This is a genomic window from Nocardia jinanensis (assembly GCF_014645735.1).
Taxonomy (GTDB): Bacteria; Actinomycetota; Actinomycetes; order Mycobacteriales; family Mycobacteriaceae; genus Nocardia; species Nocardia jinanensis.
On record NZ_BMMH01000005.1, the window covers coordinates 384,285 to 441,955 of the forward strand.

36 protein-coding genes (2 of these 36 cut by a window edge) are annotated in these 57,671 nt (G+C 66.5%); 5 read left to right on the forward strand and 31 right to left on the reverse strand.

Annotated features, from left to right (window positions below):
* A protein-coding gene (locus IEY68_RS15105) for an alpha/beta hydrolase (protein ID WP_062997430.1) crosses the window boundary here: on the reverse strand, positions 1-497 show its 5' portion. The gene continues 481 nt to the left of window position 1, outside the view; the window shows 497 of its 978 coding nt (coding positions 1-497); its start codon is at positions 495-497; the stop codon falls past the left edge of the window.
* Here IEY68_RS15105 and IEY68_RS15110 point away from each other — a divergent pair.
* Positions 484-1,584: a LysR family transcriptional regulator gene (locus IEY68_RS15110; RefSeq protein WP_189094296.1), complete on the forward strand. Its 1,101-nt coding sequence runs from the start codon at positions 484-486 to the stop codon at positions 1,582-1,584. The two genes, IEY68_RS15105 and IEY68_RS15110, sit on opposite strands and share 14 nt — an antisense overlap.
* Before the next feature lie 187 nt (positions 1,585-1,771).
* On the opposite strand, the gene IEY68_RS15115 is transcribed toward IEY68_RS15110, so the two are convergent.
* The 5 genes from IEY68_RS15115 to IEY68_RS15135 are packed head-to-tail and all read right to left on the reverse strand — an operon-like array spanning position 1,772 to position 4,456.
* Positions 1,772-2,023 (reverse strand): Ada metal-binding domain-containing protein, encoded by a 252-nt coding sequence (locus IEY68_RS15115; protein WP_229718794.1) that lies wholly within the window; start codon positions 2,021-2,023, stop codon positions 1,772-1,774.
* Between the two features lie 26 nt (positions 2,024-2,049).
* A complete protein-coding gene (locus IEY68_RS15120) occupies positions 2,050-2,781 on the reverse strand; it encodes a 2OG-Fe(II) oxygenase (RefSeq protein WP_062997424.1) in 732 nt (243 codons plus the stop codon).
* Positions 2,778-3,362, reverse strand: coding sequence for a methylated-DNA--[protein]-cysteine S-methyltransferase (locus tag IEY68_RS15125; RefSeq protein WP_062997422.1), 585 nt, complete (start codon positions 3,360-3,362; stop codon positions 2,778-2,780). Before IEY68_RS15125 ends, IEY68_RS15120 begins: the two co-directional genes overlap by 4 nt.
* Before the next feature lie 16 nt (positions 3,363-3,378).
* The gene (locus IEY68_RS15130) at positions 3,379-3,891 is read right to left on the reverse strand and encodes an RNA polymerase sigma factor (protein ID WP_229718807.1); all 513 of its coding nucleotides are present in this window, start codon (positions 3,889-3,891) and stop codon (positions 3,379-3,381) included.
* A 49-nt stretch (positions 3,892-3,940) separates the two neighbouring features.
* On the reverse strand, positions 3,941-4,456 hold the full coding sequence (locus tag IEY68_RS15135) for a methylated-DNA--[protein]-cysteine S-methyltransferase (protein ID WP_229718795.1): 516 nt from the start codon (positions 4,454-4,456) through the stop codon (positions 3,941-3,943).
* 193 nt (positions 4,457-4,649) lie between these two features.
* Between IEY68_RS15135 and IEY68_RS15140 the strand changes: the two genes are divergently transcribed.
* Complete coding sequence (locus tag IEY68_RS15140; protein WP_189094297.1) at positions 4,650-4,859, forward strand: hypothetical protein; 210 nt, start codon at positions 4,650-4,652, stop codon at positions 4,857-4,859.
* Between the two features lie 92 nt (positions 4,860-4,951).
* Here IEY68_RS15140 and IEY68_RS15145 read toward each other — a convergent pair whose 3' ends face one another.
* The 21 genes from IEY68_RS15145 to IEY68_RS15245 all read right to left on the reverse strand — a co-directional run bounded on the left by IEY68_RS15145 (position 4,952) and on the right by IEY68_RS15245 (position 50,002).
* On the reverse strand, positions 4,952-5,893 hold the full coding sequence (locus IEY68_RS15145) for a protein kinase family protein (protein ID WP_062997420.1): 942 nt from the start codon (positions 5,891-5,893) through the stop codon (positions 4,952-4,954).
* Between the two features lie 106 nt (positions 5,894-5,999).
* On the reverse strand, positions 6,000-6,452 hold the full coding sequence (locus tag IEY68_RS15150) for a DUF4158 domain-containing protein (RefSeq protein ID WP_062997418.1): 453 nt from the start codon (positions 6,450-6,452) through the stop codon (positions 6,000-6,002).
* A 128-nt stretch (positions 6,453-6,580) separates the two neighbouring features.
* Positions 6,581-6,847 (reverse strand): DUF5131 family protein, encoded by a 267-nt coding sequence (locus IEY68_RS37095; protein WP_229718796.1) that lies wholly within the window; start codon positions 6,845-6,847, stop codon positions 6,581-6,583.
* Positions 6,848-7,105: 258 nt separating this feature from the next.
* Positions 7,106-7,600 (reverse strand): hypothetical protein, encoded by a 495-nt coding sequence (locus IEY68_RS15160; RefSeq protein WP_063916243.1) that lies wholly within the window; start codon positions 7,598-7,600, stop codon positions 7,106-7,108.
* 5 nt (positions 7,601-7,605) lie between these two features.
* Positions 7,606-8,226 (reverse strand): TetR/AcrR family transcriptional regulator, encoded by a 621-nt coding sequence (locus IEY68_RS15165; protein ID WP_189094298.1) that lies wholly within the window; start codon positions 8,224-8,226, stop codon positions 7,606-7,608.
* A 218-nt stretch (positions 8,227-8,444) separates the two neighbouring features.
* Positions 8,445-8,879, reverse strand: a complete 435-nt coding sequence (locus IEY68_RS15170; RefSeq protein WP_189094299.1) for a hypothetical protein — start codon at positions 8,877-8,879, stop codon at positions 8,445-8,447.
* Between the two features lie 13 nt (positions 8,880-8,892).
* Positions 8,893-9,129, reverse strand: a complete 237-nt coding sequence (locus IEY68_RS15175) for a hypothetical protein (protein WP_189094300.1) — start codon at positions 9,127-9,129, stop codon at positions 8,893-8,895.
* A gap of 22 nt (positions 9,130-9,151) precedes the next feature.
* Entirely contained in the window at positions 9,152-35,503 is a 26,352-nt protein-coding gene (locus IEY68_RS15180) for a helix-turn-helix domain-containing protein (RefSeq protein ID WP_062997408.1), read from the reverse strand.
* Between the two features lie 9 nt (positions 35,504-35,512).
* Entirely contained in the window at positions 35,513-37,174 is a 1,662-nt protein-coding gene (locus IEY68_RS15185; RefSeq protein WP_062997406.1) for a hypothetical protein, read from the reverse strand.
* Positions 37,171-38,577 carry a hypothetical protein gene (locus IEY68_RS15190; protein ID WP_062997404.1) on the reverse strand — a complete coding sequence of 469 codons (1,407 nt, stop codon included), beginning with the start codon at positions 38,575-38,577 and terminating at the stop codon, positions 37,171-37,173. Before IEY68_RS15190 ends, IEY68_RS15185 begins: the two co-directional genes overlap by 4 nt.
* Before the next feature lie 420 nt (positions 38,578-38,997).
* Positions 38,998-40,020 carry an ABC transporter ATP-binding protein gene (locus IEY68_RS15195; protein WP_189094301.1) on the reverse strand — a complete coding sequence of 341 codons (1,023 nt, stop codon included), beginning with the start codon at positions 40,018-40,020 and terminating at the stop codon, positions 38,998-39,000.
* 31 nt (positions 40,021-40,051) lie between these two features.
* Positions 40,052-40,678 (reverse strand): hypothetical protein, encoded by a 627-nt coding sequence (locus IEY68_RS15200; protein WP_189094302.1) that lies wholly within the window; start codon positions 40,676-40,678, stop codon positions 40,052-40,054.
* Between the two features lie 25 nt (positions 40,679-40,703).
* Positions 40,704-41,663 carry an MlaD family protein gene (locus IEY68_RS15205; protein WP_062997401.1) on the reverse strand — a complete coding sequence of 320 codons (960 nt, stop codon included), beginning with the start codon at positions 41,661-41,663 and terminating at the stop codon, positions 40,704-40,706.
* On the reverse strand, positions 41,660-42,676 hold the full coding sequence (locus tag IEY68_RS15210; RefSeq protein ID WP_229718797.1) for an MlaD family protein: 1,017 nt from the start codon (positions 42,674-42,676) through the stop codon (positions 41,660-41,662). Before IEY68_RS15210 ends, IEY68_RS15205 begins: the two co-directional genes overlap by 4 nt.
* Complete coding sequence (locus tag IEY68_RS15215; protein ID WP_062997399.1) at positions 42,673-43,758, reverse strand: MlaD family protein; 1,086 nt, start codon at positions 43,756-43,758, stop codon at positions 42,673-42,675. The genes IEY68_RS15210 and IEY68_RS15215 overlap by 4 nt, the downstream gene beginning before the upstream one ends.
* A 1-nt stretch (position 43,759) precedes the next feature.
* The gene (locus tag IEY68_RS15220; RefSeq protein WP_308434970.1) at positions 43,760-44,770 is read right to left on the reverse strand and encodes an MlaD family protein; all 1,011 of its coding nucleotides are present in this window, start codon (positions 44,768-44,770) and stop codon (positions 43,760-43,762) included.
* Positions 44,755-45,762, reverse strand: coding sequence for an MlaD family protein (locus tag IEY68_RS15225; RefSeq protein ID WP_062997395.1), 1,008 nt, complete (start codon positions 45,760-45,762; stop codon positions 44,755-44,757). Before IEY68_RS15225 ends, IEY68_RS15220 begins: the two co-directional genes overlap by 16 nt.
* The gene (locus IEY68_RS15230; protein ID WP_062997393.1) at positions 45,762-46,844 is read right to left on the reverse strand and encodes an MlaD family protein; all 1,083 of its coding nucleotides are present in this window, start codon (positions 46,842-46,844) and stop codon (positions 45,762-45,764) included. Before IEY68_RS15230 ends, IEY68_RS15225 begins: the two co-directional genes overlap by 1 nt.
* A 2-nt stretch (positions 46,845-46,846) precedes the next feature.
* Positions 46,847-47,722, reverse strand: a complete 876-nt coding sequence (locus IEY68_RS15235) for an MlaE family ABC transporter permease (protein ID WP_062997391.1) — start codon at positions 47,720-47,722, stop codon at positions 46,847-46,849.
* A complete protein-coding gene (locus IEY68_RS15240) occupies positions 47,719-48,528 on the reverse strand; it encodes an MlaE family ABC transporter permease (protein ID WP_373292979.1) in 810 nt (269 codons plus the stop codon). The genes IEY68_RS15235 and IEY68_RS15240 overlap by 4 nt, the downstream gene beginning before the upstream one ends.
* A gap of 76 nt (positions 48,529-48,604) precedes the next feature.
* Positions 48,605-50,002: an aldehyde dehydrogenase family protein gene (locus IEY68_RS15245; protein WP_062997389.1), complete on the reverse strand. Its 1,398-nt coding sequence runs from the start codon at positions 50,000-50,002 to the stop codon at positions 48,605-48,607.
* A gap of 209 nt (positions 50,003-50,211) precedes the next feature.
* On the opposite strand from IEY68_RS15245, the gene IEY68_RS15250 reads away from it, so the two are divergent.
* On the forward strand, positions 50,212-51,027 hold the full coding sequence (locus tag IEY68_RS15250; protein WP_062997387.1) for an enoyl-CoA hydratase/isomerase family protein: 816 nt from the start codon (positions 50,212-50,214) through the stop codon (positions 51,025-51,027).
* Positions 51,028-51,045: 18 nt separating this feature from the next.
* On the opposite strand, the gene IEY68_RS15255 is transcribed toward IEY68_RS15250, so the two are convergent.
* The 4 genes from IEY68_RS15255 to IEY68_RS15270 all read right to left on the reverse strand — a co-directional run bounded on the left by IEY68_RS15255 (position 51,046) and on the right by IEY68_RS15270 (position 56,206).
* The gene (locus tag IEY68_RS15255; protein ID WP_062997385.1) at positions 51,046-51,858 is read right to left on the reverse strand and encodes an alpha/beta fold hydrolase; all 813 of its coding nucleotides are present in this window, start codon (positions 51,856-51,858) and stop codon (positions 51,046-51,048) included.
* A gap of 79 nt (positions 51,859-51,937) precedes the next feature.
* Positions 51,938-54,136: a 3-hydroxyacyl-CoA dehydrogenase NAD-binding domain-containing protein gene (locus IEY68_RS15260; RefSeq protein ID WP_062997383.1), complete on the reverse strand. Its 2,199-nt coding sequence runs from the start codon at positions 54,134-54,136 to the stop codon at positions 51,938-51,940.
* Positions 54,137-54,170: 34 nt separating this feature from the next.
* On the reverse strand, positions 54,171-55,388 hold the full coding sequence (locus IEY68_RS15265) for an acetyl-CoA C-acetyltransferase (RefSeq protein WP_062997381.1): 1,218 nt from the start codon (positions 55,386-55,388) through the stop codon (positions 54,171-54,173).
* 101 nt (positions 55,389-55,489) lie between these two features.
* Positions 55,490-56,206, reverse strand: a complete 717-nt coding sequence (locus IEY68_RS15270; RefSeq protein ID WP_062997379.1) for a nitroreductase — start codon at positions 56,204-56,206, stop codon at positions 55,490-55,492.
* A 142-nt stretch (positions 56,207-56,348) separates the two neighbouring features.
* Between IEY68_RS15270 and IEY68_RS15275 the strand changes: the two genes are divergently transcribed.
* Positions 56,349-57,668 carry an oxygenase MpaB family protein gene (locus IEY68_RS15275; protein ID WP_062997378.1) on the forward strand — a complete coding sequence of 440 codons (1,320 nt, stop codon included), beginning with the start codon at positions 56,349-56,351 and terminating at the stop codon, positions 57,666-57,668.
* A protein-coding gene (locus IEY68_RS15280) for a CaiB/BaiF CoA transferase family protein (RefSeq protein ID WP_062997376.1) crosses the window boundary here: on the forward strand, positions 57,665-57,671 show its start. The gene runs 1,145 nt beyond the window's last position; the window shows 7 of its 1,152 coding nt (coding positions 1-7); it begins with the start codon at positions 57,665-57,667; its stop codon lies off the right edge, out of view. The genes IEY68_RS15275 and IEY68_RS15280 overlap by 4 nt, the downstream gene beginning before the upstream one ends.

Here is a 57,671-nt window from a genome sequence, read left to right on the forward strand (position 1 = left end):
AGCAGGGCCACCGCCGCGTAGGGACGCGCCTGCGCTTGCACGACCGTCGTCAGGCAAGCACCCATGGAGTGCCCGACGCCGACCAGCGGAATATCGAGCGGCGGCAGGTGCTCGCTGAGCGTGCCGGCAGCGATTCGGCTCTTCACCTGGTTCGCGACGGCGGCGTCGCCGCGGGCGAGAAGCGCCAGACCAACGGGCCCGGAGCTCGTCGGGTCGCTACTTTCCCCGACACCGAGGTGATCCAGCGCGAGGACCACGAAACCGTGCCCGGCGAGGTGTTCAGCGAAACTGTAGCCGGGCCGGTCCGGGATCTCGAGGTGCCAGTAGTGCCAATCGTAGGTGCCGCCGGCGAGACAGACCAGCACCGCCGGTGCACTCTCGGGGTGCTCCGGCAGGAACAGCCGCCCGACCTGGGTGAGCGGTTCACCCGAGCCGACCGCATCCGTCACGTCGAATGCCAGCGCGATGGGGGTGGTGAGGTGGATGTTTTCGGGCATATCGGTGTGCCTCCTCCCCAGTGCCGTCGACCTCGATGGCACTGTGGAAGCCGACTATGGCAGGCCGCACATCGAGCGTCCATTGCCGATTTTGCGCGTTCAGGCCGCGTGCAACGCAACGCTCCAGGTGAAAGTTATTGCACTTGGTTACCGAACTCCCGAGAATGGGATCATGGAACTCCACCAGCTCCGCTGCTTCATAGCGGTAGCACACTATGGGCACTTCACGCTGGCCGCCCAGAGTCTTCACCTGACGGCCTCACCGGTCAGCCGCACAGTAAGGGCGCTGGAGTCGGAGTTGGGCGTCGAACTGTTCGTCCGACGCCATCACTCGGTGGGCCTCACCGACGCCGGCGAACGGCTGGTGGCGAAAGCCAAAAGCATCCTCGCCCAGGTCGACGAGCTGAGTGCGGCGGCAGCCGAGGCCACTCCTCGCGCGGACGAGATCGCCCTGGGCGGGACCCACATGGCCCCACCCGGCGCCTTGGACGAAGTTGTCGGACGGATCGAGGCACACCTGCCCGGCAGATCCGTGCGCATCACCCTGGCCGACCCCTCCGCGCTGTGCGATCTCCTCGAAGACAGTCGGGTCGACATAGCCGTGGCACACCTGCCGATGCGGCCAGGTATGGGGTTCCGGCCGCTGGCAACCTATGATCTACGGCTGGCAATGCGCGCCGATGATCCGCTGGCTTCCCGATCACTGGTCGGATGGGACGACCTGCAGGGCCGGACCATGACGATCGCGACCTCGACCCCCTACCCTTCGGCGCTCAACGACATCCGGCGTCACCTCGAAAACGTCGGACTGCGCCGCTTCGAGGAAATCGACAGCACCGACGTCAGCCTCCTCGCCCATCGCATCCGGTGCCGAGGCGGCGTCATACCGACCCTCGCACCGAGCGTCGGAGGGCCCTGGAAGGTCTTCGAGGATCCGGCCTACGCCGTCGTCCCGATCAAAGGTTCCGCACCGCGATTCGCTCTCGCGCTCGCTTGGAACCCCGCTCGCTATAGAGCGGATCCGGCCTTCGCCACGCTCGTCGACAGCATCACACTGCCCGCGGACAGGACGACACAACCGCTGTAGCGAATCTCCCAACCGGCGGGATCGATCGCGAATTTCACAACTCGATCGAGTCGGGCCTCGGAGCAGGCGCGTAGTCAGTTCAGTGTGCTGGATGGCGGGTGGGTGATCGCGGGCGGCTGATCAGATGACACGTGCGGGGTCCGATATCGACGCACCCGCGTGTCGGCAAGACGAGGGCTGTCCAGTGTCACAGCGCTGCCTCCTTCCACTTCTTGTACTTCTCGGGCAGACACCTCGCGCACGGCCGGAACCCGGCGGTGATCGCTGTGTGTTCGTCGGCGAAGAACACCCGGTTGTCCACGTATCCTCCGCGCGCGACCGCCCGCAACGCGGAAGGGCAGTCGAGGCGGCCGTAGATCCGGTTGCGGCGATGTCCCCCGTAGCGACCCGGTGTTGTCGAGGTGTACGTATTACGGTCCGGACCGAGCAGTGTGTACATGCGCTCACCTCGACCGGGTTGCGTGCTCATGCGGCGTCGTGGAAGACCAGCCCCAACGTGTGCCGCTCGCCGCTGCGGACGGGAGACACCCCGTGCCTCATCGACGCCACCGACCATCCCCGCACCGACTTCACCGGCCGGTCACGGGTGGTGAAAAGGTACCCGTGACCGCGGTCGATGGTGAACGAACTGCCACGGGACTGGGCGCGGGGCCGCTGCTCGACGAGCAGGAACTCCCCGCCGGTATGGTCGACGCCGGGGTCGTTCAGATTGATCACCACCTGCAACGGGAACACCAGGTCGCCGTACAGATCGCGATGCAGGGCATTCCAATCGCCCGCGCCGTATTTCAGCAGGATCGCGGTGGATCTGCGTTGCCCGGCGTCGTGGCACATCTGCAGCCATTCGTCGAGGGTGTCCGGCCAGGGTGCCGTGCGCCCGAGCCGCTGCCACCACCCCCGGGCGATCGGCAGCAGTCGCGGATACAGCGCCTGTTCGAGCCGTTCGACGGGTTCGGGATAGGGCCGGTGGAAGTACTTGTACTCACCTGCCCCGAATCGGTGTCGCGCCATATCGACGGTGCTGCGGAACAGCTGCTCGTCGCGGTAGAGGGAGCGGATCTCGGTGGTTTCGGCGTCGGTCAGCAACCGAGGCAGCCCGGCGCCGCCGAGGTCGTCGACTTCGGCGGCGATGGCGTCCCAGTCGGCGGCTTCGACCCGTTCGCGCCAAGGATCGATGATGTCGTTGCCAGTCCTCATATGGCGGCCTCCAGATGCAGCAGGGTGGTTTTCGCGTCCAGGCCACCGATATAGCCACCCAGCCCACCGTCGGAGCGCACCACTCGGTGGCACGGCACCACGACGGGAAGCGGGTTGGTCGCGCACGCGGTGCCGACGGCGCGAACGGCTCGGGGGTTGCCGACGGACTCGGCGACCTGTTTGTAGGTGGCGGTGTGTCCGTAGCCGATGTGTGGGAGGTAGTGCTGGACCGTTTGCCGGAATCCGGCCGACAGGGAGTAGTCCAGCGGTAGTTCGAATACTCGCCGGTGTCCGGTGAAGTATTCGTCGAGCTGCCGTGCCGGACCGTCGAGCCGGCTCGGCATCCGCAGGACGCGGGGGCTGATCTTCGCGGCGAGGGCATCGAGTACCCGGTCGAACTGCTCGCTGTGGTAGGCGACCCGGATCAGTCCGCGTTCGGTCGACGCGAGCAGCAGCGTCCCGACCGGGGAGTCGACGGTGCGGTAGGCGATATCAACCAGTCCGTCGCGCTGGGCCCGATGTTCGAGCTGTTCATGAAGGCGTGCCAGGGCGTCGGGGGCGATCGGAAACAGGGCGTCCACGCCGCGGTCCCGCGGGCTATTTTTCCTCGTGTCCACGGGGTTCTCCTTTCTGTGTTCCGCCCGCTGTCAAACGTTGTCGTAATTTGCCGATTCCGTCGGCTGCGGCCCTGCGGACCGCCGCCGGGGCGCTGCCCGTCAGCGCCGCTGTCTCCACATGCGAGAGACCACCGAAGTAGTGGTAGGCGACGGCGAGGCGCTGCCGATCCGGCAGAGCCGCCACCTCAACCCATAGGGCAGTGTCATCGGCCTCCGGGTCACGGCGGTCCGGCTCCACCTCAGGCAATGTCTCGGTCGGCACGGCCGATCGACGGCGCGCACGGGTCACGTCGATTGCCTTGCGTTGGGCCACTCGCACTAGCCACGCCTCGACATTGGTGTCCTCCGACAGCCCGTCCCATGCCCGCAACGCCGCAAGGAAGGTCTCCGACCAGGCATCATCGGCATCAGGGCCCGGGCCGAGCACCGCGCGGCACACCCGCAGCACGGTCGCTCCGTGCTGTTCGACAGCCCGCTCGAAGGGGATCATCACAGTCATCGCAGAGTAGACGCGCCGCAGCACGAGAGTGTGAGTATCTGGGTCAGAACAACCGTGCAGCCCGCACCGCGACCGGCTCCTCCAACTCCAGCAGCCGCCGTTTGCGGTGCAGGCCCGCCGCGTATCCGACCAGCTTGCCGCCCGCGCCGACCACCCGATGACAGGGGATGAACACCAGCAGCGGATTACCGCCGACAGCCCGCCCGACCCGCTGCGCCAGCCCCCGATCCCCGAGCTGTTCGGCGAGGTGGCCGTAGGTGACCGTGTCACCGAATGCGATCTCACGGAGCATCGCCCAGACCCTTTCCTCGAACTCGTCGCCCGAGGTCGCCAATGGCACATCGAAATCGCGGCGCTCGCCGGCGAGATACTCACCGAGCTCGGCATGTGCCGTCCTGAGCACAGGGATCTGCGCGAGCTCGACCTTCTCCCCTGATCGTGCCGGCTCGGGTCGGGGCCCTCGACCGGACAGATAGCAGCCGGTCAAGGCGTCGCCGTCGGTCACGAAGGTAGCCATGCCGAGTTCGGTCGCTCCCTGCGCATACCTGATATCGGTCACGTCGCTACTCCTTTCCCGGGATGTCACCGGGTAGATGTTTCCTGCACTGTCACCGGGTAGACGAACAACCGCCGGGTGGATGTGAGGTCGTTGCGGCGATCGCGTCGAGACCTCACACACCGGCGACGCCGTGCGACTTCTCTTCAGCCGCACAGAATGCGGTCGGCATCACCGACACGGAGGAGCCGCAACGATGAGCAGCAACAAGAACCTCGTCAACGAGTACTACACCGCGATCTGGAGCAACAACTACGAGCCCGACACGATCCGCGAACTGACCACCCACGACCTTCTGTGGCGTTACCCGATGCACGGCGAACCACAAAGTCTTCTTCAGCGGAGTCCGCGACGGCAAGTTCGCCGAGGAGCTACCTGGCCGAACAGGGCTTCATGTATCGGGTGACACGACTGTTGGATTTCCAATTTCGGCTGCTCACTGTCCTTGGGGCGGTGCTGGACATCCATATCGGACACCAGGTTCGGGAGGCGCTCGAATCAGTCATGCGATATGTACTGCGGGATCCTGCGCAGTTCACGCAGGTATTTGAACCGTTCGACCGCGCCTGATGTCGCGTTTTCGCTCAGGCCTGTATCCGAGAGTGCGGAGTGGAGCTGGGCGACGTCGACTCGGTCCAGGGCTGCCAGGATCTCTGGCTGCAAGTCTTCGCCTTTGCCTGCCCACAGCTCGAGGAAGTCGGATGACATCGGCACCTCGAACGGATCGAACGACTCGGGAAAAGCGCGGCCGTGGTCGATGGCGAGCAGGTCGAACGTGCCATCGTCGTGGTACACGGTGCGGAAGTTCGCGGGGCGGCGGTCCAGATTCCCCATGATGTAGTCGAGCACGCCAACCTGCTGCTGCTGAGGCTTGCCGTACTCGCGGGCCGCGCGCCCGGGTCCTGATTCGACGAACTGCTGAATCATGCCGGAGCCGGTGCGGCCGCTCTCCATGCCTGCCACTCCTGCTGTCCGGGCAGTCGGCGGAATCCGGCCGAAGCCCAGTGCCTCGTCGAGGCGATATGCCGAGACTTCCCGGTCCGTCTGTGCGCCCCGATACGGCCGGAAATGGAACAACCCGTCGTAGTTCTCGCCCGCTTCGGGTTTGTAGATATTCAACTCCCCATCGGTCGAGCGCATCTTCCGAATCGAGACGCTGGAGGCTTCGCGGACGTCCTTCAGCATCTCGTCGCTGAACCTGACGTCGGTATCCAATCGACGTTCAGCCATGGCCGTTTCGACTGCGGTGGGCTGATAGTGCCGGACGCCGACCGGGTCCGGGCGCGGCCACATCTGACCCTCGGGGAGCTGCCAGAGAATGTGTGAGCCCCCGTGAGCGCGTTCGATTCGGTAAGCGCCCTCACACATGAGACCGCCAGTGGTTCGGTAAAAATGAACGAGCGCCTGCGCGGCCTGCTCCGCCTTCTCCCCCAAACCCATGGCCAAACGGCGTGTGACAGAGCCGAGAAGACTTCCGCCATCACTCACCGGGAGACTCGGGAAATTCAGCCCGCAATCCTTTCCCGTGTGAGGTCCAGACGGATGGTCATGTCCAAGCGAAAGCTGCCGCAGGGGTTGATGTTGGACTCAGGGCGCGGCGTTCGTTGTCGCCGACCAGCTGGACCGACGCACGCAACTCGACCGGGCACACCTCCTCAGCCAACCAGCCGGTCAGCTGGTCCTCGTCGCTGACAGCGAAATCCCGGAACCCGAAAGCGGCACGAACCTGGGCACGGTGATACTCGATCGTGCGGCCCGACCACCGATACGAGGCGAACAGCGCCGGATCGACCTTCACCTGCTCGGCGACATGGCTCACCACCGCAGGCGGCACCTCCGCCGCCTCGCGAGGAAACCTCGCCTCGATCTCGGAGAACTTCAGCAATAGAGCGAACCCGAGCCTGGTAGCTCCCGATTTGTTGCCCACCAACCGCCAGTCGTTCTCGCCGATCAGCGTCCACGACCCGATCAGATCCTCGGGCGACCACTCCCACTGCACGAAACGAAACCGTAAGGCGTGTCAACGGTTACCCGCGCGTCCTACTTTGCGGCTCATGACAGCTTCAGGATTCCTGGGCCGATTCGGGTGCATCGGGCGCGGGTTCGGACCGGACTCGCCACCGACGATCACCCAGTCCGGCGAGGGCGTCGGCGCCAGTCGGCGCACGGCCCACCACAGCGGCATTCGTAGGCGTCGCCGTCGTCGGGCCACCGGCAGCGGCAGCCGTCCGGGCACCGGTTCGGGTACAGGTGCTCATACAGGTCCATCGGCCCGATCAGCGGCTCGCACGACAGGAACCGCACCGCCGCGGGGATGCGCTGCCGCTCCGGGATTCGCTGATCGGCGGTGTCCTGGTTCTCCACCGATGTCCCGAACCACACGTTCGATGGCATCTCCAAGCCCTCCCCTACCCTCCGGCGGGCCTGTAGCGGCCGTTTCGTCAGCAGAACAGAGCCGGGTCATAACCGAATTGGAGAACCCATGTGGGGACAACGGATACTCACGGCACTGATCGGCACCGCAATAATCAGTGCGTCAGCTGCCGGGCTCGCCGGCCGGGCAGTCGCAGCACCCGAACTGGGACATCAGGCCGCGGCAGCACAACTCTGTTCGGCGGTCGAGACCCGCCCGTGGCCGATGAGCATGTGCCGTCATCGGTCGGTGGCCAGATCCGTGGCTGTGGGCTCCGCGGCCGTCGCTCCGGGCGCGGACGGCTTGGTGAACCAGCCGGCGTACGTCAGCAGCAGGCCGATCGCTCCCAGGACTGCGAAGAAGGCCCGCGCCAGCAGCGTCGCGGTGGGTGAGAGCATGGTTGCGTCAACGGTTTCCTCGACGGCGGTGGGAGAGGCGATCAGAAGGAAGCCGCGCAGGGCGACGAACCAGCCGAATACGGAGATCGTGATCGCGAGCGGCCCGCGCCAGCTGCGGTGACCGCCGATGATGACCAGGCCCGCGCCGAGCATCAGCGCGCCGAGCATGAAGACCAGGACCGGCTGTGAGAACAGGTCGTTGATGAGCCAGATCAGATCCGGCAGCCGGATCGCGTAGAGGATCGTGAACGTGGCGATGTAGGGGCCGATGACGCGGGCGAATGCCCGCGTGCGCAGCTGTGCTTCGACCGAGGCTGACGACGTGGTCGTCGACATGGTGTCTACTCCTTGATTGGCCGGGGCGCGCGGTCCCGTCGGGTTTCGGGCGTGAAGCCCGCTTGGTGAAGGACGGCGCGAAGGTACTGCTCGACGTCGTCCGGCGTGCTGGTGTCGGGCCGGGTGATCAGGTGCTGCCACCCCGCGCCGGTGAGGATGTCCAGGAGGACCTGCGGGTCGGTGTTCGGTGGCAGCTCGCCGTTGTCACGGGCCTGCTCGAACACCGCCGTGCGGGCATCGCTTCGCGGACTGCCGAGCTGCTTCTCGTAGGCGGCGGCGATCTCGGGATAGTCCTCGAACGCGCCGTAGAGCCGGCGCAGGAGCCGGCGCTGCCGAGGGTCGGCGAGCGCTGCCGCCCACCCCGTCAGCAGATGTTCCAGGTCGCGGATCTCCGGCGTTGGCGGTGGGTTGCCGTAGGTGGACTCGACAGCGGCGATCAGGAGCTGCGTCTTGTCCGGAAAACGACGGTAGACGGTGGCTCGTGTCACCCCGGCGCGCCGGGCAACCTGCTCGATGCTGGCGGCGGCCGCGCCACGCTCGATCAGCAACTCCAGCGCCGCGTCGAGGATGGCGGTATCGGCGTCGGCATCCCGCGGGCGGCCGGGCGGACGTGCCTCGATTCCCATGTTCATTACAATACAGCACTGCTCTGTATTGTAAATGCGCGACGATAAGGCGGGTTGCCACTCCTGGCACACGAGAAGACCGTAGAGCAGTCAACACCTATCGGCGCGTTCTGCTTTGCGGCTCGGGCCAGCTTCGGGAGTTCCGGGCCCCTGTCGTGACGTCGAGGTAAGCGCCCAGATTTGCGTCTGGGCCGGTCGGCGGTGGTCACCAAGAGTCTCTACAACGATCGTTGTCGGGAACCTTCGGTCCAGAGCGGAAGCGCCGCGCCGGATGGGTCGCCCAACCCGGTCTCGATGGCATCGTCTGCGGCCACTGGTCGGCCTGCCTCGCCGGTGAAAGGGCCACAGCAGCGCCAGCACGCGCCGGGCCGCGAGCCGCCACGGGATCCGAGCTTGGCGCTCGAAGGACGAAAGAGGAACAGATCCACGTCAAACGGGATGAAACGGGGCCAAACGGGATGAAACGGGACGCAGTTGCCGGGTCTGACCGCCGATAAGACCCGCCGGTCTTCGACCGCGCCGCCCTGTGCCGCCACGCCGAAGATCGCGGTGCGCCCGTGAACGGTGTGCACCGGAGCGTCGACCTCGTCCACCACATGGCCCCGATCGGCGGCAGCGACCGGATGCCCGGGCAGCCGCTCCTCGACGATCACCGGCGCCGAATCGTCATGTGGCGCCTGCGGTTCGAGCACGCACAGTGGGCGCGGCACGCGTGTCACCCCGGGGGTGCAGCAGCGCCGGCAACTGCGCCTCCCTCCTGGTGGTGGGGGCGACTGCGGGCTGATCGCCGACCGGGAAGAAGCTGTCGCCGACGACCGTGCTCCAGCGATGAGGGCTCTCGATGCGGAAGACGCTCGTGCTCGAGGCCAGGTCGCGCAATATCGACGCTTCGTCTTCGGTCATCGCCACGGCCTGAGATCCGCGCTCACCAAGCGTCGAATATGCGCTGCGCAGCCCCGCTCCACGGTGTGGGCCGTGCCGGGATACGAGGCTCGGACGCCGGGTGTGCGGCACCCTTGTCGGGCGGTGTCTCGACGTCTGCGGTCCCGGTGACCTCGACGAGCACCGGACTGGTGCGGTCGGTCACGGTCATGGTCACGGTGACTTCGCCGCGGCTGGTGCTCAACGCGTCGGCCACCAGGTCGAAAGTTGCGTCTTCGGCCGCGCCCACGCGATCCGGATCGCCCCAACCGCATTCCCCCAGCATTTCGAACACCCAGTCGGCAGCGTCACGCGCGCCCCTCGCCCGGGCGGAATCGGAGTCGGCGGCCGAACTCACCGTAAGGCCCGTCCGGTGGAGTCGGCGCCCGTCGGCGTCCTCGACGGCGTGCCACTCCGTGCGCCGCGGGATCGCACCCTCCGGCCTTATCTGCCGTCGCCGGAAATCCGTGCCATCGTCGCGATATTCCTCGACGTCGATCGACGAGCCGGGAAACCTGCTGCGGAATGCGGCATCGATGGCCCGGGTCACCGTACGGAAATCTGTGTCGGCAGTATCGGGCACGTTCTTGTAGAAGACGAGCGCCTCGATTCGGCCGGAATCGAAGATGCGATACCACAGTTTGCACTCCACCGACAGATTTCCGTGCCGGAGGTGGAGCAAGGTGGGCCCGCCGAGGGCCTGCTCGATATTGGGATGGAACGAGCCGGGAACCTCGACAGCCCCGAGTTCGAGCGAAACTTCCGAATCCGACCCGGCCGACATGATCGCGGCGGTGACGACACCTGCGACGATATGGTCGCGCTGCCGGACCAGGCGGCTGGAATCCAGGACCTCCTCCGGCCGGTGAAGCGTCATCTTGCCGGTGGCATTCGGACGGAAGTACAAGGCTTCTCCGGGGACTTCGAGCTCCGATCCGGGCAGTCCGTCGATCGAGACAGTGCCCCGCGGTGCGGAGGCCACGTAACCCGTTCTCGTCCCGGTTCCGTCTCCGGCAGCAGAATCCGAGCCGTGAACTTGGTTGATCAGGCGAACAGCGGAGTAGGGCGCTTGTGCCGCCTCCGCGAACTCCGACGGCTGCAACACCCCCGGATAGTCGCGCTCCAACCGCCGCAACCGCACCACGGCCTCGAACGCCGCGAACCGCACCCCAGCGACAGGAGCACCGAACTCCCTGGCCACCGCAGGATCCACAACCGCAGCCAACCCCTCGACCAGGCCACGCACCGCGGTCCGCTCCAACACCCGCACCACGGACTCCGCCATACCCAACCGCGCCGCCGTCTCGGCCACCGACCGCAACTCCTCGAACCGCGATTCGATCACCCGATGCGCGGTCTCACCCAGGCGACCGATCGCACCATGCAGCTCGTCTTTCGTCGCCGCGGCCAACACCCGACCATCCAGTCCCCACGACGCCTGACGGTCATGGAACATGAACGCGCACAACAACTCGCGGCGCAATAGAACGAAATCGCTCCGCTGGTACCCGAGCCGATCAGCCGCCGCGAACACCTTCTGCCGCATCTCGGGACCCACGCCGGGAGTACCGTTGAGCGCCCTGCTGATCCCGGCAGGACTTGTCTCGACCTTCCCCGCCAGATTGGCGGTGGTAGGTGTGCGGTGTGCACCGGCGACCCGATGCCTCGCCACTATCTCCAGGGGAAGCTTCGCCACAGACAACTCGGCGAAGCGCGCCAGTCGGTCGTAGACGCTTTCCTGGTCGGCGCCTGTGCTCGTCGCTACCTTGTCGACGGGCCAGCCGTACCCGAAGTACAGTTCTGCATACAGTGCCTCCGGCTCGGCGAGACCCGGAAAATGCGGTATCGCAGGATCCGGGTCACGAAGGGCAGCCCGCAGTATCGCCAGGGCCCGCGACGGCGCACCGGCGGAGTCCTCCCCATTCGAAACTATGCCGTGAACTTGGTTGATCAGGCGAACAGCGGAGTAGGGCGCTTGTGCCGCCTCCGCGAACTCCGACGGCTGCAACACCCCCGGATAGTCGCGCTCCAACCGCCGCAACCGCACCACGGCCTCGAACGCCGCGAACCGCACCCCAGCGACAGGAGCACCGAACTCCCTGGCCACCGCAGGATCCACAACCGCAGCCAACCCCTCGACCAGGCCACGCACCGCGGTCCGCTCCAACACCCGCACCACGGACTCCGCCATACCCAACCGCGCCGCCGTCTCGGCCACCGACCGCAACTCCTCGAACCGCGATTCGATCACCTGCTGCTCGAGCACACCCAGCCGACCGATCGCACTCTCGAGCTCCGATGTCGTCGCCGCGGCCAGCACTCGACCATCCAGTCCCCACGACGCCTGACGGTCATGGAACATGAACGCGCACAGCACCTCCCGGTGAGACCTGAGTCGATCAGCCGCCGCGAACACCTTCTGCCGCGTCTCGGGACCCACACCGGGCGAACCATTGAGCGCATCATCGGCCTCGGCAGGACTTGTCCCGGCCTCCCGCGCCAGATCCTCGATCGTAAAGGCGTGGTCTGGACGGACATCCTGATAACTCGCCACCATCTCCGAGGGAAGTTTCCCGACCGACAGGTGGGCAATATGCTCCAGCCCACCGCGAACCGAGCTCTCGGTATCGCCCGTGCTCGCCGCTATCTTGCCGGTGGGCCAGCCGTACCCGAAGTGCAGTTCTGCGTACAGTGCCTCCGGCCCGGGCAGACTCGCGAAATGCGGTATCACCAGATCCGGGTCGCGGAGCAGGGCCACCCGCAGCAATGCCGGCGAGGGCGGCGCAGCATCCGAGTCGGAGCCTTCATCCGTTCGTTCCGATATATCCCCGAGCGGATCAGCCGGATCCGCCTGCGGGGTATGAGTGGCATCGTCATTCTGATCGAGTGCCGCGTCCGCCGGATATGAGTCGGGTTCTTCCGATATCGCCGGAACGTCCTTGCCGACAGCCTCTGCCACAACGCGCAGCAGTTGTCGAACGGCAGCCTGATTGAACAGCGGAAGATTCGCGACGTCGGCCGGGTTGCCGCCCGTCCAGAAACTCTGCCGCAACCACCGGTCATACCGCGTGCCGGCCAGCGCTGCCATCGCCTGCTGGGCGGCCTCTGCCGGGATCGGGTCCACCAGCAGGCGGTATGCCGGGCTCGACTCCATCCCCCTCCCTTGCAGCACCGTGGCGACACCGGCGCACACATGGCGGAACACCATTCGATCGACTACGTCCCGAGCTATCGCGCGCAGCCATGCCTCGACATCCCGCACAGGCGCAGCGGGCCCCTCCGGATCGAAAGCGAGATCGAAGACCCCCCGCAGGACCTGCCCGACCAGCTCCCGCCGATCGGGTCGGTCCGCCATCGCCCCGGCGGAGACCCGCATAGCGATATCGCGGGAGAACCGTTGCCACAGTTGTTCTCTTGCCGTCTCGTCGCCGGCACGCGCAGCCGACAAGAGCGCCAGTGGTCCCGCAGCGGCAGCGGCCGCTCGGTGCGCTTCGTGATCGTTCGATCCAGAACCCGGGTCCTCGGACCGTGGCCTCGCACCGATGCTGTCGGAGCGCGGAAGCCCTGTGGACTGGTCGGGCAATGATGCGGTGGGTGCGTCGCCAGGTGTGCCGCTCTTCGCTCGGCTCCAGGGCGACTGGACCGCCGGATCGGGTGTTTGTCCCCGGTTCGTCGTCCGCGGCTGGTCCGCTGCCGGCGACAACGGCGCGGTAGGACCGGTAACCGTACCCGGCCGGGAGGTGTTGCCGTCCTGCCGCGGTGCCGGTGCCGGCTCGTTCGGTACCGAGGTCTTCCCGGCTCGCGTCGGCGCGGCGGCGTTCTTGCTCTTGTGGGCACGCTCCTCGGCATGCAGTGCGGCCAGGCGGCTTCGGTCGGAATCCCCGACCTTGCGCCGCGCATCGGCCAATACTCGTCGTACCTCGTGCGCGGACATGCCGGATTCGGCGGCGATCTCGGTATGGGTTCGCCCTTGCCGCACCTGTCGCAGGACCGCTGCCTCCGTCGGGGACAAGCGCTGTGCGAGCGTCTCGTCGCGGCTGCGTCCGGCGGTCGTATCGGATATCGATGCGGCGAGCCGGGCGAGAGCTTCCTTGTCGAACGTATCGAGCGCGCCCACGATTCGCGGCATGGCCGTGACCAGAGTGGGCGACCCGATATCGGGCAACGCACGATTGACATGCTTATCGACCGTACGGGACGAGATGCCGAACATCGTCGCGATCTCGCCTCTGGTGCGTCCGCGCGACAAATGCGCGAGGACGACGATCTGGCGTGGCGTCAGCCGCTTGCCGAGGTCGGCCAGTGGCGATCGTGGCTGCACCAAGCCGCGACGCGTGGCTTCGGCGGCGATCAGATAGCGCTTGTTCGCGATACCGAGCGCCGAGGCCACCTCCCCGACATACTTCGATGCCTGCTGCCCACGCAGTGCCTCGGTGATCCGCGCATTGTCCCACCCGTCGGTGATCCACCGCAGTACCCGCAGGTGGTCCTCGCTCAATTGCGGTTCGTCAGCGGCATTTCGGCTCGAATCCTGAGGGGACCCGATGGCCCACCGCGATTCCGCGGGCCCATGGCGGGGTCGATATCCGATGGGGTTGTCGTCTTGCCTGCCGCGATCCGACGGACTCGTTGGCGCGGGCTGGGGAATCGACTTTCCCTGGGACTGGTCGCGCCGGGCGGGTGGATCGGTGTTCTCATCGGAATCCGATTGGGGACGTGCGGTCTCGTCTACAGAATCTGCCGCAGTCGGCATCACCTCGGTAGCAATCGGGGCGTCATGTGGCTGATATCTCGGGTTGGGGCGCCAGTACTGCCGCAGCTCGTCGGCGAGCGCTGCGAAATCCCCTTGCCATATCTCGGCAGGAATCTCGAAGCAACCCACGATCCGCTCGCTTCGGAGCCCCCCCGGCCAATGCACGGCGACGACGCCGTCGAACTCGTCGACCACCCCGAACCCACCGGGCGCATCTATGACGAAAATCTGGTGGACGACCGACCACTGCGACGTGCGGTCGTTCATCTTCACCGATTCGCCATAGTCGGCGGCCCGGTTTACACGGACCGTTGTGTAGACAACCCTGCCGTCGCGCTGCTGCAGCGGAACGAAGCCCTCTGCCAACGCAACGGTGTGGGGTCGTTCGTCGCCACGGAACAACAGCCCGCCGCCGGTGCGCCAACCCGAGCGCGGATAATCGGTCGCGATGACTTCCCATCTCCGCCGGATCGCGGCGAGGTCGATGTCGGTGGCGGCGGCCGCGGCAAGCAACTCGTCATCGTGCACCTGCGCTACCGGCTGCCATTGCACCGGTGCTGACGAAGCGCTCGAGACCAGTTCCACCACCTGTGCGGCGTCGAACGGGTCCAGCGGGACGTTGGTCGGCGCGCTGCCGATGGGGTCGTCGGAACCCGGATGGATGGGCGCCTGCAGCGGCCCGCCCGTGTTGTCGGTGTGATCACTCGATCCGAACCGGTCGGCGGCCCGTGCCCGTATCCATCCGGGGCGGTCCGCCCCATGCGGATCGCGGACCTCTGCGCGGTCGCCGCGTCCGACGAGTACCCAGCCGATATTGTCCAGGCCGCGAGCGGGGACCCGGCCCGGCCAATCGCGCCAGAGGTAGTACGAGGCATGCGGTTTGAACAGGTTGCGGTCGAGCCGATCCGAGAAGCCCATCGCGAACTTGCGCCCGGCCGGGACCTCCGTGGTCAGCACCGTGGCGCCGAACGCCGCCGCAGTCGGCGCCAACCCCAGACCGACTCCGAGCTTCCTCCGATCCGCGTAAGGCGCATCATTTCCCAGCTGGGCGACGGGATCGTCCGGATCGCCCAGCACCCACACCGGCGCACCGAAATCATCGGCGTGTTCGATGCCCCAGCCGATTCCCGGGGAGCCGGTGAGGATCACCTGATCGATAATCCCGGCCAGGCGCCGGCCCTGCCCCGCATAGCAGGTGGTGGTGGAACCGTAACTGTGCCCGACCACGTTGAACAACCGCGGCAGCGGTACGTGACCGGGACGGCGGGCGTAATGCGCGCGAGTGGCGTGGATACCGGCGGTGTCACAGGCCAGGATGTCACCACCTTCCGCGGCCTTGCGCGGGACGGCTACCGAGGCATCGGTGGGGCAGTGATAGCCGATATGGGCTACCGTCGCCACCGGCGCGCCGTCGGCGCGCAGTGCGGCGATCTCGTTGAGGCTCAACGCATACCCCGAACGGTTGTACAGCACCGCCGTGGTCGCACCGAAACCGTTGGCGATCATGTTCACGATCTCGGCATTGTCCAGATCGCCGATGGCGATGATCACGCGGCCGTTCTCGCCGTGCGCGGCCGGGTCGAACGCCACCAGCTGAACCTTCGGCCGGCCGGTCAGCCCCGCGGCCTTCGCCTCGATCCGCGGCAGCTGGCTTCGAAGGCGAAGCAGATTGGCCAGTTCGGCCCGCTGGGCCGCTGTGAGGCTGGTGCGGAGGCGCCGGCGCGTGCCGGGCCGTCGCTCCAGGAACTGCTCGATCCGCTGGTCGATCGCCAGCCGATTAGCCTTGTCGCGCACCGTATAGGGAATGCCATCAGCATTGCCGATATACCAGGAATGGGCTTGGAACACCTCGTACTGCGCATCCGAAAGGTCGAGCTCTCGCTGCAACTGCGGCAGCCCGGTCCGCTGCGGAGCCCCGTCGCCCAGCGACTCCCACCACTGCGCCACCTTCTCGGTGTGCGCCGTGGACGCACCGGTCACATCGTCGGGGTTCACCGTCTGGACCAATGTCTGCTCGGTGGCATCCGCGCCGAAGTATGCGGCCAGCTGGGGGATGGGGTGGGGGTTGTCGGTCGACGGGCCGGCCGTGGGCTCTGCCTGCCCGGTAATACCCGTGCTCTGCGCATCCGCCACCTGCTGGTTGGTTCGCGACCACGGAGAGCGCCGCGGTCTCGCGCCGATGGCGGGATCGGTGGGGTCGTCGGGGGATGACGATGGGAATGCCGTGGTGGGCTGGTTCGCCGGCGCGGCGAGCGAGCCGTCGGACAGCTCTTCGACCATGATCCGACCGGACAGATCGATGTGCAATCGGCGCACTACGGCGGGGCCGCCCTGCCGGCGGATACTCGCCGCCTGCTCGGTCGCGGCCGCGTAATCCTCAGCACGGGTGAATATTTCGACAAGATCGCCGCGGCGTAGCACACCGTTCGGCGACCGGGTGATCTCCGCGATCGCCAACTGTTCCGCCCGGGCCAGGGCCTGCCGCAGTTCTGCGGCTGTCAACACCTCCTCTTCGTTGATCCGCCGCTCGAGCCGGCGCAGATCCGATGTGGCGACCTCGGTCCCGGTATTCCGCGGCTCGCTGAGACTCAGCGCATCCGCGCCGCCCTCGGCGATCAGCTCGTCCCGAACTATCCGCAGCCGCCGTATGCGCTCGTGGGCCGAATCGCCCACGCTCTGAATCTGTCGTGCCAATTCGCCGGTCGGGACATGAGCATATTCGGTGAAAGACGCCCTGGACGGAGTACCGGCCGAGCCGGAGGAGTCAGGGTCGACGCCGAAGAACAGTCCGCGCTGCCGATCGACCAGATGCGCGAACGCGTCCATCGTGAAAGCCACACCGTCGGGGACCTTGAACGATCCCGGTCGGGCGCGCGCTTCGTGCGTGACGTGGCTCGCCTCGTCGTCGGGTGCGCCGGTCGGGTCGGTTATCCGATTTGTGAACAGTGCCCACACCGACCGGTTGTCGCTGTCCACCTCGACCGTGACTTCGGTGAAGCCGAGGTGGCGTGCCATCTTTCCGGTCCAGGTACCGAATGCCGCCTCCTGCGGCGAATGACCCTGTTGTAGAAGTTGATCGAACGTATTCAGGTTGCCGTGCAAGACCTCGTTCGGTTCCCACTGGCCTGCTATTCGGCGAACATGGTGACCGATCGCCGCCCACATATCGTCGAACATCTGATGGCCCGGTGGCGTGTGCTCGGAGCGCAGCACTGTCGATCGCAGGGTTCCGTCGGGCTCGACAGAGGCGCGGATACCTTGCAACGGCGCAGCGGGGTCCGTGGAGTCCGTTATCGACGGTGCGTTATAGGAGTTGTAATACCGCGCCAGCGGTGCCTTGGCCAGGGTCTGGCGAATTCGCAGCTGGGTCGCGGTGAACCAAGGTTGCGCGCCCAGTGCTGCCAACTGCGGTTGCAGAGCCAGGAACTTGCCGAGAAAGCTCTCGACTTCCGCCTGCACCATACTGCCGCCGAGGAATACGACTCGACCGTTCTTGCTGAAACGGAAACGCCTGGCCAGCGGGCCGAGTATCGACCGAATACCCTCCGGCGCCACCAGTGCGGCGTTTCGGGCAGGAGCGGGTACCTTCAGCCCCCTGTCGGCGGCGTCGAGCTGCTGGGCAAGCACGCGCACCGCCCGTCGAAGCAGCTGCTTGGTCGCACCCACGCTGCGTGGTTGGTCGAGCGATGCGGCGATCTGCGGAATCGCCATATCCTGTACGAAGCGGAGTTTCAGCGCCTGCCGGTGATGTGGATTGTCCAACTGCTCGATCGTCGCGGTGAGTGCGTCGATGGCAGTGGTGTCGCCGGTGCCCGCGGCCGCCCTGCCGTGCTGGAATGCCGCGGTCACCTTCAACAATGCCAGCGGGTCCGCCGTCGGTCGCCGAGTGCGCGCGGGTTCGGGCTCCGGTTCGGTGTCGGCGACGGCCTCGACTATCGGTGCGCCGGCGATCGACAGCGCACCACGGGATTCCAGAGTGTGCACGGTGTCCACTCCGACTCCCATGGTCCTTGCGGTTGCCCGGACCGACAGGCCGTTGCGATGCCGCAGTACGAGGCAACGCTGCTGATCGGGTCGGCTTCGGGCGAGCCGGTCGAGCCGTCCTTCCAGTTCGGCCGGGCTCAACCCGGCCAGCTGCTGCCCGAGCGGTCCGGACCGCACCTCGTCGCGCAGGGCGGTCCGTATACCTTGTCGGAAGCGGGCAAATCGCAGGTATTCGTGAATTCTGGCCCCGGCGATCGCCGCGACGATATGCGCATCGGTCGGTGGTCCGGAGGTGAGAATCTGTCCGGCCGCCACCATGATGTCCTCGGCGATCTCATCGAGGAGCCGGCCCCTTCCCGCTGCAGTGAGCGTCAGCTTGCCGAGGTCGATCTGATTGTCGACGGCGGTTGCGGCCTGCTGTCGGATGCTGTCACCGAAGCGGGTTCGCATATCGGCGCTCGCCGGTGAGGCCGCTTCGGGGCCGTCGGATACCGGCCTGTCGGCCTGCGTGACTGTGTTGGCCGACCATCGTGCGCCGGCCGGTCGAGGGTAAGCGGCTTGCGCGTCGTCGGGTAGTTCGCTGCGCGTGGGTCTGGCACCGATGTGGCGCGACCGATTGGGTCGTGGCTGCTCTCGGGCGGGAGATGGTGTGGCGGTGTCGTCGCGATCGCCAGGCGTCCTGTCCGGTCGCGCGCCGATCGCATCGTCGGACCCCGCGACGGCTGCGAAAGCGGCGTCATCCGACCAGGCGATCCCCGATGCGCTGATCCACTGGGTGAGTACGTCGTGCACGGCACGAAATGCCGGGATGGTTCGCGCGGGTTCAGGGCCGGGATCGAACCGACCATAATGGGCGGTCGCGGGTCCGCCGCCCCGCCCGATCTCGATCGTCACCTCCGCGGGTTCGCCGAGAACGGGATGGATGATCGCGTCGATAGACATTCCGCCCTCGGGCGGAAATTCGACGGTTTCGACCTCGAACCAGAATTCTTCATTGCCGCCTCGAAGGTGCTGCGCTACCTTATTTTCGAGCGCGGGTAGATCCAGGGCGGTGACGGAGGCTCTGGTGAATGTTTCTACAGAGCTCTCTTCTGTGTTCTCGGGCGGATTTTGCCACGCGCCCCCGATATGTTCATCGTCGGACTGTATGAATATATTCGACAAATCGAAGTTCCGGCTCAGGCGGTGTCGCGCTTGGGCCCAGAATCTCGGAGTCTTGGTCGCATGGGCAAGGATCATGCCGCTGAAGAATCCGATCATTTCCGGCCTTCCGTCGACTAGGTGCCAGAATCCTCCACCTGCGACGATGCTCGGTCCTTCGATTCTTTGGTGTATTCGCTTTTCGTTTTCATCGGCATGAGTTGACATGTAAGAGTGCAGAAGAATTGGATGTTCGGCGCTGCCGTCCTTCGTGGTGACAATTTTACCGCTGCGTAGTATGAGGAAACAATGCTGTCCGCGTCCGGTTGTTAATTTCTTTTTGTCCGGTCCGATGAATGAGCCGTCATCGTCCTCGTCGAGGACGATGACCTCAACCCGCCTTCTCCTCCAGAATTCATCGACTTCAGGATGATATTGTCTAGAGATTTCTGCGCCGTCGTATTCCGTTCTACTCGGCCGCGCGCCGATCCGCCCGGTGGTCCGGTCCGGTCTCGCGCCGATCGCGTCGGCGGGTCCCTCGAGCAGGACTGCGGTGAGATTGTCGTTGGTCTGCTTCGCGGCGATCGCACCCTGGATGAAAGCCTGGGCGGCGCCGAGTAGTGTGCCGGACCGAGTGAAGTGTCGGGCGACTGTTTCGGCGATCGATTCCGCCGTGGTGCGGGGATTCGACGGACTGCCGGCGAGATGTTTGATCGGTCCGTCGGTGAACAGGCCCACGATTCCGGGGCCGGTGGGTTCGAATACCTGCGGCTGCGGTGGTTGCCACTCCCGCTGCCAGCCATTACCGAGACCGGTGAGTGGTTTGTCGGCCTCGGGCCGGCCCATGGCTTCGCGTTCGGTGATGCCGAACATCTCCATGTACTGCGGGACATAGGTGTCGGGCTCGGCGAGCTCCCGGGATGCGCTGTCGTCCAGGCTGATCCACATCACGCGGGCGTCGCCGCGCGAGTCGGTGATGACCTGGGTAGGGGTAACCAGTGCCACCACGATGGTCGCTTTGGGGGAGTCCGCGTCGCTGGTCGCGGCGAATTCTTCGGTGGCGATCAGATCCAGCACCGCCTGCTGGGCGGCCTCGACCGCCTCGGTGACCACTGCGACCGGATCCCATCCGGCGCCCGCTTCGGCCGCCGCCGCTCGCCGCGCCAGCACCTCGGCCGCCGCCTCCGATCCCACCTGTGCCGCGAGCTCCGCGCCTGTCGAATGGGAGACACCATCGGTCACAATCGCGAGGGTCATCCGCTCACCCGACACGGTCGCGGTCGCGATGGCGAAGGCATCCTGATTACGCCGGTGACGTTGATCTGCCGATTTGCCGCCGATATCGGTGACACCGGCGGCATGGCCCAGATCCACCTCTCGGTGGGCGCGACCATCGGTGCGCTGGGGCGTCGCGGCCGGATCGGCGGTGGGCATCGACTCTGCCGGGGCGGTGACGGACGACGCGCGCGCATCCGTCACGGTGCTGGGTTGTTCCGTATCGACCGGCCCGCGAGGATCAGTGGGGATCAGAAGCCGGTCAAGTTCACCGACAGCGGCTAGGGCGGCTCGATGGCGTATTACGGCGGCTGCGGCCCGCTGCTCCAGCTCGGTCGATCGGTCTGCGCTACCGGTCGCCTCCCGCATCAGCCAGGATTGCAGGGCTGCCAGATCGAGGGGGCGTGGGTCCGGGTCGCGGGGGTTGGTGTCGATCAGCGATCGGTATTGCTGGGAACGATCCTTCGGTGACGAGTGCTCCAGCACGGTGATGAGCGCATCGAGCCAATCGATCTGTTTCACCAGCGATTCGTACTGCCGGGCCGACCGCGCGAATTCGTGTTCATCGGTGTCGTCGACCTCATCCACATACTGGCCCGCGTCCCGCATGTGCTCGAACAATGCGGCGTACACCAGGTGCACCTGACCGACGACCGCGCCGCCGAGACGGGCGAGCATGCGGACGGCTTCGTCGTGGCGGGCGGTGTCGCGGGCCGCGGCCTCCACCGTGGCCACAATCGAACTGACGGTGGAAAGTGCCGATTGCCAGCGGGCTTCGGCGTCGGCATCGGCGCGGGTGCGCGCCATCGCGGCGGCGGCGCTCTCCATCTCCTCGACCGCGTTCGCGAACTCGGTCAACTGCCGGATCCGCTCGGTCGCGGGCGTATTCGCCTGCTCGGCCGCCCGCAGTTCCGCGAGGTGTGTTCGGATATGGGCGACCGGAACCGCGGCGGCCGACGGATCGTTGTTCGGTGACGGTCGACGTGCCGCGTCCTCCGATGGCCTGCTGCCGATGCTGTCGGATGCGGCACCGGGCTGATCCTCGTCGTCCTGGTTCGCTTCGGTGGGTCGGGTGAAGACAGTGCGGAGCACCGCACTCACTTCCAAGGTCAGTTGCTGGAAAGTTTCCTTCGAGATGTTCAGTTGTGCTTCGACCTCGCCAGGCGAAAGCCCCTGTATGAGCGCGCCCACCACGAGTTCGGCGGTAGCCGGGTCGGGCAAGTTCTGCAGCGCCGCACGTACCGTGGTGGTGAACTCCACGTCGGCGGTGGCGAGAGTCGGGTCGGCCACTTCCAGCGGGCGACCTTGCCTGGCCTGGTTGGCATTGAGCGATACGGTCTTTCCGGTTATGAGCTGCTGAGCATTTCTGACCTCGGCGGGCGTGAGATCCAGTGCCTCGGCCATCTGGTCGACGTCCGGGCGGCTACCGGTCTGGGCGACATGGCGATTGAAGAAGGTGTAGACGCGGACGACCTGCAACCGCGTCGGCCTGTCGAGGTTGGGGAACCTCGATTCGAAATAGGAACTCAGCATCGCGCCGCGTGCACTGCGCCAAGCGTGGGCAGCGAACGGCGGTCCACCTGGCACATGATTGCGGATTGCGCCGAATAACGATTCTCGGAACCGCTGGGTGAGATCGTCCGCGGATTCCTGGCGAGAATACCAGCGTCGAGCGGCGGCGATGGCGATCCAGTCGAACTGCTCGAAAATCGAGTTTCTGATCCGGGTCTCGTCCGAGGACCCGACAGGAGTGTCTATCAGTTGCCAGAACAGCGCGTCTTCCGGTCTTTCCTCCGAATCTCCGGGAACCGAGAACTGCTCGATCGCCTCGCGGAGCGCCTCGCTGGGCATCCCGATCGAATCGCGCAGTCTCCTAAGGAAGTCGAGCGTTGCCCGACCACCGTTTTCGACGTCGGCGACCGTGCGTGGATGACGTTCCATGCGAGTCGCGAGGTCCTTCTTGGTCAGCCCGTGATGGCGCCGGACCGCCGTAACCCATTTTGCGACCGATGTGCGATCCCGCGCGCGAGGTAGCGACGTGCCGAAGTAATCCTGCAGTTCGGGAGCAAAGCGGAGAACGGCCTGCTGCATGGTCTCGATGGGAATACCCAGCGCCGCACGCAGGTCGCGGAGGAGCCGAGGGCCGATCGGCCGATTGGTTGCCTCCGCGTCCCATATTGCGACGCGATGGTCATTTATCCGGTCTGCCAGTTCCTGCCGACTCCAGCCGAAACGCTCGCGGTTGGCACGGAGCCAGTCGCCCAGGGTACCGAACGACGGGTCGGCGGGGTCGGGCACCGTGAATCGCCGCTGTGCGATTTCGATAATCTGTTCGGGAATGCCGAGTACATCGGCAATATGCCGCGACAACTCGTCAGGCAGGCTTTCGCTGTGCTCCGCTCGCAACACACGTAGTCGGGTGAGGCTGGCGCGATCGGCCAATTCTTGTTGTGTCCAAGTTCGATGATGACGAACGGCCGCCAGCCAATCTCCGATCGTCTCGAACCGCAGGTCTCTCGGATCAGGGGCGGCGGCGCTGAAAGCGTCTGCGAGATGCGGCGCGAGTCGAAGTGTGGCCGCGTGGAGCGTGGCTCGCGGGATTCTGAGTGCCTTTCCGAAGTCCCGCAGATGGTTCCGCGTGACCGCGATGTCTCTCTCTGCTTTCAAGACCGCTTCATCACCCCGGCCCATCCGAGCGCCGAGGGCTTTCTGTGTCCACTGGTGATGTTCGCGCACCGCACGTAGCCAGTCACCCAACGTTCGGAATTCCGGCTCGGTCGGGTCCGGTATCGACTCCCTGAAATGATCTGCCAGGGGAAGGTCGAAATAGAGGGCCGCGGACAAGATCTCGGCGTCCGGAGTACCGAGCGCATCGATCACGTCGCGCAGGTAACCGAGACCTGGCCGGCGGCGGCCGTTTTCCACCATGGACACCGCCGTTCGATGGCGATCCATAAGGGCGCCGAGTTGTGCCTGATCCAGATCGTGGCGTTCCCGGACGGCTCTGAGCCAGTCACCGATCGACTCGAACTCCAGCGGATCAGGCGTCGTGAAGCGCCGCTCAGCAAGCCGAAGTGTCTCATCGGGCACGGAGAAGGCGGCGGCGAACGCGCGCAGATAGTCCTGCGTTACAGTGCCGCCCGCCTCGACCTCTCGTACGGTGCCGACCCATACACCCATCCGGTCGGCGAGTTGTCCTGTCGTCCAGTCGTGTTGCTTCCGCACGGCCGTCAACCACATGTTCAACGTCCGGTATCGGGTGTCGGTCGGTTCCGGCAGCGAATCGGCCAGGTAGTCCACCAGTTCGGGCGCGAAACGAACAGCAGCAGCGCGCAGAACACCGGTCGGTAGTTCGTACGCGGTGCCCACTGCACGCAGATGGTTGGCGGTTATTCGTTGCTGCCCCTTCTCCGTCCTGCGAAGGGTTGTAGCATCCACCCCGATCCGGCCCGCGGCCTCCTTCGCCGTCCACCCATGGAGTTCGCGCAGCGCGACAAGCCACTCGCCGGTAGTCCGGAATCGGTCGTCGGTCGGTTGCGGGACCGAATCACCGAAAAAATTCACGAGCCGAGGCTCGAGGCGAGCGACGGCGGAAGTCAAAACTCGTTCCGGAATACCGACGACCGCAGCATATTCCCGCAGGTAGTCGACAGTAACGCGTTTTCGGCCGAGTTCGACGCTCGCAACGCCGGATTTACTACGGCCCATCCGAGCCGCAAGGTCTGCTCGGCTCAGACCACGGCTTTCACGGTCGGCGATGAGCCAGTCGGTGATCGATTCGAAACCGCTGTCCGCCGGGTCCACCCATTCCCGGGTCGATGCGCCGGAATCCCGGTCGATCGGTCGTCCGCGGACCGGCGCATCCGTGCCGTCGAGTGCGGCGGCGGGCTCGTGTGGAAGAGGAGCGAGAACGCCGGCTGCGCTTTCGAAGTGGGCGAAGAAGGCGCGGTCCACGCGGGCAAACGACTCTCGGAAGAATTGCTGCCAGGTTCCGCGGTCACGGATACGGGCAATGGATTTGCCGCCCAAGTCGGGGTCGGCGATACGGGGGACATTGGTGTCGTGGACGAAGATGACGCCGTCGAGCTGGGTGACATAGAAGGCGTGGGCAATTCCGTCGCGCTCGACGACGAAGACCGAACTGTGCCGGGGATTGTCGGGCTCGAGCAGGCTGTCGATTTCGCGGTCCAGGCGCTCGGCAAGCGCCCTGTCGGCATCGACGATTTCGGCGAGGCCGGTGGTGAGGCCGGTGACGAGGTCGTCCCAGCTCTCCGTGTCCTGATGCGGGATGAGCGCATCGTCGAGTCCGTCGGCCCACGCGGCCTGGATGGTCGAGCCGGCGCATGCGACGACGTGATCGGGTACGGCATCGGCCGGCTCCTGCACGGGGCGGCGCAGGAATCGGCCCGTCGTGGTGTAGCGGATGGTTGCGGGCTTGCGCGTCGTGCTGCGGCTGTGCGTGACGGCGACATCACCGGCAGGAGGTGTCGCGTGGAATTCGACCGAATGCTCGATGGTGTTCTTGCCGTTGGCGAAGATGATGCGGCGGACCGCGACCGTGCTCTCAGCGATCACGAGCTGCGTGCCGCGGCCGCCTTCCCGGTCCACAGATTGTTCGTCGGCTGTCCACTTCGGCAGCTTCGCGGCGACGCCCGGCGCGATGTCATTGGTGACCGCGATGTGCACCTGTTCGTCGTCTCCGCCGACCCGAATCGCCAGATCGAGGACTTCCTCCGGCGCCAGGCCCGCCGACGAGGCATTGCTGTACAGGTGCTTCTTCGCGTTGGTGACCAGTTCGCTCACCGCTCGCATGATGCTGTCGACTACGTCGACGGAGACGTCCGCATCGTATTCCAGCAGCCGTGCCTCGACGGCATTGCGAATCCGGCGAACCTCCCGCTGGTACGGCGGTATCTCTTCGGGCGCGGATTCGCCGTACATCTCCATCAGACGGTCGAGATCGATCTCCTCTGAGGACCTTTCGACCGGTGGCTCGGCGGCCCGCTCCACCGGCCCCGGAGTGCGCCCCAGCCGCCACTCGACCCGCACATAGCTGTGATCTCCCGTGATGTCGACGAGATCAACGTGCACCGCATCGGCATCCAACTCGGCCCGGAGAGATATGGGCCCCTGCCCCCAGCGAATCGACGCACCGACAGCCGCGGCGATCTCCCGCACGTACGCCGGATCCGACCAACCCTCCAGCAACCCGACGATCTGTCGTTCCACCAGGTCGGCCTGTGCCTCGTTACCGGCAGTGAGGTCGTCGAACCGCAGGCCCGGACCGTCCGTGAGCGCCGAAGCAGAGAAGTGGTCCTCGGCGGCATCCAGGTCGATCGGGCCGATTCCCAGTTCCCGGCCGAGGAGCCGGAAAGCGCGTCGGCTCGGTATGCGTTCCCCGCGTTCGATCTGGCCGATATACCTGTCGGTCAGGCCCGTATCGTCTGCCACATCGGACCGTTGCAGGCGATAGTGATACCTCAGTGCCCTGAACCACAGTCCCTGCTCCCCGGAAGTGTAGGCGGTCCGGTCGAGATCGAACCTCGCCTCCGGGTAGAACCGTCCGGCAGCGCGACCTGTCACGTCGGTCTCGATACCCAGTGCGTCGCACAGCGACAGGAAGACAACTACCCCGGGGGCTCGTTCACCTGTTTCGATCGAGCGAAGGTGGGTGGTGCTGATCCCCGCGGCCTCCGCCACCTCCTCGGGGGATATGCCACGGTCGTAACGGAGTGCTCGGAGCCAAAGGCCGTGCTCCTCTGGAGCGTACGCAGCCGGGTCGAGGCCGACCCGCACCCCCGGGAAGAACCGGTCGGCGGCTGTATCGATGGCTTCGCGCCCGAGGCCCAACGCCTTACACACCGACAGGAAATCAACTACCCCGAGTTCACGCTCAGCCCGTTCGACCGATCGGAGACGTTCGGTGCCGATCCCTGCTGCCTGTGCCAGCTCTTCATCTGAGATGCCATGGTCGTTGCGCTGCGCTCGGAGCCACAGTCCGCGTTCCTCTCGGGCGTACGCAGTCGGGGCGAGATCCGCCGGCGTTCCCGGGAAGAACCGGTCGGCGGCCGTCCCGATGGCTTCGGCTCCAAGGTTCAACTCCTGACACAGCGACAGGAAAACAGCGGCGCCCGGAACGGTCTCGCCCTTACCGATCGAGTTCAGATATTTCGCGCTGATCCCGCTGGCCTCCACCAGCTCATTCCACGACATGTCCCGGTCGTGAAGCATCGCCGAGAGCCAACGTCCCGGCGCGTCGAGTGGGTATGCGGCCGGTGCCAGATCGAAGTCGGCGTCCGGGTACACATTGCGTGCAATATCCACGAATTCGGATCTCGGCACACCCAGCGCCCGGCCGATCTTGACGAAGAGTCCGGGCCGCGGCCGCGTGCTTCCCCGTTCGATCCGGCTCATGGTACTGGGATCGACATCCACAGCTCCGGCCAGGTCAGCCGCGGTCATAGTCCTACCATCACGCCGGCCTTTGTCGTCACGCCGCGCAGTGATCCACGCGCCCCGCGCACGGCTCAACGCATTCGCGCTGTTCGGCGACGACGAATCGGCCGCGCTGTGCGACGGCTTACTGCCGATACTGTCCGGCGCGCCACCGGTTCGGTTTTCCGCAGGTCCCGGGCTCGGGCCCCCTTCGTCGGCCAGGTCGTCGAACGGCCCGATCTGCGCCGCTGCGGCGAGATCTGCCAAACTTTCGCGAAGCCGGTCGACGACCTGGACAAAGAGTTGCTTCGCATCCTCCAGTGACAGGCCGATGCGCTCAGCGACCTCGGACAGGGGCCGTTCCCGCATAAAATGCAGGACGACAAGTTGCCGTGCTCGCACGGGATCGGGAAGATCCTCCAACGCCTGCTGCACTCTGTCCCCGAATACGACACTGTCGAAAGGCACTTGCGCGGTGTCGTCGCCAAGTCGAGAACCGCGGGACTCCGACTCCCGGACGGCATCCGGCTCGTCCAGCGACGAAGGGACACCGGCCACCCGCCGCACCCAGGAGACCTCGCTCTCGGCGATCTCCAACCTTTCGGCCACCGCACTGTCCGGAATGTGCTCCTCGTTGCGAGCCCACGACTGGGTCAACCGAGCCAACTCTGCACGGACCGCCAAAACCAGATTGCGGTCGCGTGGGTTCAAATTGGCGAATCGGATCTCGCGAGTGGCGTGCCAGGCCTCCATGGCGACGAAAGCCCAGGCGTACGGGACGAACGCTCCCCACGGCGCGTGGTTTCCGATCGCTCTCATCAGTCCTAGGGAACAGATCTGAAACACGTCGTCATAGTCTGGTCTGGCTCGGTAACCGCCCCGGCCCAGCACAGCCTGTACTATCCACAGGTATCGGCGGACGATCTCATCGATTTGTTCCTCGTCCACGGGCGTGTCGACGAGACGCCAGAACAGCTCGGCCTCCTCCGGCTCGGCCGTCTCCGGGACGTGCTCGAATCGTTTCCGCACGGCCGCGTGCAGCACTTCCGAAGACCACCCGTTGGCTTCGGCCAGCAACCGCAGTGTGCGCATCCTGGGAACATTCGCCCCGGATTCGATGAACTGCACTGCCCTGTGATTCAACCTGCCTGCGTACTGCGGCGTGGTCTTGCCCAGATACCGACGGTCCGCGATCAGCCATTCGGTGATCGAGTCGGATTCGTCGAGCGGGGGAGCGAATGCACCGGCCGGGTCGTACCACGCCACACCGCGGCCGCCATAGAAGACCATCAGCAGTCGACGGGCGATGACGGGCGAGACATTGTGCATGTCGAGGAGGTCTCGCAGGTATCGCGGCCGCGGTATCTGGTCGCCGCGCTGATAGCGCATTACCCGCCGCGCGTAGCGGCCACCGGCGAATTCGCTTTGGTTCTTGCCCGATTCGCGGCGATACTCGGTCAGCCATCCGCCGATGTCGGGGCGCGGCACCCGGTCGGACACCGCACCGGCCGGCGCGACGCCGAGCCACGCGGCGGGCAGCAGCCGGCGATGCGCTTCCTCGTAGCAGTAGCCGCGCATAATTCGCTGCGCGGCAGCCATGCGCTCGCCCACTGCCGGGAGGCTCAAGCCGAGCTCGTCGCTCACCACCTGCCAAGTCCGGCCGGCGTGGACCCGGTCCAACACCTGCCACAGGTACGGGTGCTCCACTCGCAGGCGGTCGAAATTGCTCGCGAAGCGTGGATCGTGCTCCTGCAGCCACGCGGACAGACCCCGATCTTCGTCGGGAATGTCGGCGATGAGCCGGTCGCCGCCCTCGCGTAGCACCGCCGTCTCGACCGCTGCGGCTGCCGTAAGCATTCGGTCGGCGACCACTTTCCGGGACGTCTGCTGCTGCTCCGCTATCGTGGTGTGGCCGAGGCCCTCTCCGTAACACGCGGTGAACACCCGCTGCTGATCGGCGGGCAACTGGTCGACGAATCGGTCCAACGGCCCATAATGGGCCTCGAGCCACTCCATTCGCAGCAACACCTCTTGCGGACGAGCATTCGAATAGAGTTCGACCGCACGAGCGCGGAGATTGCGCGTCCAGTTGAAGACCCGCGTCTTGCTGACACCCAGCGGCGCCACCATGTCGGCAGGTCCGAGCCGTTCGTGTGCCGCGAGCTGGAACACCTGGTGCCAGTGCTGCGCATAACGCCGCGCCAGCAACCGATCGATGCGGCCGAACACCTCCGGGTTTCGCCGCCTCATCTGGTCGAACAGTTCCACACTGGTGGTGGTCGTCGGCGGGGCGGCGGCATCGTCCGCACTCGGTACCCGATCGGCGGCAGGCGCTCCAGTCAGCCAATCTGGCCGCCCATCTGAGTGGATTCGGCCGAAATGCGCGCCGCGCAGCTCGTTGAGCGCGATCTCCACGTAATTGCGAGCGCCGCTGCGGCTCATACCGAGCACTGTCCCGGTTTCGTTCAGCGTCCGGTCGAGCAAGAACCAGTGGAAGTAGGCGATCCACGCCTTTTCCTGTGACGCCGCCAGACCCTTCAGATCGTTGGGAGTGGCGCTATTGCGCTGAGCCGTCCATTCGGCGAAGCCGTCGTTGTCGAGCGGCACCGGCGACCACGCGGGCCGTAGTTCCTCGATTATCCAACTCTCCACGGCCGTCGCCGCTTCGCGCAGGCGCCCTCGAATGCGAGCCTGACCGCCGCCTTGTGCGGCCGCGGCCGCGTCGATCGACTCCCCGTGCAAGAACACCTGCTCGACCACCCGCCACAGGATCGGCTTCTCGCGGCTGAGCCTGTGCAAATGATCGTCGAACGACGGGTACCGCAATTGCAGCCATGCCAGCAGCTCTACATCCGTCGCAGGACGCGTGTCGGACGCCATCGCCGCGAGGAAGGCGCCGGCCTCCTGCAGCAGCTCGTCGACCTCGCCGGGTGTTCGACTCGTCTGACCGGCGATCTGGTCGTAGGTCGCCCGATCGTCGACCAGCATTCCAACGCAGTGCGCCGCCGCGGGATGGAACCGGGTGAACAGAGCGCGGGCCTGCTGATAGGCCTGTGCACGTTGGGTTTCCGCGGAATACCAGCGATCGAGGTCGAGCAGGGTCGCTGCCGCGGAGCTAGGCGTGAACCACCCGTCCGACTGCACTGTGACGTCGGACTCAGCTGTGTCGGCCGATTGTGGCGGCCCGTCGCCGGTGTGCGGCGGGGTGGCCGCCCGGTTCTTCCACGGTGAGGTACCGGGCGGGGCGTTGTTCGCTGCCGGGGTGTTCGGCTGCGCCGGATTGCCGGATGCCGCCGCGGCGCTCCCCGGCGTCGTATTCGCGGTCGGGCGGGCAGACGCGGGGGTGGGTCCAGGGTTGTCCGTGATGTGGTCAGGACCGTCGTGGGGTCGACTGCCGGCCGGCCTGAATTCGTCACGGCGCGTATCGTTCGATATATCCCCGGCGGCTCCCGATCGAACGAACATCGCTTCGTCCAGGCCCGGTTGTCCGACGGGTATCGCATTGATTTCGTCCTGCATGGCCGACGGAACGTCGACTCTCTGGGATGGTGGCAGATTCTCGGCGTCGGGGGCTTCCGTGCGCGATCCGGAGACGAGGTTGCCGTCCCGGTCGAACTCGATGGTCTCGAACCGCCGCTCCTCCGCGGGCATGCGGTTGATGAATACTTCCTGCTCGCGGCGCCAATCATCGAATCCGACAGCCCTGTTCAGCAAGGTGCGGCGGCTGCGCAGATCCCGCGGACCGTAGTCGTTCTCGGTGTTGCGGTCGCGCGAGGCGGCCAGGTCGACGACGACCAGGTTCGGTTGGTCGACCGAAGTGCTGTCGTTGACCAGCAGCACCATATGGTCGTCGGCCTCGGTGCTGGTGCCGTTGGCTCGGGTGTCTTTCCATTTGTAGACCAGGACGCTGATTCCACCAGGCCGGGATTTCAGCGATTCGACCACTTCGTCCAGCGATCCGGTCTCCTCGAGACCGGCGCCGAATATGTCGCGCACCGTGTCGCGGCCGTATCCCTCGAGGTTGGTCGGCGGCGCCCGGAAGCGGCCGGCGTTGTCGGGGCACAATACTCGCATTCCGGTTACGGCATTGTTGACACAACTGTTGGGACTACGGCGATGGATCTGCACGACCGAATCGAGCAGCGCCGAGAGTGCCAAGTATCGTGACGCGGCAGCAACGATGTCGTCGGCTGTCCCGCGGTCGACGTCGCTGTTCTGCGTGTCGGACTTCTGAGCAGCGGCATCCTGGGATGTCCCATGCTGGGAATCGTGGCCCAGCGGCCCGGAATCCGCGGCAGCCGCAGCAGTATCGTCGCGTACATCGGATTCGGCGATGTGCACCGCGGGTAGGTGATCGCCTACCGCTTCGCCGAGGATGTCACGGGCGACGCCGGGGTTGATGCCGGCGACGGGATAACCCAGCGCTGCGGCGAGCGCGTCCCTCGCCTCGGTCAGCGCGGGATCGAGTGTGCGCATACCTTCGGCGCCGTCGACATCGGCGATCGGCAGGCCGAGTTCGGCGGCGAGCCGGTCCCGCAACGGAATCATATGGTTCAGCGCCTGCTCGTCGGTGAACAACGCGCGCTGCAATGTCGTCGCGGGAGCGGTGGCCTCGACATGTTGTCGTAGTGCCTCCGCCGCGGCGGGCGCGATACCGGCCGGTTGCAGCAGTTCGCGGATCGGGTCGAGCGAACCGTTGCGTTCGAGCGCGTCGATCTGGTTCGCGACGGCCGGGGCCGGGACTCCCAGCAACCCGGCCAGTCGTGCGGTCCGATCCGCCGGTCCGTCGGGGCGGGTGAGGTCGACGTCGCTGCCGTACTGCCCGGTCTCGGCCTCGGCGAGGGTGAGGGCGGGCATGAGGGTCGAGAGGGCGTGGTGCCGGATGAAATCCGCGGTGGAGTGCCGCAGCGCCCGCTGCTGCAGCTCAGGTACCAGCTCACGCACGGCCTGACGTGCCGCAACGGCGGTGTCATGGGTCTGAGGGGTGGGATCGGCGGCGTGCGCGGACACGGCCTGCTCGTAGCGGATCACCGCCTCACGGACCCCGTGCAGGTGCATGGCATTGCGAATCAGCGCATCCTGGGGCGACATCACCACCTGCGCGCTACCGAGCTGACCGTTACGTGCCGTGCGGTTCTTGGCCTGCTCGTGGATGTAGGACTGCTCCGGCGCCTCGGTCATCCACACATGCATGCCGCCCATGGCCTTCACCACATCCGACACCGAGATGTCGACGCCGCGCTGGCCCTGCCGGTTGATCACCAGGATCTTGCCCTGCTCACCGGCCTTGTCGAAAACCCTCTGCAACTGGGATTCCCAGTCCGCACCCCAGCCGACGATCCGCTTGGCGTCGACCGCTTCGATCGCCTCGCGCGGCACCCCCGCGCGCACCAGCGCCTCCACCTGCCGCTCGACCAGGTCGTTGCGGTGACACAGGATCTCCTGGAACCGTCCCGCACCCCCATCCCGTATCTCGTTCGCGTACTCGGCGATCGTGCGCAGCTTGGCATGGGTGCTTTCGGCCACATCGTGCTGGCCTTCCACCAACCGATGCGTCTGGGACCGTCCGACCTCGTGCGCCGGTTCCAGACCGTAGATTTTCTGCAGCACCGGGTTCAGGTCGGTGAGCGTGCCGGACGCACCGGTCACTTCGTCGAAGAAGGATCCTTCCCCGACACGGTAGATTTCGACCGAATCGATGCGTTTGGCGGAGTCCGCATCCGCGCGCACCACGATCTGATGGTCCTCGGCCTTCTCCCCTCGGGCCTCGGCCGCGCGGAGCTCCTTCGCCTCGATGGCCTGCGCGAGGCTCGCCTTACCCGGCTCCGCGCTCCACCGGGATTCGCTCGAGGTCTTCGGGTTCCGTTGCAACCCGTGCTCGGCCTGATCGATGATGACGATCTTGCCCGCGTCCATTTCGTAGTGGACACCTGCCCGGACGAGAAATTCGGCGTTGGCGGCGGTCTCGAGCCGGGCGGCGCCCATACCCTCCAGCCAGTTCCGGCCATCCGCCAGCGCCTCGACCTTTGCCCGCCCCCCGGCTGTCAGCTCGGGCTGACCGTCGTACCAGTACATGAGCTCCGGTGTGCCGTCGGCCTGCACGCCGATTTCCTCGGCGATTCGCCGGAGGCCGAAATCTTCGTGCGACAGCGACCCGTCCGCCAGCGCCTCGGTGAGAAAGTCGTGCGCGTCGAACACTTGCCGGGCTGTGGCCTCCCCAGCCGCCTGCTCGGGACCTTCGGACCGCAGGAACTGCCGTTCGCCGCGGTCGATGATGCCGTCCATCTCGTCGATCAGCACATGCCGCGGTGGCTCGATGCCGGCATTGCACAGATGCCCGACGGTTTCGCCGGTCGCGACCACGATCGCCGGCCGGCCTTCCTCGATCGGCCCGAAGCCGTTCGCCTGATCGGCGCGGAACACATCGATCCCGAAGTCGGTGAACACCTTCTGATTCGTGGAGTCGGTCAACAACTTCTCATACGTGACGACTTCGCGATTGGCCAGCCCATCGGTCGTTGTCACGAGCAGCACCGAGCCATGGTGCACCGCACGTTGTATCGCGGTGGCCATGAATACCAGCGATTTGCCCTCGCCGGGTTTCATTTCCACCGGACGCGATTTCATCGCGTACACCGCTTCCGCCTGCTCGACCCGCAGCACCATTCCGCCCGGCACCGCGTCACTGATCGTGCCGCGCCGGATGATCTCTACTGTCGCCAGCATCGACTGGTGCTCATCACCGCCGTGTAGTGCGGCCATCACCACGTCGTCGGGAAGGTTGCGCAGGCGTAGATTTTCCGGAACATGCTCACCGGAAGCCGCATGGAATTCGGACAGAAGATCGGCCGCCCGATCACGATCACTACGCGCCGGACCGGCGGACTCATCGGCTCCGTCGGTTCGACCGCCCTGATCGGAGGCCGGGACACCCTGCTCGTCCGGTCGCGCCGGCGAATGGTCCTGCACGGCAGGCGTCTCGGCGCTCTCACCGGCCGGCTCGGTTCGATTCGAGCCCGCGGGATTGTCCGGGCCGGATTGTTCGCCGGCGGCATCCCGCTGCGGAGTCGCCTGTTCTCCGTCACGTGACGATCCGCGTTCGTCGTGAACGCCCGGCGATCCGGCTTCACCGTCGGCGACCGGGTGGGGCCGTGCCGGCATCTCGTTGCCGGCGCCGTCCGCGACAGCGGTGTGTTCTCCGGCCGGAGCACCGGCCTTTTCGGGAACCCCGCCGACCGGACGTGCGTCCGTCGGGATTTTCGGCGGCGGCGAGGTTTCGCCCGCCGCCTCGACCGACCGCGGCGCGGGCGCTCGCTCAGGCGCGGTCGGCTTGTCCGCCTGCGGCCGATCGACCGTTGTGGTCGGTTCCGAACGCGGCCGAGCCGCGGCGGGGTCGGCGGACACAGCACCGGCAGTAGCCTGCGACCCCGACGCTCGACCGCCTGCTCCTTCCGGCGCTCCAGTGCCAGCACCCTCGGGCACTCGACCACCGGTCGCCGCGGGTGTTCGACCACCGGTGCCGTCGGCCGGAGCCGATGCCTGTTGCCCACTCTGTGATTGTGGCTGCGCGGCCGCTGCCTCCCCCGCGACCTCGGCGGGAGGCCCGCCACGCTCAGGTGCGGTATTCGCGGTCTCCGCAGCCGGTTTCCATGCCTGCCTCGCGGCCTCCCACGCCCGCTTCGATTCCGCCGATATCTCGATCGGTTGCCGAGGCGCCGCGGTATTCGTGTCGTGCCCTGCCGAGATCGCATCGGGCGGCGTGAACGGCGCGCCGCCGTCGATCGCCGGCGAACGAGCGCTTTGGGCATATACGCCCCCGGCGACAGCGCCGTTGAGCAGTGGCCCCAGCACCTCCGTGTAATGCTGCGGCCAACCAGCAACCAAGGACGCCGCACCCAGGCCCGAGATCGCTCCCGCCGTACCATGCACCAAACCCATGGCCAGACGACTGGTCGCGATCTGGGGGAACACCATCGGAGCGAATCGGCCCGCGAGCATGCCGCCGACCGCTCCGCCCGCGCCGGCCAGGGCGGCGACCTCGATCGACTTCAGATCGATGCCCGTGGGGTTGGAACCGTCCTCTCCGATGATCTCGGGCGTTCTGTCCCCGGTGGCGACCTGTAGCGCCTGCACACCCACTTCGACACCCACGGGCAGCGCGACCGCCGTGCCCATCCACTTGGCGAACTGCGCCGGCCCCATACCGCTCAGCTGGGCGGCCGCCTTGGCTCCACCCGCCTGAATGGCCCGCTGTAGGTTCGCGCGCATCACGGCGACCTCGGCACGTCCCTCGACCAGGGCGGATTCGACCGCCGGCGCGGCCGCAACCTGACCGCCGGGCCCCGCCGCCGCGGTGGCGGCCAGCAAACCGTAGACCTTCCACGCCAGGTGGATGCCGAACGTGAACATCACGCACAGCCACTTCTCCGCGTCGTTGGCCGCCGCCTGCGCCTGATCGGCCAGGGCGTTCACATCGTTGCCGAGCTGAGCCGCGCCCTTTCGATAGGAACCCAACGTCTCACGCAGCTGTTCGGCTGTCTCGCCGACCGAATCCTCCTGCGTCAGAAGGCTATCGATATCGGCCGAATGGCCCTCCAGTTCTAGACTGCGGGCACGCAGCTCGGCCGCCATCCGGCGCATCCCGGAAATGTCGGCGCCGGGAAGCTCTCCGCCGAACACCACCATCTCGATCGGAGTCCGCAGGAACCCGGGCAGACATTCGAAGGCGCTGCGCAGCTGCACGACCGGGCTGAACAGCGAACCGTCCATCGCCTCGACCTACCCCGGCCGGGTGGCCGCGGCGACCAGCACCGCATGCAGCAGTCGTGCCTGAATACCGGCCTCCTCGCCGTGCTGGACCACCTCGGCGAACGCGACGGCGAGCGCCTCGTCCACATCGAATCCGCCTCGTTCCGTGGCATTCCCGGACAACTCGGCACGCCACTCCCGGTAGCCGCGCACCATCTCGGACAGCGCAGGGCGCGGGCGCGGCTGGGTGTTCAGGTACTCCGAGATCAGGACGCGTTGCGCCCGCCGATGTGCGACACCGCCACCGGCGGCGTCGAAAGCCCGGCCGAAGGCCCGCAAGGTGGCCGTGTAAATATCCGGCTGTATCGTCTCGCCCGTTTCCTCGGTATCGGCGGTGGCGTCCTGCGGGTGTGCGGGTGTCCGGGATGATCGGGCAGGTGGCTGCGGCTGTTGCGCGGCGCGCCGGTCGAGGGTAATCGACCGGGCATCACCTTCACTGTCCGGCAGCGCACCGGCCCACCGCACCGTGCCGAGCTCGTCCTCGAGCTCGGCGACCGCCACGGTCTCCAGCACGATCATCGGGTAGTCGGTGAGGACCCGGTCCACCGCGGTCACGAACTCCTGTACCGGCGCGAGCTGAAGATCGGGGGCATCGAAACCTGTCACCTCGACGCCGTGCCGCTCGGCCAATTCGCGTGCCAGCCGTTCGATTGCCGGATCGGCCGGCGACCGCTCGCGGCCGCCGCGCCGATCACGGTCGCGGCCATTGTCACCGGCCGGTGAGTTCGGTCGTGCGGGACCTTGCTGCGGAGCCTGCCCGGTGTTTGCGGGCCTTCCAGCGTTTCCAGGGGAGCCCGGCATCCCGGGTTGGCCGGGCGCGCGGGGCGGCGTCTCGGTCCACGGGGCTCCGGCCCGTCCCGCGGGCCCTGCGACGGGGCTGCCGGACGGTCTTCCCAGCGTCTGGGGCGTATTACGCGATGGGTCTGCTACCGGCGGGGGTGAGACCGCGGAGGACGGTGGCGGCACCGCCGGTCCGGACCGCCCGCCCGGGGCGCCGGTCGCCTGGTTGCTCGCCGGACCGGTTTCGGGCCGGGAACGACTCCACGGCGACTCGGACCGTGGTCCGTTGTCCGCAGCGGCTCGCCCCGGGGATCCGTCCGGTGCCGGTGCGCTACCGGGCCGGTTGTGCCCACCGGCCGGGAGTTGGTCGGTGCTCCGACTCTGTGGCCCGCCGGCGGGATACACCGGCGAATTCTGCTCCGGCGTCACCGCGGCCTGATCGGGCGGGTTCGGCCGGGGTCCATCGACCGGCGATTGCGGGCCCACCGTACCCGCCGGGGGCGACTCGGCGCGACCGGCCGGTGCCGGGCCCGTATCCTGGGCAGCCCCGGCCACGCGCGCGGCGCTGTCGGTGTCCTGTGCACCGAAGTCGTTCGCGGCGCTGATGATTCCGGCCGCGTTACTGCGCATTCCTTCCGCCATGGCCTGCACGGTGGAAACCACTTGTTCGGCGCGCGGCGTGAACTGCTCGGCGAAGGTGCGCCCCATATAGTCGTCGCCGAAGCTGCCTTCCGCCTGCTGCAAGCAGTACCGCAGCCCGGCGTGTGTTTGCTGCACCCGGTCGGCGATATCGGCCAGCCGCGCGCCGCGCTCGCGCAGGCTATCCAAGTCCAGTCGCAGTTCGCCGCTCATCTCCCACCTCGGGCAGATGACATCGGTCCGCCGGTCCGCAGCCGGAACCGGCGCTCGAGATCGGTGATGAACGCGGACAGCGGCACCGACGAGCTCGACCGCTCCACGACACCATCGTCTGCGACATAGAAGACCGCCCGGTCGAGCGCGATCTCACCATCCGGCACCGGTGATCGCACCATCCAGCCCACGCTGATCCGCTCGGCCCGCAACGTCGAGAGCGGGAAACCGGTCGTGTCGTAACCCCGGCTGCGGATGTGATCACGGACGAGGTTCAGTGCCTCTTCTTCCCGGATCCCCACGATGTCACCGGCGACCAGATCGGCGAGCACGAATTGGAACAGGGCACCGTCGATATCGACCTCGGCGTCCGCACCGACAACTTGCGCGATCGCCGCGCGGGTCACCGCCGCGGCCTGCGCAGCCGACACCAACACTTCAGCGGCATCCGGCGTCGGGCCGTCCAGCACGCCCGCCACCACTTTCGCCACCGTATCGGCCGTCCACACGGCGGGCAACGCAGGCGCGCATTCCGCCATCGGAGCGGATTCGCCGCGGTACCACTGTCCCTGATCCCACCAGTAACAAAACGACAGCATGCCGGTCATCACGCGCGGGTTGAGCACCGGGTCGGTCACCCAATCCGGCGCTCCGGCGAATAATTTCGGCATCGCGTCGTGCCCGTTGTAGGCGGCTTCCAAGACCGGCGCATCCCAGACACCGCCCGACAGCACCGCACGGTCGCCGGGCAGCAGCGTCAACGTCGAACCGCTGTGTCCCGAACTTTCGAAGATGCCGACCGACGGGCCGATCCGCGGGCCTCGTTCCGATCCGGCCGCCACGAAGGCCGCGGCCAGCACCGCCCACCGGGCCCACACCACCGCCAGATCCGGCAATTCGCCGATCACCGGGGCGGCCTGCACGCCCGCACTCCGATCAGCGCGCACGCCGTCCGCGGCCGCGCGCGGTGACCTCGATTGGGGTTCACCGCGTCCGATGTAGGCGGCCAGCCACACGGGCAGCCTGCTACGCGGATACCGTTCCAGATCCGCCAGATACGCCTGCGGCGCGAACAATTGCTCACCGGGAAACGGCTCCGCGCCCCGATCGGTGGCGACCTCGGCCCCATGGGTATCGACATGCACCACCAGCCGCCACCACGGCCCGTTCTCGACGGCAGCAGACAGCGTTCGATGCCGGCGTACCAAGTCCCACACCGCATCGGACACCTGACACCGGACCGGATGGTCGCCGTCATCGGCGAGGAACAGCGCCGATTCGGCGACAACGGTCATCGCGAACGCGGCCTCGAACCGGCGTCGTCTGTCCGGCACGAGCTCACGCAGCCGAGCGACGATCTGATCGGCCAGCTCCGCGAGTTCCGGACTCCCGGACCCGATCACAGCACACTCCCACCTCAGCGGATCTCTGTCCTGCAAGCCGGTCTGCGAACCTCGACCCGGAGAGCGTTGTTCGGCCGTCAGGATCACACTCGAATCCTAGATTTTCGCAGTCCGGGCGCGGGCGCAACCGACCTCTCTTGCCAGCCATGGCAAGGGCGCCGATGTGCAAGTTCTCGTCGAACTGTTTACACCCTCTCAACGGCAAGAGATCCGCATCGAACCCTACAACTTGCTGCTCCTGGAATTGCTTACCAAGTTCGATGCTGCTGTATCAATCGGTTTGATATTCGAATGGGAGTCCAAAGAATGTGCAATCCCGAGGAGTCGGAGTGCGATCCAGAGGCCAGGGGTCGACTGCGCGGAAACCTTGCTCTCGACCGCGGCGCGCTTGCTGTGTCGTGTCCTCTCGCTCGTCGGCGTTCAGCCGAACGCAGCCGTCCGGAGGGGGGCGTCGGCGGTGGTGTTCTGATCATCGAAGTCGGCGCGGATGGCGATCTGCGCGGCGTGCGGCATGGTGTGCATGATCTCGCGCACCCGTTCCTGCCGCCGCTGCACCGCCCGGCGCAACGGCATGCCCGGGGTGGCGCGCATCTGCGGCACGATGCCGTCGACCTCCTCGGCGCCACCGTGATGGTGGCCTGCGTCGACCATGGCCTGCTCGCGCGCCATCTGCGCTTCGTCCTTCTCCTCGGACATACCGATCGGCCCGATGATCCGGCCGTTGAGGAACTGCTTGACGACCGGCTCCTCGGAGGTCAGCAGCACCTCACGCGGGCCGAACGTCACCAGTTGCCGGCGGAAGAGCATGCCGATGTTGTCCGGAACCGTCCGTGCCAGGTTGATGTTGTGGGTGACGATCAGGATCGTCGCGTCCATCTTCGCGTTGATATCGATCAGCAGCTGCGACAGATACGAAGTGCGCACCGGATCCAGACCCGAGTCCGGCTCGTCGACCAGGATGATCTGCGGATCCAGCACCAGCGCCCGCGCCAGCCCGGCACGCTTGCGCATACCACCGGAGATCTCACCCGGAAGCTTGCCCTCGGCCCCCAGCAGGCCGGTCAGTTCGAGCTTCTCCAGCACGATTCCGCGGATTTCGGACTCGGGCTTCTTCGTATGCTCCCGCAACGGGAATGCCACGTTGTCGAACAGGTTCATCGACCCGAACAACGCACCGTCCTGGAACAGCACCCCGAACAACTTCCGGATCTCGTAGAGCTGCTTGTTCGTACAGGTCGTGATGTCGACCCCGTCGATATAGATCGACCCCCGCTCCGGGCGCAGCAACCCGATCAGCGACTTCAGAAACACCGACTTACCGGTACCCGAGGGCCCGAGCAACGCGCTGACCTCACCGGAAGGCAGTGTCAGCGATACGTCCTGCCAAATCTTCTGCGATCCGAAGGATTTTGTCACCCCTTCGGTTCTCACCTCGACGCCCACAGTAATCCCTTTCTCGAGTCGAATACCCAGGTCAGCGCGGAGCTGCGCCGCCGAGGGGCGCATCGATTCCGCTGATCTCGGCGATGAGCCAATTCCGGCCACTGTCGATGCTGAGCTTGTAGGTCGCTGTCGACTGGATACCCTCGGGCGCCTGGACATTCTTGGTGAGAACGTCGACGAAGCAGATCACTCGAAAGATTCCGCCGGATTCGGACTCGACTTTCGCGGCGATCGGGTGGGCGCTGGACGACCATTGCAGCGGACCGATCAGTTGTTCCATGGACGTCGCAGCTTTGGTGAGGCGATCGTTCAGTTCGGGGGTTGTGTTGGCGGTCAACCGGGCTCGCCACTCCTGGGGGTTCTCGAAGTTCATCTGGGCGGCACCGGTGGCGTAGTCCAGGGCGACCTGCTCGGCGTGCTGCCGATCGGCGGCCGCCGTGTCCCGACTCCCGAGTTCCGCTGCGGCGGAACGCCATTGCCAGGAGACAACACCGACGACTGCGACAACCGCTACAACGACCAGCACCGCGAGGGCGGCACGCACCGAGACGGCACGATCGGTCACCGGACGGCGGGTACGCGCTGTGTCGGGTGCAGCCTCCATGTGCTGTTCGTCGTCCGTGTCGATGACCGCGGTGGCCGATGACTTCTCCGGCATCAACCTGCTCCTTCCGGGAGGGTTACTATTTCGGGGTTCCGGGGATGTGCACCGTGACGGCGCCCCCGGGCTCGGTGGCCGCAACGAGTTGGCCGAGCAGTCTGCCGAGGTCGACCGTGCGCAGGGCCGCGCCGCCGGACTGTGCGGCAGGCAGCAGGTTCACACCGATGATGTTGAGATCGGCGGCGGCAAGGTCGAGGAACTTCTGTAATTCGCCGAACAGCGGGCTGGCACCGTCGCGGATGCCCTCGAGCAGCGGACCGCGCCGCATGGCGTCGCGCACCGAGTTCAGCAGGTCCTGAAACCCCGTGCCGAATCCGGCCAGCTGGGGGCTGGTGGCGGCCATGCTCGCCGGGACTCCAGCGGTTTTCATCAGCAGCGGTTGCAGCGTGCTGAGCAGGGTGACCAGACTGTCGGTCTGCTGGGTGAATTCGGCGGCGAGCAGGCTGCCCGCCCGGTTGAGATCACCGATCACCGCTACTCCGTCGGGCAGGCCGACGTCGAGGGTGTCGAAGATCTGCCGCACCTGCCCGGGGTCGACCTGCTGAAGCAGATGCGCCAGCCGCGCCGAGAGTTCCTTGAAGGTGGTCGGCACCGAGACCCGGTCGCTATCGACCCGGGCGCCATCGGCCAGATAGGGGCCGTCGGCGGTCTCCGGCAGCACCGAGATGTAAGCCTCACCGAGCGCGGACAGGTTGTCCACCCGAAACCAGCTCTCGACCGGGATCGGGTCGCTTTCGTCGTAACTCAGCCCGATCCGGACACCGTCGGCGACCGGTTCGATATCGGTCACCTTGCCGATCGATACGCCACGGAGCAGGACCCGGGAGCCGACCAGGATACCGTTGGTATCCGGCACGAGCAGCTGCGCTGAGCGCGTATCACGCAGCCGATCCAGATCAAGACCCACACGTTGGATGTAGAGCAGCGACAGAGCCGTGAGCGCCACCATGGCGAGGACCGAGATCCGAGTTCGGGTGATCATCGAACAGCTCCCAGCAGCCGCAGAATGGAGGTCGCGTCGTCGATCAGTTCGGCACCGTCGCCGGTACTCACCGAGGTGACGTTCACCGCCGGTCGCTGGGCGAACGGCAGCAGGGTGGTGCGCAGGAAGTTGTTCAGCCGCACCGTCGTTCCCGGCGCGTCCTCCCAGATGCCCCGGCCGGATTCGGCGGTATCGGCCAGACTGTTCAACATCGGGGTGAGCCACAGCCCGCCCACGAAGATCGAACCCACCGACGGCAACAGGGTGCTGATGTGGGCGACGACCGCGCGTGCCACATTGTGCCAGTAGTGGGCACCCTCTTCGCTGAAGACCGCTTGCCATTGCCCGGCGCCGTCGTTCACCGCTGTCGCGGTATCGCTGAGGCCGTTGAGCAGCCGGTCGATCTCCGTGGTGCCGGCGGCCAGGTCGGCCAGGTCCACGGCGACGGTGGCCGCCATCTTCCGCACGTCATCCAGGGCGGGCATGGTCCGGTTGAGTGTGGCCATGGTGTCCTGCATCTTCTGAATGCTGCCGCCGTTGACGAAGTAGGCCAGCACCGCGATCGTGTCCTCCAGCTGAGGTGGCGACGTGGTGCGCTCCCCCGGGACGAAGCTGCCGGGTTCGAGGAATCCGGCCTGTGGGTTCGGGTCGGCATTCGGGGTCAACGCGATGTAGGTGTCGCCGAGCAGGGTGTTCTGGCGAATGATGGCGCCGGCGTCGGCCGGTACCTTGGTGGTCTCGCTCAACCCGACTGTCACGTCGATGCCGTCCGGGGAGGCAGCCAGCCCCTGAACCTGGCCGACGCGGAGCCCACCCAGCAGCACATCGGCACCCGCAGGCAGATTCATGACGTTGTCGAAGCGAATGGTGACGGTGTAGTCGGTGCCCACACCGGAGCGCACCGAGGGCAGATCATCGGGGCCGAGCGAGCATCCGGCCACGGTCAGCGTGCCGACGGCGAGCGCCGCCGCCGCGGAGACCCGCAGTGCGCGAACGATTTCCGAGGCTTTCACGCCGCCGCCTTCCACAGGATCAGGGACAGGAGATTCGTGGTACCGGGCGCGAATTCGTTGTTCGCGCAGTGTGGGCCCAGCAGCCGGCACAGGCCCGGATCGACCGGGACCGCCGGCGGGCGGTACGGCAATGACAGCCCGCCCGCGACCTGCTGCTGCTGGTGTACCGCGGTAACGATCGACGGAATGGTTCCGTAGAGGTGGGCGAGATCCGGCGCGCGAGTGGCGGCCAGCCGGATCACATCGACGACTGGACCGTGCAGGAACGGCCATAGTTCCGCACCGTATTTGCGCTGGATATCGTAAATCGTGGCGACCAGCCAGCCGAGTCCGCGGTCGAAGCGGGCGACGAAGCCGAAGAGTTCGGTGGCTTCGGCGGCAACCTGTGGCATCTGGTCGAGAATGGATCCGATGCGGTTCCAGTCTCGCAGGGCGTTCTCGGTCAGCGGCGCCATATTCATGATCGAGGCACCGATATCGGCGGTGACCTGGTCAGGACCCGCCGCTGCCGCGGCGGCGTGATTGAGCATGGCGCTCATAGCCGCACCGGTGCCGTCGAGGGCAGCGCTCGCACCCGTGATCGACCCCCGCACACTGTCGTCGCCGGCGGCGGAGAGCGCGTCGATGAAGTCGGCAGCCGATCCGGCGATTTCGGAGATGCTCTTGGGAGTGAAGCTGCGTTGCAGGGGCACGCACTCGCCAGGTCGTAACACCGGCCCCGCGGTGTAGTTTCCGACCAGCTCCACACTGCGGTCGGCGAGCAGCGACTTGGATCGGGTGACAACCCTGACATCCGCTGGGAACCGGCGCCCGTCATCGAGTGCGAACTCGATCCGGACGTGATCGCCCCGCTGCTGCACGGTCTCGACCTCGCCGACCCGGAACCCCATCTGGGTCACCGGATTCCCGGGATAGAGGCCGATGGCGTCGGGCATATCGACGCAGTATCCCGCGCCACCGCCGACCGGCTCACCGTCGCCGGCCGCAGCTGTTCCCGAGTAGTTCGGGACGGTACCGGCGAAGATCGCCGCCGCCGTGGTCAGCACGAGGGACACGAACGTGGTTCGTTTCGGCAACCGCATATCAGCACTCCCGCCCGGGCATAGGGATACACAGGGAATTGGTGAGGACTCCGCCGCCGAACTCGGCCATACCGGCCGGGGTGAGCCACTGCTCGAGCTGCGTACGCAGCGCGGTGAGGTTGTCGATGGCCGGTGCGAGATGCTGTTGCAACTCGGTGACCAACCCCTGCAGGTTCCGGACCTGGGCGAAGACTTCCTCGGAATGGCCGAGGTAGAACGCCATCATCGGCTGCAGTCGCGACAACACGCTGCCCAGCAGGTGGTAGGCGTAGTTGAAGCCCGCCGAGTTGTTGTGATAGGTCGTCAGTACGCTGTCGATCTTGCCGATCAGCTCGAATACGAAGCCGCGGTTGACGTTGAAGGTATGCAGGTACTCGGCTGCCAGCCCGGCGATCTGGTGGATCTGGAGCCGCTGCTGGTCGAGCACCCCCGTGACCGCGTTCATTCCGTCGACGATGGTGCGCAGCGAGGTGGAGTTTCCCTCCAGCGCCTGGGCCACCTGCCGCAGATTCGCATGCATGACCGAGGTGTCGACCTCGTCGGTGACTGTCGGGGAGCTCTGCAGAACATCACCGATGGAGTACGGCACCACGACTCGATCGACCGGGATTGCGGCCGTGCCGGTTTCGGTACCCAGCGGTATCAGTGTCACCGCATAACCGCCGACCGGAGTCAGCATGCGGACCTCGATACGGGACAAATTCCCGATGCGGATCGCGTCGTCGATCCGGGTGCGAACCGTGACGGAATCGGCGCCGATGGAGATATCGGTGACCTTGCCGACGCTGATCCCGGCGACCCGCACATCCTGACCCGTCTCGATCGCCGAGGCATCGGTGGTCTCGAAGGTGATCGTCTGCTGACCGAACGGGCGCAGGTACAAACCGGCGAATCCGATGACCAGCACCATCGCGGCGACCACGACCGCGGTGCCGAGCAACACGTCGTTACCCCAGACCGCCGCGGCACGATCACGCAACCGAGTCCGCGACCGGCTCATTGTGCGTTGCACAGCACGACCTCACTCCCGTTGAGCAAAAGCTCTATATCAGCGGGCAGGGTCGCCCGGCCGTTACTGCAGCCCGCGTTCTCGGGCCGGTGCTGCGCCACCTGCAACCCGGCCAGCGCACCCGGCATCAGCCGCAAGGAATCGACGGCCGCGCCGACATTTGTGAAGGCCTGGGTCAGCAGCGCGTCGATATCGAGGTCGTCACGGAAACCCAGCGCCGCGAGCAGCCGCTCGATCGGTTCGACGAGCGCGGGGCCGCTCGAGGCGGTCTTCGGAAACTCGTCCAGCACCGTCAGCGCGTTGCTGATGGGCAGGCTCATGGCCTTCAGAAACTCGATGACATACGGTGAGCGGCCGCCCATGGAGTCCGCGATCCGCGCGACATTGGCGGTCATCGTGGCGATCAGCTGCCGGCGGTCCTGGGCATAGGCGGCGAGCTGTTGCGCGCTCTCCAGCATCGGTCCCAGCCCGCTGCCGTCCCCTTCGAGCACGGCGATCGCGTTTTCCGCGAAGGCGTTGATCTGCTCGGTGTTCATCGTCGACAACACCGGCTGCAAGCCGTTGAACAGGGCGGTGATGTCGAAGGAGCCGCGCGTGGCGCTCGCGGGCAGATAGTCGACAGGGTTACCGGCCCGGTCGGCGAAGGCTACGTCGACAAAACGGGCACCGGTCAGATTCTGGTACTTGATCGCCAGCACCGTGGTGTCGGCCAGCTCGTATTCGCGGTCCATCGAGAAGCTGACCCGGGCCTCGGCACCGTCGCGGCCGGCGATGAGATCGACCCCGGTGACCTTCCCGATGCGCAGCCCCTTCAGGCGGACATCGGCGTTCTCCCGGAGGCCGGACACATCGGAGAAGTCGGCGGTGTAGGCGCGAGTGCTCTGCTCCACCGGATTGCGCATGGCATTGAGCACGATGATGAACAGCAGCACTGTGACCACGGCAACGGCGACGAGCTTCGTCGCTGCCCAGATCAAGCCACGTCGGGTCGTCATCAGCGGGCTCCCTGTGCTGCGCTGGGCAAGGCGCCGAGTTGTGCCAGCGGCCCGGCGATCGCGGGTACGTCGTCGAGGACCACGCGCAGTTGCAGGGTCTTCTGCTCCGGCGTCCCGGTGAAGGCGGACTCCAGCCCGTCCAGAACGGCATGGATCTCGGCCAGCCGGCCCCCGCCCAGCAGTCCGGGCAGCGGTGCGACCACTTCGTCCACCGAGGTGACCAACGGGATCAGCTCGGTGTCGTGTGAGGCGAGCAGCGAGCCGGCCAGGCCGAACAGGTCTGTGGCCGCGAGGATCAGCGCCTGATCTGTCTCGTTCATGAAGGCTTCGTCGACGCCTGTGCTGCCGTCGGGCAGCTTGTTGTAGGCGCTGTGATAGATCGCGTACAGTGCCTCGGCCGCACCTCGGCTGAAGGCGGGCAGCTCCGCCAGCAGGTCGTTGGTGCGCACCAGCAACTCGGTGGGCAGATGCTGCTGTGTGCGCGACACCTGGTCGGCGACGATGATACCGGCGCGGATCAACGGCGCCAGACCGTTGGCATAGCGCATGACCTCGTCCAGTGTGGCGATCATATCGGCGGTCAGCGTGCCGTCGACGACCAGCGACACCTGCTCCAGCATCGTGGACATGGTGTAGTCCGGTGCCCGAGTGCGGTGCAGCACCGCACCGTCGGTGAGGGCGGCGCCACCGGGACGTTCGATCAGGTTCAGGGCGGTCACTCCGAAGTAGTTCTCCGGCCGGAAATCGACCTCGAGGCTGTCGGACAGGATCGCGGCCATGCCCTGGTCGAGCACCAGCGAGACGCCGGCCGTGCGCGAATCCAGCGAGGTCACGTCGGTGACCTCACCGACCGCGGCGCCCCGGACCAGCACCTTGGAGCCGGACTCCAGACCGGGGCCCAGGGCCGGAACCACCAGCTGCAGCCGGACCCCGGAGGGCGCGGTCGCTTTCGGGTAGGCCCAGAAGCCGGCGGCTACCGCGATCAGCATGACGACGGTCGCGGCACTACCGCAGAGCACCAGCATGCGTAGCTGCCGGTGTCCGTCACCTCGGACGAAATCTTGATGAATATGTCTGGCCATGCTCAGCCCCTGAAAGGAAGTTCCGGGTTCAGACCCCAGATGGCAACGGTCATCAGAAAATTGAGGACGACGATCGCGACCAGGCTGGCCCGGATGGCTCGTCCCGACGCGATTCCGACGCCCGCGGGTCCGCCGGAAGCGAAATATCCGTAGTAGCAATGGATCATGGTGACCACGGCGCAGAACAGCAGCGCTTTGCCCACCGAAGCGGCGAGATCGCCGAGGTTGACGAATTGGGCGAAGTAGTGGTCGTACGTGCCGGCGGGCTGGCCGTACCCGATTTTGATAATCAATCCGCCGGTGAAGAAGCTGACCACGATCGCCATCAGGTAGCCCGGTAGCACCACCAGCATGCCACCGATCAGGCGAGTTCCGACCACGAACGGAATGGCTTGCAGGCCCATGGATTCGGTGGCATCGATCTCCTCGGAGATCCGCATGGCGCCGATCTCCGCGGTCATCCGGCAGCCGGCCTGGGCGGCGAACCCGATACCGGTGATGATCGGGGCGATGACCCGGATATTGCCGAACGATCCGATAATTCCGGTCAGTGCCCCGAAACCCAGCAGATCGAAGGCCATGAACGCCTGGATCGCGACCACCGCACCGACCGCGATACCGAGAAAGAACATCAGGCTCAGCACGCCACCGTCGATGATGAGCGAACCGCTGCCCCACGCCATATCGTTCATGGTCTTGAGGGTCTGTTTGGAGTAATGGCGCACCGTCTTGGGCAGGTACACCAAGGTTTTCCAGATGAAGGTGATGATCTGCCCGAGCTCGGCCAGACTGTCGAGCAGGGAGCGCCGGAGGGCGCGGAGGGCGCGGACGGCCCGTCCGGGCGGCACGAGCGGATACGGCGGGTTGTCGATACTCATGCAAGCCTCGCCGGGAAGAACATGTTCTGCAGCTGGCTCACGGCCAGGTTCGTCATGAAGATGCAGAAGACACTCAGCACCACCGAGGCGTTGACCGCGTTGGCCACCCCCTTCGGGCCACCGGTGGCCTCGAGGCCACGCAGGCTGGCGATCGTGACCACAATGATCGCGAAGAGTAAAGCCTTGAGCACCGAGAAGAGCAAGTCGACCGGGGTGGCGAAGGCGCCGAAGGACTGCCAGAAGCTGTCCGGCACCACACCGTTGACGTTCGTCGAGATGATCAGGCCCGCCGCAACGCCGGCAGCGACGATCAGAATGCACAGTGCGGGGGCGATCGCCACCATGGCGACGAAGCGCGGAACCACCAGACGCTGAACGGGATTCACTCCCATCACACGCATCGCATCGATTTCCTCACGGATGGATCGGGCGCTCAGATCGGAAGCGATGGTGGAGGCCGCGGCCCCACTCATCAGCAGCCCGGCCGCCATGGGCGCGCCCTGACTCACCACGCCCAGGCCGCTGGCGGCCCCCGCCAGCGAATTGGCGCCCACCTGGTCCATGACACCGCCGACCTGCACCGACACCTCGGCGCCGATCGGCACCGCCATCAGCAGCGCGGGCAGCGCGGTCACCTTGAACAGCTTCCACATCTGTTCGATCACCTCCCCTACCGGAAGGCGCCCAGCGAGGGTGTCGGCAACGGAGAAGCGGGCCACGTCGGCGCCGAGGCGGGCCGATCTGCCCAGGGTGGCAAGGCTTTTCAGCACGCGGGACTCGAACGAGCCACGGACGCGCTGTGCCAGCCCCCCGGATACGGAAATACTCACTGCACACCTCCATGTGGGCAGATCGGAGCGAACGGTTTCGACGGGTGCGGATTCAGCCCATGAGCCGTCGCAACACCTTCTGCATCCCGGTGCCGTAGGGCGGATAGGCGGCGGACGGATCCGGCCGGGCCGGCTTGCGCAGCACAGCCTTGTGGTGGCTGAAGGTATCGAACCCGTGCTTGCCGTGGTAGCTGCCCATACCGGAATCACCGACACCGCCGAAGGGCAACTCCGGCACCAGCAGGTGGTACAGCAGATGGTTGACCACCACCGCCCCCGAAGAGGTCTGCTCCAGCACGGTGCGCTCGGTATCCCGAGAGGAAGTGAACAAGTAGAGGGCGAGCGGCTTCGGACGCTGGTTCACAAAGTCCACGGCCTCTCGCACGCTGCGAACGGACAACAGCGGGAGGATGGGCCCGAAGATCTCTTCGCGCATGAGTTCGGAGTCCGGATCCGGATCCGTCACCAGCGCCGGGGTAATGGCGAGCTTGTCGCGGTTGATCACACCACCGAATTGCTCCCCGCCATGGCCGGCCAGCGCACCGGCGAGCCGATCGAGGTGACGGTCGTTGACAATATGGGTGGTGTCGTTCGCGCCGTGCGCGGACAGTTCGACGAGCAGCCGCTCCACCAGCTGCGGCCGGACCGCGTCCTCCACGAGTACATAGTCCGGCGCGATGCAGGTCTGGCCCGAGTTGATCGATTTTGCCCAGGCGATCCGGCGGGCCGCCACCTCGATATCCGCGTCGGCGGTGACGATCACCGGGCTTTTTCCACCCAGTTCCAGGGTCACCGGAGTGAGATGGTTGGCCGCTGCGGTCATCACGGCCTTGCCGACCACGGTGGAGCCGGTGAAGAAGATGTGGTCGAAGCGCTGTTCGAGCAACGCACGGTTGACTTTGCCGTCGCCGAGCACCACCCGTACGGCCTCGGGGTCGACATAGCGAGGCAGGAGACGGGCGAGCAGGGCACCCGTTTCGCCGGCGAGATCGGACGGCTTGAGCAGCACGGTGTTTCCCGCGGCCAAAGCGCTCACCAGCGGTTGCACCGTCAGCAGCAGCGGGAAGTTCCAGGTGCCCAGGATGAGCACGGTGCCCTTGGGTTCCGGCAGGGACCACGCCTTGCCGGGCGCGGTCGCGGCGCTCACTCGCACCGGCGTGGCCCGCGCCCATTTCGCCAGCTGCGACAACGTGTGCCGGATCTCGTGCCGGACGGGCCCGATATCGGCCATAAATGTCGCCATCGGGCTGCGACCGAGATCGGCGGCGATCGCCGCCGCGATTTCGGACTCGCTTTCATCGATGAATCGAAGCAGACCTTCTAATTGCGCGGTGCGCCAGGAGAGCGGGCGAGTCCTGCCGCCGGCGAATGCGGCTCGCGCACGCTCCACATCCGCGAGAAATTCTGGTCGGCGCGCACTTTTCGACGACGCTGCCGCGGTGGCGGTCACTGTCCGGCCTCCACGTGATCGGGGGCTGCCGGAGTTGTCTCAGCGGTACGAAAAAAGGCCGCGAGACCAGGAGTAATGCGGAACATGACGAGAACCATACATAGTGTTCATATGTAATGTCAATCACTTTCTTTACGGACACCCCTGACCCTTCCGGCGTGCCATGAACACGTTGTATATATATACCGTCTGCCTTAGTATGCCGCGGCATGAATGAATGGGATTTAATTTCTCGGACAGAAGTACTCGAAATCCGTCGATCAGCTGCGGCCGCGGCTTTGATCCTGGCGCGGCCGGGGGCACTGAATGCGTTCGATCTCGCGCTTCAACAGGAATTGCGTGCGGCCACCGACTGGGCCGCGACAGAGGATTCGGTGCGCTGCGTCGTGCTGACCGGGGCGGGCCGGGCGTTTTCGGCCGGTGCGGATCTGTCGCTGGAGGAGATGTCCCCGGAGCTCCGGCTGTCACCGCGCACCGAGGAGGAGCTGCGGATGCGGTACAACCCCACCGTGCGCACGCTCCGCAGTATGCCCAAACCTGTGATCGCCGCGATCAACGGCGCCGCCGTCGGCGCCGGCTGTGCACTGGCACTGGCGTGCGATCAGCTCATCGCGGCCCGATCGGCCTCCTTCACACTGGCTTTCGCCAAGGTCGGGCTGACGCTGGATGCCGGAGCGTCGATGCTTCTGGGTGCCCGTGTCGGACTGGGGCGGGCCGGCCGGATGGCATTGCTGGCCGAGCGCATCGACGCGGAAACCGCGCTGAGCTGGGGCATGGTCGACGAGGTCGTGGCAGACGAGGAGTTGAACGACCGAGCGTCCGAACTCGCCCTGCGCCTGGCCGCCGGCCCGACCGCGGCTTTCGCGGCGACCAAGCGCAGTTTGAACACCGCCCTGCTTCCCCAGTTGGACGCCGCGTTCGAGAGCGAGGTCGAGGGGCAGACCCGGCTGGTCGATTCCCGGGACTTCAGGGAAGGCGTGGCGGCTTTCGCCGCACGGCGGCCTCCGGTTTTCGAAGGCCGCTGACAGACCGGGCGGTGCCGGTCAGCCGGCACCGCCGCCAACGGCGCGCAGCAGCGCGATATCGAACTCGTCGGCCGCTTCCAGCATCGGGTAGTGGCCGGTGTCGAACTCGACCAGCGTGGTGGCGAGCCGCTCGTGCAACCAGCGCGCACCGCGTACCGAAAGCGCCGGGTCGGCGGTACCGATGATCTGGGTCACCGGAACCCGTACGCCGTCGAGGATATGCACCTGGTCGGTGCACAAAAGCGTCCGCATAGCGGCACAGGCCGCCCAGCTCGGGGTCTGCAGCGATATACGATGCAGCCAATCGAGCAGATGCGTAGCCGGTTTCTCTTTGAACGGATCACCGACAGCGCTGCGCCGCAACGTGACCCGGTCGTTGTGCTCGGCGGTGAGAATGGTGTTCAGCGGTCCCTCGGCGGGTACGCCGAACGGGAAGGCCTCGGTTCGGGAGGCGGCGACGCCGTTGGAGGCCACCAAGACCGCCCGCTCGACCATCGCCGGGCGATCGTACGCGAGGCGCAGCGCGACCATACCGCCGAGCGACCAGCCCACCACCGCCGCCTGGGGCACCCTGAAGGCGGCCAGTACATCGGCGGCATCGGCGGCGAGCGAGTCGATCTCGTAGCCCCCCAGCGGGGCCTCGGAACCGCCGTGCCCGCGCAGATCCATCGCCAGCACCCGGTGTCCGGATTCGGCCAGCACCCGGATCTGGCGATCCCAGACCGCACTGCTCAGGCTCCAGCCGTGGATCAGCAGCACCGGCCGGCCGGTTCCCAATGCCAGGACGTTGATACGTACACCGTCGCGCATTTCGATGAGACGTTCGGACATGTTTCCTCTCGCTCCGACAAGGTGGTGGGGTCGCCCGGAACCCGGGCAACCCACCATGAGGATCGGTGGCGCACACCGGTCAGGACAGGGCAGACACCTGGTCGCGGTGCGCGGCCGCGAGAGTGCCGCCGGCGCGAGCGAGCGCGACCAGCGACGGCGGCGGGGCGAAACGGTCACCGTAGCCGGCCGCCAGTTCCTCGGCACGCCGGACGAATCCGGCCACCCCGCCGGCGTAGCCGTCGATGTACTGCAGCACACCCCCGGTCCAGCCCGGGTAGCCGATGCCGAGCAGAGATCCGATGTTGGCGTCGGGCACCGACTCGAGCACACCCTCGTCGAGGCACTTCACCGATTCGATCGCCTCCACGAACAGCAGGCGTTCCTTCAGGTCGATGAAGGCAACGTCGGCGCGCGAGGAGCCGAACGCTTCCCGCAGCCCCGGCCACAGCCGCGTCCGGGCACCGTCCGCGTACTCGTAGAACCCGCTGCCCGCCAAACGGCCGGCCCGGCCGAATTCACCGAGCATGCGGTCCAGAACGGCTTCGGCCGGATGGGGATTCCAGGTGCCGCCCGCCGCCTCTGCGGCAGCACGGGAGGCATCGCGCACCCGGCGCAGCAGCTCCAGATTGAGTTCATCGGCAAGTTGCAGCGCCGGGGCCGGGTAACCGGCCTGCGTGGTCGCCTGTTCGATCACCGGTGCGGGCACGCCTTCGCCGAGCATGGCCAGCGCCTCGTTGACGAAGGTGCCGATCACCCGGCTGGTGAAGAAGCCCCTGCTGTCGTTGACCACGATCGGCGTCTTGCCGATCACCCGAGCAAGGTCCAATGCCCGCGACAGGGTTTCGGCGGAGGTCCGCTCGCCCTTGATGATCTCCAGCAGTGGCATGCGGTCCACCGGGCTGAAGAAATGCAGGCCGATGAAGCGGTCCGGAGCCGAGACGTTTGCGGCGAGACCGGTGATGGGCAAGGTCGAGGTATTCGACCCGATCACGGCGTCGGGTGCCAGTAGTGGTTCGATCTCACGCAATACGTCGGCCTTGAGCGACGGGTCCTCGAAGACCGCCTCGATCACCAGGTCGGCGCCGGTTGCCGCCGCGGCCTCGGTGGCCGGCGTGATCCGCGCGAGCACCTCGTCCCGCGTCTGCGCGCTGATCTGCCCGGCTTTCACGCGCTTGTCGAGCACCCGCTGCGCGTAGCCCTTGCCCCGCTCGGCGGCTTCGGGCGTCACATCCTTCAGCACCACCTCGACACCGGAGACCGCGCACTGGTAGGCGATGCCCGCGCCCATCATGCCCGCGCCGAGCACGATCGCCTTGTGCGGCGACCACGGCTCCCGAGCGGCGTCCCGGCCGCGCGGACCGGTCACAACCTGCAGGTCGAAGAAGTTGGCCTGGATCATGTTCTTCGCGATCTGCCCGGTGGCCAGATCGAGGAAGTACCTGGCCTCGATCGCCAGCGCACTGTCGACATCGACCTGCGCGCCCTCGACCGCCGCGGCGAGGATGTGCTCCCGCGCCGGCGCGGGAGCACCCTTGGTCTGTGCACGCAGCGTCGCGGCCAGCGCGGGCAGCGCGGCGTGCAGCGGCGCGCTGCGATCACCGGGTGCCCCGCCGGGGATCCGGAATCCCTCGCTGTCCCATGGCTGGTGGGCGCCGGGATGCTCGTGGATCCAGGCGGTCGCCGCCGGAAGCAGGTCTACGGCGGTCGCCACCGTCGCGTCGACGAGGCCGAGCTCCAGTGCATCGGCCACGGTGTGCTTCTTGCCGGTCAGCAGCACATCGCGCAACGCCACCTGTACCCCGAGCACGCGGACCGTACGAACCACACCGCCGGCACCGGGAAGCAGGCCCAGCGTGACCTCGGGCAGGCCCAGCCGCACGCCGGGCGCGTCGACCACGATCCGGTGGTGTGCGGCCAGGGCGAGCTCCAGGCCACCGCCCAGCGCCGATCCGTTGATCGCGGCCACGACCGGGACCGGCAACTTCTCGAGTCGCCGCAGCAGCGAGCTGTTGCGCTGAACGAATGTGGCGAACTCGTCGATCCGGTCGCGGCGCGCGGCCCGCAGGTCGTTCAGATCGCCGCCGGCGAAGAAGGTCTTCTTGGCCGAGGTGAGGATCACCCCGGCCACCTCCCCGTCGTTCTCGAGGGCGTCGAGTTCAGCGGCGAGAGATTCCACGAACAGCGAATTCATGGTGTTGACCCGCTGGTTCGGGTCGTCGATGGTCAGCGTGACGATTCCGGCGGGATCGCGCGTGACGTGAATGGCGCTGGTGCTCATAGATTTCGATGTCCTTTCCGAAAAGCTCGGCGGGTCAGAGGGCTTCGATGATCGTCGCGATGCCCATACCGCCGCCGACGCACAGCGTCACCAGGCCGTACCGGCCGCCGATGCGGTGCAGTTCGTCCAGTACGGTCGAGACGAGCATGGCGCCGGTCGCGCCCAGTGGATGACCCATGGCGATCGCACCGCCGTTGACATTGACCTTCGCGAGGTCGATATCGAGATCCTTCACGAATCGCAGCACGACCGCGGCAAAGGCCTCGTTGACCTCGAACAGGTCGATATCGCAGACCTGCAGGCCTGCCTTCGCCAGCGCCTTCCGGGACGCGGGTGCCGGTGCGGTGAGCATGATGGTGGGGTTGTCGCCGGACACCGCGGTCGCCACGATCCGGCCGCGCGCGGTCAGCCCCAGTTCGGCGCCCACCTGCTCACTACCGATCACCAGCAGGGCAGCACCGTCCACGATGCCGGAGCTGTTACCCGCGTGGTGGACGTGATCGATCCGCTCGACCTCGGGAAACTCCTGCAGCGCCACGGCGTCGAACCCGGCCTTCGCACCCAGCGCGGCGAAGGACGGCGGCAGCTTGGCGAGGGATTCCACGCTGGTCCCGGGACGGATGGTCTCGTGGCGGTCGAGTACGACCCGGCCGTTGATATCGCGGACCGGGACGACCGAGCCGGTGAAGCGTGCCTCGGCTTCCGCCTTGCCGGCCAGTTCGTGGGAGCGGGCCGCGAACTCGTCGACATCGGCCCGGCCGAATCCTTCGATCGTGGCGATCAGGTCCGCGCCGATTCCCTGCGGGACGAATCCGGTGGCGATATTGGTCGCGGGATCGTCCATCCAAGCCGCGCCGTCGGAGCTCATCGCCACCCGCGACATGGACTCCACGCCGCCGGCCAGCACCACATCCTCGAACCCGGACCGAACCTTCTGCGCCGCCAGGTTCACCGCCTCCAGGCCGGACGCGCAGAAACGGTTGATCTGCACTCCGGCCACCGTGTGCGGCAGTCCCGCCACCAGCGACGCCGTGCGCGCGATATCACCGCCCTGTTCACCGATCGGCGATACGACGCCGAGCACGATGTCGTCGATCCGGGCCGGATCCAGCGAAGGGTTACGCTCCAGCACCGATCGGATCGTCCCGCTCGCGAGATCGATCGACTTGATCGTATGTAGCGAACCGGAACTCTTTCCCCGGCCGCGCGGGGTTCGGACGGCGTCGAAGATCAGCGCCTGCGTGTCCGGCATGAGGACTCCTCTGTCGATCGGTTGTTCGCGGGTGCCAGTTCGATCAGGCACTTTCGGAACATACAATTCGTCTGAACACGTTGTCTAGTCTCGCCGGATGTTCAGTTGCCCACGAACGTCACCAGTTCCCCGAGCCCCTGCCGCTCGGTGCGATAACCGTTCGCCGGATGACCGCTGTCGGCATACCCGAAGGAGATTCCGAGCAGCACCTGACGTTCAGGGGGAAGATCGAAGTGCCGCCGGATGAGCGGCGCCTGGGTCGCCAGCGCGGCCTGCGGAATCGTCGCGATCCCACGGCTGTGTGCCGCGAGAACGAAGTTGGACACGAAAATCCCGGAATCCACGGCACCGTAGGCGCCCAGCGCCCGTTCCGTTGTCACGATCGCGACATGCGGGGCATCGAAGAGATCGAAGTTCCGCAGCGTCTGCTCACCCGAGGCGACCCGGTCACTCTTGTCGATACCGAGGCTGGCGTAGAGCTGCCAACCGCTGATCCGGCGGCGCTCACGGTAGACGCCCTCATAGGACTCCGGGAAGGCGATATCGGGCGCGGCATCCGGGCCTGCGGCGACTGCGGAGCGCAGCGCTTCCCGCAACCGCTCGGTGCCGGCCCCCTCCGTCACGTGCACATGCCAGGGCTGGGTGTTGCACCACGACGGAGACCGGCGGGCCAGGTCGAGGATCCGGGTGATCTCGGAGCGCGGGACCGGCTCCGGAGTGAACGCACGGCAACTCCAGCGGGAGCGCAGCATGCGCTCGAGCGCATCGGTGGCCGCGTCATCCGGGGCGAGAACGGTGGCATCGAGCATTTCAGGCATGGGATTTCCTCACCGGGCGGCGACAATATCGGGCGCTCGCGCCGGCGATTCGGCAAAATGCGAGGCCAGACATTGAGTGTAGACATAGTGTCTAGTTGAGTCTACCCTCGCTGTAACGGCAGTCACAACGAGGAGATTGACTATGACCAGCGCACCTACGCGCCCGGACGGCCGCACCTTCCGCGGTGATCTGGACGTTCCGCCCGGACTTCCCCGCGGTATCGATCTCGGTCGCATCGCCAACAAGGACAAAGCCATCGCGATGTACGGCCGTGAGCTGGTGGAAAAGCTCACCGATCACGCCCTGCTCGCGGACGACTACGCCTACCAGGCGATGCTGGACTTCAAGGACAAGTCCAACAACACCAATTGGCGGACCTTCGATCTGGCGCTCGAACAGGGCATCGACGCCGTGGACGACCCCAGCCCGGGCCTGGTGGCTCTGTTCGCGGAACTCGACCGGATCCCGGACTGGGTCGATTTCGACCAGCTCTACCGCGGCGCGGTCGCCTTCTGGCGGGCCGGGCCGATCGTCCCGCCGGTCCTCGCCTGGGCCACCATCGCCGGCGGATTCTCGATGTACAGCGCGACCCGGCCGGTCCTGTTCAGTGGCCGGCTCCGGCAGTCGGACAAAGTCGGCACCCGGCTGATCGAGAGCTTCCGCTACGTTGTCGCCGCCTACACCCCCGGCGGCATGCGCCGGTTCGAGGAGGGATTCCGGCTCACCGCGAAGGTGCGGATGATCCATGCCGCGGTCCGGCACAGCCTCAGCCACTCCGAGGTCTGGGACTGGGCGAACTGGGGCGTGCCGATCAACAATCTCGATGGCATGGTCACCCAGGCCGGGCAGTTCGGCGTGAAGTTCATCGACGCCGTCCAGAACTCCGGCTTCCGCTACAGCGATCGGGAGCTCGAGGACATCTTCGCGCTGAGCCGCTACGTCGGGCACGTGATCGGTGTCCCGGCGGACATCCTGCACACCGGCTACGAGGACGCGCGGCGCAAGACCGAACTGCACACCCTGCTCGAGCTGCCGCCGGACGAGCTGTGCCGCGACGTCGTGCACTCGGTCATCGCCTACAGCGTCGAGAACCCCCCGGGCGACGTAGAGATCCTGCCCGGGCCGATCGCCAAGTTCATGACCACCGAGCGCCGGCTCGCCCTGGCCTACGGCCTGCTGTACTCCTGGATTCCCACCGATGTGCTGACCGCTCTCGGCGCCGAACGCACAGCCTGGCGGCACGTACTGCCGGCGGTCCGGCCGCTGGTCGCGGTCGCCCATCGGATCGGCCGGCTCCTTCCGCACGACGACGAGAAGACCGCCTTCGACATCCTGCGTACCTTCAACGCGGCGATCGAAGTGCCCCACGGTCAGAAGGCCGTCGCCGTGGCGAACCCGGAGGAAGTACATGCCGATATCGCCGCCAACAAGGGCGATATGCCCGTGGTGGCCCGCTCGTGACCG

Excerpts from the sequence above, each read along its gene's own strand:
- IEY68_RS15110 (WP_189094296.1), top strand. The coding sequence starts at position 484 with ATGTTTTCGGGCATATCGGTGTGCCTCCTCCCCAGTGCCGTCGACCTC.
- IEY68_RS15115 (WP_229718794.1), bottom strand. The coding sequence starts at position 2,023 with ATGTACACACTGCTCGGTCCGGACCGTAATACGTACACCTCGACAACA.
- IEY68_RS15120 (WP_062997424.1), bottom strand. The coding sequence starts at position 2,781 with ATGAGGACTGGCAACGACATCATCGATCCTTGGCGCGAACGGGTCGAA.
- IEY68_RS15140 (WP_189094297.1), top strand. The coding sequence starts at position 4,650 with ATGAGCAGCAACAAGAACCTCGTCAACGAGTACTACACCGCGATCTGG.
- IEY68_RS15145 (WP_062997420.1), bottom strand. The coding sequence starts at position 5,893 with ATGGGTTTGGGGGAGAAGGCGGAGCAGGCCGCGCAGGCGCTCGTTCAT.
- IEY68_RS37095 (WP_229718796.1), bottom strand. The coding sequence starts at position 6,847 with ATGCCATCGAACGTGTGGTTCGGGACATCGGTGGAGAACCAGGACACC.
- IEY68_RS15160 (WP_063916243.1), bottom strand. The coding sequence starts at position 7,600 with ATGTCGACGACCACGTCGTCAGCCTCGGTCGAAGCACAGCTGCGCACG.
- IEY68_RS15165 (WP_189094298.1), bottom strand. The coding sequence starts at position 8,226 with ATGGGAATCGAGGCACGTCCGCCCGGCCGCCCGCGGGATGCCGACGCC.
- IEY68_RS15175 (WP_189094300.1), bottom strand. The coding sequence starts at position 9,129 with ATGACCGAAGACGAAGCGTCGATATTGCGCGACCTGGCCTCGAGCACG.
- IEY68_RS15180 (WP_062997408.1), bottom strand. The coding sequence starts at position 35,503 with ATGGACGGTTCGCTGTTCAGCCCGGTCGTGCAGCTGCGCAGCGCCTTC.
- IEY68_RS15185 (WP_062997406.1), bottom strand. The coding sequence starts at position 37,174 with ATGAGCGGCGAACTGCGACTGGACTTGGATAGCCTGCGCGAGCGCGGC.
- IEY68_RS15200 (WP_189094302.1), bottom strand. The coding sequence starts at position 40,678 with ATGCCGGAGAAGTCATCGGCCACCGCGGTCATCGACACGGACGACGAA.
- IEY68_RS15205 (WP_062997401.1), bottom strand. The coding sequence starts at position 41,663 with ATGATCACCCGAACTCGGATCTCGGTCCTCGCCATGGTGGCGCTCACG.
- IEY68_RS15215 (WP_062997399.1), bottom strand. The coding sequence starts at position 43,758 with ATGCGGTTGCCGAAACGAACCACGTTCGTGTCCCTCGTGCTGACCACG.
- IEY68_RS15225 (WP_062997395.1), bottom strand. The coding sequence starts at position 45,762 with ATGACGACCCGACGTGGCTTGATCTGGGCAGCGACGAAGCTCGTCGCC.
- IEY68_RS15230 (WP_062997393.1), bottom strand. The coding sequence starts at position 46,844 with ATGGCCAGACATATTCATCAAGATTTCGTCCGAGGTGACGGACACCGG.
- IEY68_RS15235 (WP_062997391.1), bottom strand. The coding sequence starts at position 47,722 with ATGAGTATCGACAACCCGCCGTATCCGCTCGTGCCGCCCGGACGGGCC.
- IEY68_RS15250 (WP_062997387.1), top strand. The coding sequence starts at position 50,212 with ATGAATGAATGGGATTTAATTTCTCGGACAGAAGTACTCGAAATCCGT.
- IEY68_RS15255 (WP_062997385.1), bottom strand. The coding sequence starts at position 51,858 with ATGTCCGAACGTCTCATCGAAATGCGCGACGGTGTACGTATCAACGTC.
- IEY68_RS15260 (WP_062997383.1), bottom strand. The coding sequence starts at position 54,136 with ATGAGCACCAGCGCCATTCACGTCACGCGCGATCCCGCCGGAATCGTC.
- IEY68_RS15265 (WP_062997381.1), bottom strand. The coding sequence starts at position 55,388 with ATGCCGGACACGCAGGCGCTGATCTTCGACGCCGTCCGAACCCCGCGC.
- IEY68_RS15270 (WP_062997379.1), bottom strand. The coding sequence starts at position 56,206 with ATGCCTGAAATGCTCGATGCCACCGTTCTCGCCCCGGATGACGCGGCC.
- IEY68_RS15275 (WP_062997378.1), top strand. The coding sequence starts at position 56,349 with ATGACCAGCGCACCTACGCGCCCGGACGGCCGCACCTTCCGCGGTGAT.